The organism is Roseinatronobacter thiooxidans, from assembly GCF_001870675.1.
GTDB classification, from domain to species: domain Bacteria; phylum Pseudomonadota; class Alphaproteobacteria; order Rhodobacterales; family Rhodobacteraceae; genus Roseinatronobacter; species Roseinatronobacter thiooxidans.
Genome location: NZ_MEHT01000045.1, coordinates 1 through 55,973, shown reverse-complemented (window position 1 = coordinate 55,973; position 55,973 = coordinate 1). Strand labels below are relative to the sequence as shown.

Below are 55,973 nucleotides of genomic sequence, written 5' to 3'. Positions count from 1 at the left end.
AATGCGCTGGCAAGCCTGCGTGCACAATCCCAAGCGGGCAATGTGACTTGGGACTTGGTGGATATGCTGCCATCGGACGCGCAGCTTGCCTGTGATGAAGGCATCATCCTGCAAATCGACCATGATGCGATGCTGGCCGCTGCCCCCGATGGCACGCCGCCAACCGAAGACTTCCTACCCGGTTCGCTGGGCGAGTGCTTCATTCCGCAGATCGTGTATTCAACCGTGCTGACCTATCGCCCCGGCGCATTTGAAGGGGCCGAGCAGCCAAGCTCGATTGCCGACCTGTTCGATGTCGAGAATTTCCCCGGTCGTCGCGCGTTGCAGGACCGTCCGGGCACGAACCTTGAATGGGCGCTGTATGCGGATGGGGTAGACCCGGATGACATCTATGACGTTCTGGCAACTCCGGAAGGTGTGGACCGCGCCTTTGCCAAGCTCGACACGATCAAGGATCACATCATCTTCTGGACTGAAGGTGCACAGGCACCGCAGCTTCTGGCAGATGGCGAAGTTGCTTTCGCAACCGGCTATAATGGCCGGATGTTCGATGCGATCGAAGTTGAAGGCATGGATGCCGCGATCATCTGGGATGGTCAGGTTGTGGAATGGGACGGCTGGGTTGTGCCCGCAGATGGCCCGAATGAAGAAGTGGTGATGGAATATCTGTATTGGGCCACCGATACACAGCGTCTGGCCGATCAGGCGAAGTTCATCAGCTACGGTCCGGCGCGCGCATCTTCTGCGGAACTGGTGGGCCAGCATGCCGATCTTGGCATCGACATGGCACCGCATATGCCAACCAACCCCGACAACTACTTTGCGCCCATCGTGCTGGATAACGACTTCTGGGTCGATTACGGCGACGAGCTGCGCGAGCGGTTTGCAAACTGGATGCTTCAGTAATCTGAACCATTCTGTTCAGGGCGCGCAGTTGCGCGCCCTGAAAGCCCTGTATCGGGCAGTGAGCATATAAAAAGATACTTCTGCAAGGAGCGCGGGCATGGCGATTCAAAGCGCAACGTCTGAAGAAGGCGCTGTGGGCACAGCAACCGACAGTCGCGGCAGATTGGTGACATCAGACGGCACGCCCCTGCGCCGCGCGCTGGAACGCGCGAACAGACGCCGCAAGCTGACCGCACTTGCCCTTGTTGCGCCTTTGCTGGCTTTTATCCTGATTTTCTTCGCTTTCCCCATTGCCCAGATGATGTGGCGGTCAGTGGATAACCCGCAGATCGTCAATGCCTTGCCGCGCACATTGGTGGCGCTGGAAGACTGGAACGGGCAGGGTGTGCCGGATGAGCCGGTCTTTGCCGCACTCCATGCCGATATGATGGAAGACCTTGATCGCCCGCGCCGCGAACAGGCCATTGGCCCGCTGGGTATTCGCCTGAATTACGAACTGAGTGCGGCGCGAAGCGCAATTTCACGCACCGCCCGAAATGTGCCGGATTTCGACGCGCCCTACAGGGACGCATTCACCGATGCGCACCGGCTTTGGGGCCAGCCGGAACTGTGGCAGATTATCAAGCGCGAAGGCCGGCCGCTGACACTGTCCTACTATGTGGCCGCTCTTGACCGCGAATATGACGCAGAGGGAAATATCGTCAAACGGCCCGAGAACAGACAGATTTATGTCTCTCTCTTCGGGCGGACGCTGGCCCTGAGCCTTGCGATCACGGCGATGACCTTTCTCTTGGGCTTTCCGATTGCCTATTACCTGTCTACATTGCCGATGCGCTATGCAAACCTGCTGATGATTGCAGTGTTGCTGCCCTTCTGGACGTCGCTTCTGGTGCGCACCTCGGCTTGGATTGTGCTGTTGCAACAACAAGGTGTCATCAACAATGCGCTGGTGGGCATGGGGTTCATAAATGACGATGGGAGGTTCAGTCTGATTTACAATCAGACTGGGACAATCATTGCGATGACGCATATTTTGCTGCCCTTCATGGTCTTGCCGCTGTATTCGGTCATGCGGACTATCCCGCCAACCTACCTGCGCGCGGCCAAAAGCCTTGGGGCGACCCCATGGACCGCCTTCCGGCGCGTCTATTTCCCGCAGACGCTGCCGGGGATCGGGGCAGGGGGGGTGTTGGTTTTCATCATCTCGATTGGCTATTACATCACGCCTGCGCTGGTGAGCGGGCAGTCGGGGCGCATGATCTCGAACGAGATTGCGCGCCATATCCAGCAATCGCTGAACTGGGGTCTGGCAGCCGCGCTTGGCACCATGCTGCTTGTGGGCGTGCTGGTTCTGTATTGGCTGTATAACCGGCTTGTCGGTACTGACAGCCTGAAATTCGGGTAAGGGAGAACGCATATGTCCATGCCCGCCTATTACACCACGAAAGACAAGATCTGGCATTACACCTTTCGGGTGCTGTGCTATGCGATTTTCTTCTTTCTGCTGGCGCCGATCCTGATCATGATCCCGCTAAGCTTCAACGCGCAGCCTTTCTTTACCTTCACACGCGAAATGCTGACGCTGAACCCCGATGGCTATAGCCTGCGCTGGTATCGTGACTTTTTGGGGTCTGAAAGCTGGATGCGCTCGATCCGCAATTCTTTCGGGATCGGGATTGCGGCAACCATCGTCTCGACCACTTTGGGAACATTGGCCGCCCTTGGGCTGTCGCGCTCGGAAATGCCTGCCAAGGGGCTGATCATGGGTATTCTGATCTCTCCCATGATCGTGCCGCTGATCATCTCGGCAGCGGGGATGTTCTTTTTCTTCTCGTCGATCAATATCGCCCAGACCTATCTGGGCGTCGTGCTGGCCCATGCGGCCCTTGGCACACCCTTTGTGGTGATTACCGTGACAGCCACGCTTGTCGGGTTTGACCAATCGCTGATCCGCGCTGCCGCCAATCTGGGCGCGTCGCCCACGCGGACATTTTTCAAGATCACCATGCCGCTGATCTTGCCGGGGGTTGTGTCGGGGGCGCTGTTTGCCTTTATCACATCCTTTGACGAGATCGTGGTGGTGCTGTTTGTGGCCGGTGTGGAACAACGGACCATCCCGCGCGAGATGTGGTCGGGGATCCGCGAAGATATCAGCCCGACAATTCTGGCTGTGGCGACGATCCTTGTGATGATCTCGATCGCGCTGCTGACAGTGGTGGAACTGTTGCGCCGCCGCGGGGAAAGGTTGCGGGGGGTGACACCGCATTAAGCGCGCCACTGGGTCACCTTGCGTAGAAAAATGCCGGGCAATTGCCCGGCATTTTTATGTCTGGCCCGCAAGGCACGAGATGCCGGGTCAAGCCCGGCATTGCGTTACAGCAGGGATTTGACCTTTTCGGCAACAGCCTCGGCGGTGATGCCGAACTGCTTGTAAAGTTCCGGCGCAGGTGCAGAAGCGCCGAAACCATGCATCCCCACAAAGCCCGATTTCTCGCGCCGGCCACGTTCGCCGAACAACCAGCGATCCCAGCCGAAGCGGATGCCTGCCTCGATTGCCACACGCACGGGCCCTGCGGGCAGAACCTTGCGGCGATAGGCCTCTGGCTGCTCCTCGAAGAGTTCCCAACAGGGTAAAGAGACAACGCGCGTGCCGATCCCTTCGGCTTGCAACAACGCGCGCGCGTCCATCGCTATTTCGACTTCCGAGCCTGTGGCCATCAGCAGCGCCTGGCGTTTGCCCTCGGCCTCGGCCAGAACATAAGCGCCCTGCGCTGTCAGGTTCTTGACCTTGTGCTCTACCCGGTAGGTGGGCAGGTTCTGGCGTGTCAGTGCCAGCACAGAGGGTGTGCCGGGGCTGGTCAGGGCCAGTTCCCACGCTTCTGCCGTTTCGACTGTGTCGCAGGGGCGGAAGACATGGGTGTTGGGCGTGGCGCGCAGCATGGCCAGATGCTCGACCGGCTGGTGGGTCGGGCCGTCTTCGCCAAGGCCGATGGAATCATGCGTCATGACATAGGTGACAGGCACGCCCATCAGCGCTGACAGCCGCATGGACCCGCGCGCATAATCGGTGAAGCACAGGAAGGTGCCGCCATAGGGTTTGACCCCGCCATGCAGCGCCATGCCGTTCATTGCAGCCGCCATGCCATGTTCGCGGATGCCGTAATACACATAGCGCCCCGTGCGATCTTCGGGCGAGAAGACGCCCAGACCATTGGTTTTGGTGTTGTTCGACCCTGTCAGATCAGCCGAGCCGCCGATGGTTTCGGGCATCACTTCGTTGACGACCTCCAGCACCATTTCGGATGATTTGCGCGTGGCGACACAAGGCGCATTCTCGGAGATTTGCTTTTTCAGCGCGCGGATCGCGGCTTCCAGCTTTTTGGGGGGCTGGCCGGACATGCGGCGGGTGAACTCTGCCTGCTTCGTGCCAGAGAGTTTGCCGAAAGCCTGTTCCCACTCTGCCCGCGCGGTGGCACCACGTGCGCCAATGGCGCGCCATGCTTTCAGCACCTCATCGGGGATTTCAAACGGGCCATAGGGCCAGCCATAGATGTCCTTGGTGACCGCGATTTCCGCATCCCCCAAAGGCGAGCCATGCGCGCCCGATGTATCGGCCTTCTTCGGGCTGCCAAAGCCGATGATTGTCTTGCAATCAATCAGCACAGGCCGGTCAGAGCCTTTGGCCGCAGTAAGGGCGCGGTCGATATCTTCGGGGTTATGCCCGTCACAGGACAAAACCTTCCAGCCTGCCGCTGCGAAACGGGCGCGCTGGTCGGTGCTGTCAGACAGGCTGACGCGGCCATCAATGGTGATGTCGTTATTGTCCCAGAGCACAATCAGGCGGCCCAGTTTCTGGTGGCCCGCCAAGCCGATGGCTTCGTGGCTGATACCTTCCATCAGGCAGCCATCGCCCGCGATGACATAGGTGTAATGGTCCACCACTTTGGGGCCAAATTCGGCGCGCAATTTCTCCTCGGCCATGGCAAAGCCCACAGCGTTTGAAATGCCCTGACCCAGCGGGCCAGTGGTGGTTTCCACGCCTTTGACATGGCCATATTCGGGGTGCCCTGCCGTAATCGCGCCCCATTGGCGGAAATTCTTGATCTGCTCCAGCGTCATATCTTCATAGCCTGTCAGATACAGCAGCGCATAGATCAGCATGGACCCGTGACCGGCAGACAGGATGAAGCGGTCGCGGTCGGCCCAATCGGGGGCGGCGGCGTCAAATTTCAGATGACGCTCGAACAGCACTGTTGCCACATCGGCCATGCCCATGGGCATGCCGGGGTGGCCGGAATTTGCGGCTTGGACTGCATCCATCGCCAATGTGCGGATGGCGGTTGCCTTATTCCAGTGATCGGGGTGCGCGTCTCGCAGGGCAGCAATATCCACGTGGGGCGTTCCTTGTCTGGCCAATCTTTGCGGCGTCATACCAGCCCCAGCAGCAAGTTCAAGCAAAGCCATGCGCAACAGCGCCTCAATTCATGACAGCTTGTTGGAAACCGGCAGGTTTGAGGTTAGGCTGCAACAGCTTGCGTCTTGTTTGGCTTTCAAAGTGATTCGGGATTGCGGCTGGTCAAAAGAGCATTGAAGCAGGAAGCGACAAACGCATGAGCAATGTGTCAGACCTTGAGCGCCGTTTGGGTCGCGCGCTTGATCGGATCGCAAAAAGCGCCCAAAAGCTGGGCAGCGCCCCCGCGAAACCCGTTGATACCACCGAACTTGACGATCTGCGCCGCCAGCTGGAAGCAGAGCGCGGCAAGACTGCACAATTGTCAGAACGTGTGAATGCGGTGCGCAACCGGCAAGAGGGGTCTTTTGCCACGCTAGAGCGCCGACTTGCGCGGATGACAGAGCAGCTTGATCTGCAAAGTCTGGAAATGCTGCGCCTGAAAAAAGCCAATACCAAGCTGATCGAGGCAAACCGCCAGTTGCGCGAAGGGTCCGAGGCAAAGGTTATTGAACCCAGCACCATCAACCGGTCGCTTCTGGCAGAGCTTGAGGCGCTGCGCGCCGAACGCGCTGCCGAAATGGCGGAAATGGAAGATGTGCTGGGCGAATTGAAGCCGCTGATTTCGTCGGAGGACGCAAATGCCTGATCAAGTCATTACCATTGGCCACAAAGAATTTACCGTCGCCTGCCAGCCGGGCGAAGAGAAATACCTGATTTCAGCCGCCGAGATGCTGGATACAGAAGCGCGCACCTTGCTAAACCAGATTGGCCGCGTCCCTGCAGAGCGGATGTTGCTGATGGCAGGGCTGATGCTTGCTGACAAAACCGCCGAGTCCGATGACAAGCTGAAAGCGGCCATGGCAGAGATCGACTCGCTGCGCGAAGAAATTTCGCGCCTGCACACACGGCCAGAGCCGCAGCCAAGGCGGATAGAGGTGCCGGTGATCCCTGCCGATGTGACTGACGCGCTGACCGAACTTGCCGCCCGCGCCGAAGCGGTCGCGGAAGATCTGGAAGGGCGCGAAAACGCCTAACCGCCCAAGGCGGCCAGCGCATCGCGCATTGCAGGTGCGAAGTCCGGATGATTATATATGTCGTTATGCCCTGCCGGTATGCGGGTGATATGGGCAACAGGGCGGGTTGCAGTGCTCAACCCGTCTACAAGCGCTTCAGCGCGGGCAGGGGGAATAACCTCATCCTGCGTTGCAAGGACAAGCGCGATGGGCGCGTCTGAGGCATTCAGCGCAACCAGCGCGTTCATTTCATGGCGGAACAGAAAGCGCACAGGTGCCCAAGGCAAGGACTGCTGCGCGACGGCCAGAAGGCTATCAAAAGGGGTAACAAGAATTGCCCCCGCGATCGGCCGCTTTGCGCTGAGATGCGCGGCCAAGCCGCTGCCAATGCTGAAGCCCACAACAATCACCCCGTTTGGGCCCTGTGCAGCAACACGGTCGTGAATGGCCACGGCGTCATCTTTCAGCGCTTGCGCAGATGGGCGGCCCGTGCTGGGCGCGTAGCCGCGGAAATGAAAGGCGGCAATCGTGTGTTCCGGGGCAATACGGTGCAAAAACAGCGCGACTGCATCTGCATTCCACGCATTGCCGCCAAAGGCAAGGATCAGGGGCTTGCTTGGGTCTTGCCCTGCAATGACGCTGCCATGCAAAACGCTGCCATCGGGGCGCGTCAGGCTTATCCGGTCTGTGCCCTGTGGCAAAGCGGGTGCAGGCCCCACAAGGCTGCGCGGGAACAGCACCGCGCCCTGCATCAGCGCGAAAAGCGCAATCAGCGCGGCATAGAGGCCCAATAGGCCAAGGGTTAGTTTTATAAAGAACGCCAAGGTGTTACCCCTGTTTCCTCATTCCGGAACAAGATCGGCTTGCGGCTTGTGTGGCTTGATGTCGATCAGGGGCGTGCCGTTGATCGCGTCGATTGCATCTATGCGGATGCGCCCGTGTTCCATGTCAATGTCCAGCACCTTCACCACCCCCATGCCAATCGGATTGGGCCGCGCGGGAGAGCGCAGATTAAAGGTTCCCGTACCTTCGTTGCGGTGGCGCGGGGTCTGGCGGATCAGGTCGCGCGGGGCCTCGCTCATCCAGTATAGCAGGACAAGCGCATCTCCTGCGCCAATCCCTTCAAGCCCGCGCCGATAGGCGGGTTCGACCTGCACCACCGCGTTCCGGCCCGTCTCGCGCGCTTGGCGCAGGTTTTTGGGGCAATCCTCCAGCGACCAAGGGCTTTCGATATGGCCAATAAAGGTGACTTGCGCGTGGAATTCCGGCGCAACGTCCAGACGCACCTCACCCGCGCGTGCGTCAAAGCGGCCTGTCATTCAGCGTCACTTTCAGGGTGGCCCCGGAACCCTTGCGCCACAACATATTTCTCGGAACTGTCCGCGCGGCTGGCAGGGGGTTTGACATTGGCCACCTTGCGGAAATGCTGCTTTAGCAGGTGTTGCAAATCCCCCTCGGCCCCGCCTGCCAGAACCTTGGCCACGAATGTGCCACCTTCATCAAGCACGTCAAAGGCGAAATGCGCCGCCGCTTCGCACAGCGACATGATCCGCAAATGGTCGGTCTGTTTATGGCCAGAGGAGGCCGCCGCCATGTCGGACAACACCACATCTGCCTTGCCACCCAGCCACGCCTTGACCTGTTCTTCGGCCCCTTCGTCAAGAAAATCAAGCACATGCGCCTCTGCTCCGGGCAGGGGTTCCACCTCTTGCAGATCGACGCCCAGCACGGAACCAACACGTTTGCCCTGCTTCTCGCCCAAGGCATTCACCCGCGTGACCGCGACTTGCAGCCAGCCACCGGGCGCGCAGCCCAGATCAACCACCCGTGCGCCGGGCAGCAGAAAGCGGTATTTGTCATCCAGCTCGATCAGTTTATAGGCCGCGCGCCCGCGATAACCATCGCGCCGCGCCGCCAGCACATAAGGGTCATTCAACTGCCGTTCCAGCCAGCGGGTAGAGCTGAGTTTGCGCCCGCGCGCGGTCTTGACCTTGACCTTCAGCTCGCGCTGTCCACGCCCGGATGTATTCTTTATTTTCATGATCTTGCAGAGCTTCTTTTAAGGTTTGAGGTCAAGCGCGCCATCGCGGCTCATTTGCGCAAATAACAGGCCCTCGCGCAGGCCACGATCTGCGACAGACATTCTGTCGGTCGGCCAGACACGCATCAGCGCTGTCAGGATCGCCGCGCCGGACATGATCTGGGTATGGCGTTCGCGCCCGATGCGCGGGTCTTGACGCCGCCCGATGGGGCCAAGTGCCAGATATTCGCGGATCACGCTATCCACTTGGTCGGAATTCATGACCAGCCCATCGACCTTGTTGCGGTCATAGCGTTTCAGCCGCAGGTAAGAGGCCGCCACAGTCGTGATGGTGCCAGAGGTGCCGATCACCTGAAACGCGCGATGCGCCTTGGCGTCGCGGTAGGGGGTAAAGGCTTCGAGTTGTTCTTCAAAATACCAGCTCATCAGCGCGAAGCGGGCAGAATCGTCGTCCACTTCGCGGAAATAATCTTTCAGCGTGGCCACACCCAGCGGCACACTGATCCAGTCTACGACATGGGGCTTGTTATCTGCGGGCGCATTCACAAAGGCACCACGATGCATCGACATGATCGCATTGCGCCGTTTTTCGGGTTCCACGCGCGACAGGTCAATCCACACCAACTCGGTCGAGCCGCCGCCAATATCGATGACCAATAACTGCTCTGTATCCGATGCAACCAGCGAGGCGCAGGAAACAACAGCCAGCCGCGCTTCTTCCTCGGCGGTGATGATATCCAGCTTAAGGCCGGTTTCCTGATGCGCGCGGCGGATGAAATCGGGGCTGTTGCGCGCACGGCGGCAGGCTTCGGTGGCAACAAGGCGCATATTGCGCACATTATGCTGGTCCAGTTTGGACCGGCATATGCGCAGGGCCTGCAACGTGCGTTGCATCGGGCGATGCGACAACATCCCCGAGGTTTTCAACCCTGTTCCAAGCTCTACCGCCTTGGAAAAGCTGTCCACAACTTCGAAATGCCCGCCCACAGGACGCGCAATCAACATGCGACAACTATTTGTTCCCAGATCAAGCGCCGCATAGAGTGGCGCAGGAGATCCAGGTCGGCGCGCGGCCTTTACCGATTTCGGGGCGGCACCAACCTGATGCGCGCCAATATCATTCGGGGAAGCGGCCACGCCTGTGGGACGCTCGGGCGTCATAATCGCCCTCCAATTTCGAGTTACTGTGAACGTAATCAACACGGCTGCCATAAGCAAGCTTTGACATGCGCAAAATACCGTCACATCGGGTTCTGGTCATAATGAAGTTGAGAAAAATGACGCAGGCAGCCTCTCGTCTTGTGGGGGCGGTATGGGCTATCTGTCAGGTCGGGTTACAGGGGCATTGGGTCGGTTTCCGGACGGGCCTGTGTCTGGTCCCGGCCTAAATGGGTCTGTGACCGATAGCAAAGGATGGCAGATGGCGCAGTTGGTGATTGTATATTGGCGGGATATTCCGGCGCAGGTGATTGTTGGCAAGGGGCGGCGTGCGCATAAAATCCAGTTGACCGAGCGGTTCGAGCAGGCGATTGACCGCTGCGCCATGAAGATTGGCGCAAAAGACGCGGATGCCTATCTGGCGGAATGGCGCAAGGCCCCGCCGGTCGAGGTCGCTGGAAGTGATGAAGATGTCGCGAAAACCACCGCAGCCCAATTGGAAGCAGAGTATGACGCGGATAGGTTGAAAGCCTTGATCGCCAAGGATGGCTGGGCATGAGGGACTTTCACGTGTGACCCGACCCCGTCTGATGGAGCGTATCATGTCGCTATTGAACTTCCGCCGCACTTCCCCTGCAAGCGCGCCGCATAACGCCCAGCTTGTGGCCCTGATGCAGGGCCACTCGATCGAGGTAATGCCACGCACTGCCGAAAAGATCGCCGATTTCCGCACGGTTCTGCCTGCCGGAACGCGGGTTTATATCGCGCATATCGACGGCACGCCGATTGCCGATATGGTTGCCACCGCAGCACGCCTGCGCGCCCAAGGGATGGAGCCGATGCCCCATTTCCCCGCGCGCATCATTGCGAACCGCGCAGAACTGGCAGATTGGGTCGCGCGTTATCAGGGCGAGGCCGATATACGTGAGGCGCTGATGCTGGGTGGCGGTGTGACAACCCCCAAGGGCGCGTTCGACAATTCCATGCAATTGCTGGAAACAGGATTGTTCGACGGCTTCCGCCGCCTGCATGTCGCAGGCCACCCCGAAGGCAACCGCGACATTGCGCCGGATGGCGGCCATGACATCATCCTTAATGCCCTGAGATGGAAACAGGATTTCGCCCGCGCCAAGGGCATCGAGATGGCCATCGTCACCCAATTCGCGTTCGAGGCCGAACCGATTATCGACTGGGCGCAGGGCTTGCGCAGAAATGGCATCGATCTGCCTGTCCATCTGGGCGTCGCTGGGCCTGCGAAGCTGCAAACACTGATCAAATTCGCCATTGCCTGCGGGGTCGGCCCCTCGCTGAAAGTGCTGCAAAAGCGCGCGAAAGATGTCTCGAAACTGTTGCTGCCCTTCGAGCCGTCAGAACTGGTGACAGACCTTGCCGCGCATAAGGCCGCCAACCCCGATTTTGCTATAGAGCGCTTGCACTTCTTCCCGCTGGGCGGGATCAAGGCCGCGACAGACTGGACTATCGCCCATGGCGGCCCATCAAGCCAGCCTGCGGTGCAACCTTGAACGACTGGAGAGATTATGACCCGCACTGTCCTTGAATCTGCTACCAAGACTGTCATTATCGGCTTTGACGAGCCGTTTTGCGTGATCGGTGAACGCATCAACCCGACAGGCCGCAAGAAGCTGGCCGCCGAGTTGGAGATGGGGGATTTCTCGACAGTCGAGCGTGACGCGTTGGAGCAGGTCGCTTGCGGTGCGATGGTGCTGGATATCAATTCCGGTGCCGTCTTCTCGAACAAGATGGCCGAAGACCCGCGCTATGCCGATAACAACTTTGTCGAACCGCCCCTGATGCGCGCCTTGTGTGAAAGGGTGCAGGCATTGGTTGATGTGCCGCTTTGCATCGATTCCTCGGTGCCAGAGGCGCTGAAGGCGGGGCTGGAGGCATGCAACGGCCGCCCCTTGCTAAACTCTGTCACCGGCGAGGAAGAGCGGCTTGAAGCGATCCTGCCGCTGGTCAAGAAATACAATGTGCCTGTTGTCGCCATCTCCAATGATGACACGGGCATTTCCGAAGACCCGGAAGTGCGCTTTGCCGTCGCCAAGAAGATTGTCGAGCGCGCGGCAGATTTCGGCATTCCCGCGCATGACATAGTGGTGGACCCGCTCGTTATGCCGATTGGCGCAATGTCGAGTGCAGGGCAGCAGGTTTTCGCGCTTGTCCGCCGCCTGCGTGAAGAATTGGGGGTTAACACCACTTGCGGGGCGTCCAATATCAGCTTTGGCCTGCCCAACCGGCACGGCGTGAATGCGGCCTTTTTGCCCATGGCGATTGGCGCGGGCATGACCAGCGCAATCATGAACCCTGTGCGCTCGGTCGAGATGGAGGCCATTCGCGCGGCCAATATGTTGATGAACCACGACCCCAATGGCGGCGCTTGGATCGGCCTGGCAAAGGTGCTGGATGCGGTCAAGGACGGTGTCAGCTTCGCCGAAGCTTCGCGCGCGGCGATGGATGCAGGCGCGCGCACAGGCGGGCGGCGCGGTGGGCGGCGCTCTCGCGGGTAGGTATTTGACCGGCTTTGACCAGATAGGGCGGGGGCAACCCCGCCTTTTTCATTTTAGTGTGGGCGAAGTGCATGAAAAAAGGGGGCCTAGGCCCCCTTTCATATGCATCTTTTGGCCGCAGGTTTACCCCGCGCTGGCCGCAGTTTTCTTGGGGTCGGCATAGATGATAAGCGGTTTGGCTTCGGAATTCACCGCCTCTTCATTGACCACGACTTCGCTGACATTCTCCAGCCCCGGCAGATCAAACATGGTATCCAGCAAGATATCTTCCATGATTGAACGCAAGCCGCGCGCGCCTGTCTTGCGGGCAATCGCGCGCTTGGCAATCGCGCGCAGCGCTTCTTCGGTGAAGGTCAGATCAGCGCCTTCAATGTCAAACAGCTTCTGATACTGGCGCACCAGTGCGTTCTTGGGTTCGGTCAGGATGGTGACAAGGGCATCTTCATCCAGATCCATCAGCGTTGCCACAACCGGCAAACGGCCCACAAATTCGGGGATAAGACCGAATTTCAACAAATCCTCAGGCTCTAGCTGCTTGAGGGATTCGCCGATGGTTTTCTGGCTTTCATCCTTCACATCCGCGCCAAAGCCGATGGCCGAACCCTTGCCGCGCATATTGATAATCCGGTCCAGCCCTGCGAAAGCGCCCCCGCAGATGAACAGAATATTGGTTGTGTCCACTTGCAGGAATTCCTGCTGCGGATGCTTGCGCCCGCCTTGGGGGGGCACACTGGCAACAGTGCCTTCCATCAGCTTCAGCAATGCCTGCTGCACCCCTTCGCCCGAGACATCGCGGGTGATCGACGGGTTGTCGGATTTGCGGGTGATCTTGTCGACCTCGTCAATATAGACGATGCCGCGCTGCGCGCGTTCGACATTGTATTCCGAAGACTGCAACAGCTTCAGGATGATATTCTCGACATCTTCGCCGACATAGCCCGCTTCGGTCAGGGTGGTGGCGTCTGCCATGGTGAATGGCACATCAAGAATGCGCGCCAGGGTTTGCGCCAGCAATGTCTTGCCGCAGCCGGTGGGGCCGATCAGCAGGATATTCGATTTCGACAATTCCACTTCGCCGGATTTGCCGGAATGGTTCAGGCGTTTGTAATGGTTGTGTACAGCCACCGACAACACGCGTTTTGCCTGCACCTGTCCGATGACATAATCATCCAGCACATCGCAAATCTCGCGCGGGGTGGGCACCCCGTCGGTGGATTTCAGGCCGCCGGACTTGGTTTCCTCGCGGATGATGTCCATGCACAGCTCGACGCATTCATCGCAGATGAACACGGTTGGCCCCGCAATCAGCTTGCGAACCTCATGCTGGCTTTTGCCGCAGAAGGAGCAATACAGGGTATTCTTGCTGTCGGAATCGGATGTCGGCATTTCAAACCTCTGTGGTCTTTGACTTCGGCAAGCAAGGTCCAACTTGGGTACCGGCGGCCTTTATTTCCTCAAGGGTAGGTCAGACCGGAAGCAGGGACAATGCAAAACTGCATGATTCTTGACATTTCCCTGCGCGGTCTGCCCGTATGCCCTTAACTGGTGCCTGTTTCAGCGCGTGATGTCACAATATCGTCAATCAAGCCCCAATCCTTGGCCATTTCGGCGGTCATGAAATTGTCCCGCTCCAACGCGTCTTCGACCTTTTTCAGGGTCTGGCCGGTGTGTTTGACATAGATCTTGTTCAGCCGCTCTTTCAGTTCCAGAATTTCGCGCGCATGGATCGAGATGTCGGTCGCCTGACCCTGAAACCCGCCGGATGGCTGGTGCACCATGATCCGTGAATTTGGCAGCGAGAAGCGCATACCCTTTTCGCCAGCACAGAGCAGCAAAGACCCCATGGACGCCGCTTGGCCCACAACCAGCGTCGAGACCTTTGGCTTGATGTATTGCATTGTGTCATAGATCGACAGCCCGCTTGTCACCACGCCGCCGGGCGAATTGATATACATCGAAATCTCTTTCGACGGATTGTCGGCTTCAAGGTGCAGAAGCTGCGCCACGATCAGGCTGGCCATGCCGTCATGCACAGGGCCGGTCACGAAAATGATCCGCTCCTTCAGCAGGCGCGAGAAAATGTCATAGGCCCGTTCGCCGCGGCTGGTCTGCTCGACCACCATGGGGACAAGGTTCATATATGTGTCAATCGGGTCTTTCATGTGCCTGCCTTCGTTTTACTGACCTGTCTGGTCGGTTGATATCTCAAATCTGTTGATAGAATCTTAGTGCTACGCTTTGGGGGCCGCAAGGGGCGGGGGGGAATTAGTCTGGTCGTCATGTTCCAGCGCCTTGCCCAGTCGCGGCAGTTTCGCGCGTTTCAAAAGCGGGCGCAGGGGCTGTGCGCGGCCCGATGCGGCCTGGGTCGCGCGTTGGGCTTCGCGCACTGCCTCGGTCACGGTTTCGGGGGCGTGCAACCACAGTTCCATCAGGAAATCATCAGGGCTTTGTGCGCGCAAGCCTTCCGCGGAAACCGCCCGCGCGGGAAAGTCCTTCAGGTTCAGCGTGATAATCCTGTCGGCCTGCGCGCAAATGGCGGTGGCCAGCACATGCGCATCGGCAGGGTCGGGCAGCCACAGGCGGTGCTCTACCGCCAGATCGGCAGGGATTTCCGCCTCTGGCCATTGCGCGCGCAGGCGGGCAATCTCTCCGCTGGCGATCAGCGCGCCTGCATCGCCCAGCTTTTGGGCAGCGCGTTGCCATTCGGCCAATATCCGCGCCGACCATAGCGGCTGGAACCCGCCGCGTTCTGCCACGCCCATCACGATTTCGCGCAAGACGCTGGGGTACAGAACGCAGGCGTCCAGCACCACCTTCATGAATTCAAGCGGAAGAACACGGCCTTGAGATACCCGCTTTCAGCCAGTTGTGGCAGTTGCGGATGGTCCGGCCCTGCAAAACCGGTATGGATCATCTGGGCCTTGCGGCCCGCCCGCCCGATCCCGCGCGCCGAAGAGTTGCGAAACGAACTCAGATCGGCAGCATGCGAGCAGGAACACAGCCCCAGATACCCGCCCGGTGCCACCAGCGGCGCGGCCAGTTTTGCCACCCGCTCATAGGCGCGAAGGCCCGCATCAAGGGCCTGCTTGTTGGGCGCGAAGGCGGGCGGGTCACAGATGACAAGGTCGAATTGCGCATTCTCTGCCGCCAGCGCTTCCATCACGGCAAAGGCATCGCCCTGACGGGTTTCAAACTTCGCGCCCAGGTTCGAGGCCTGCGCCCCGCGGGCAGCCAGCTCCAACGCCGGGGCAGAGCTGTCGACCCCCAGCGCATGGGTTGCCCCCGCCGCGAGTGCGGCCAGCGAAAACCCGCCCACATGGCTGAACACATCCAGCACCCGTGCGCCCCTGGCCAGTGTTGCCGCAAAGGCATGGTTGGGGCGCTGGTCGAAAAACAGCCCTGTTTTCTGCCCGCCCAGAAGATCGGCCATATAGGTTGCGCCATTCATCGGCACTTGCACCGGCCCATCCAGCGTGCCGCGCAGAACTGCCGTGTCTTCGCTCAACCCTTCAAGGCTGCGCGAGCGGCCAGAGCCGTTCTTGACGATGCAGGTAACACCCGTCACCGCCTGCAACGCATCAGCCAGCGTTGTAATATGCGCCTCTGCCCATGCGGCATTGGGCTGGATCACAGCAGCCTGCCCGAAACGGTCAATGACAACACCGGGCAGGCCGTCTGCCTCGGCATGGATCAGGCGGTAATAGGGCGTGTCATGCAAGCGCGCGCGGTGGTCCAGCGCGATGCGCAGCTTGGCCGCGATCCAGTCGCCATCGATCACCGCTTCGGGGTTGCGGTCCATCATCCGGCCAATGATCTTGGAGTCGGGGTTGACGGTCACCAGCCCCATGGGGCGGCGTTCTGCATCTTCCAACACGGCAAAGCTGCCTGCACTCAATGTGCGGGTGCGCCGGTCGGTCACCACTTCATTTGCAAAAACCCAAGGGAAGCCGTGGCGGATCGCGCGGGCTTCGGCCTTGGGTTTGAGGCGAATCGTGGGGTAGTCGGGCATGTTGGCAATCCTTGACAGCGTTTCACTGTGCCATATGCCAGTCGCAGCGGTTTGGAAACCCTGCCCCTTGCCGCATCAGCTGCGGGCAGTGGCCCCGAAGGTGCTTGTCAGCAGACGAGCAATTTTTTGCCCAAAGGCAGACAGCCCCTGTGCGATGATTTCAGCGCGCATCCGACGCGCCTCGGCTTCGATTTGCAGGATGTCTACAACGACGGGTTCGGTTTTTGTCAGGTCAAACATTGGTTTATCTTTCATTTTCTTCCTGACATGCAGATAGGTGCTGCAATGCAGCATCGCCATGGCCAATTCCGAAGGTCCGTCATGCGGTTTTTGCATGGCTGGAGAGAGATTGTATTGTTAGCGCTAACTGCTTATATGCCCTTCAAGAGTAGTTTTCAGCCCCAGCGATGGAGGAGCCAGTCATGCCTTTGAACCCCAGAATTGAAGCTGTCACGCAGCGAATCCGTGCGCGTTCGGCAGCGCGCCGGGGCGCCTATCTTGACCGGATGCGCGCGGCCGCCGATGCAGGGCCTGCGCGCGCGCATCTTAGTTGTGGCAATCAGGCCCATGCCTATGCTGCGATGGCGGCGGACAAATCCGCACTGGCCGAAGGGCGCGCGCCCAATCTGGGCATTGTCACCGCCTATAATGACATGCTCTCTGCGCATCAGCCGTTTGAACACTACCCCGAGATTATCCGCCGTGCCGCGCGTGCCGCAGGTGGCACCGCCCAAGTTGCAGGCGGCGTGCCTGCGATGTGTGACGGGGTAACCCAAGGCCAGCCGGGGATGGAGCTGTCTTTATTCTCGCGCGATGTGATCGCCCTCTCGGCGGGCGTGGCAATGTCGCATAACTGTTTTGATGCGGCGGTCTGGCTGGGGGTCTGTGACAAGATCGTACCGGGGTTGATCATTGCTGCGGCCACTTTCGGGCATGTGCCTTCGGTCTTCATCCCCGCAGGCCCCATGACCAGCGGCCTGCCCAATGACGAGAAATCCAAAGTGCGCCAGCGTTTTGCCCAAGGCGAAATCGGCCGCGAGGAGTTGATGAAAGCCGAGATGGACAGCTATCACGGCCCCGGCACCTGCACGTTCTACGGCACCGCCAACACCAACCAGATGCTGATGGAATTCATGGGCCTGCATATGCCCGGCACCAGTTTCGTCAATCCCGGCACGCCCTTGCGCGAAGCGCTGACCGTGGCCGCGACCGAACGCGCGCTGGCGATCACGGCTTTGGGCAATGACTACCGGCCCGCAGGGCAGGTGCTGGATGAACGTGCCTTTGTGAATGGCATGGTCGGGCTTATGGCAACCGGCGGGTCCACCAATCTTGTGCTGCATCTGCCCGCGATGGCGCGCGCTGCCGGGATCGAACTGGCATTGGAGGATTTCGCCGAGATATCCGAGGCCGTGCCGCTGATGGCCAAGGTCTATCCCAATGGTCTGGCGGATGTGAACCATTTTCACGCCGCAGGCGGGCTTGGCTTCATGATCGGCGAATTGCTGGAGGCGGGTTTGTTGCATGACGATGTCAGCACCATCGCCGGTGACGGGCTGAAGCGCTATGCTCAAGAACCCAAGCTGCGCGATGGTGCGCTGGTCTGGGAAGACGGCGCGGGCGAAACCCTGAATGACCGCATCCTGCGCCCGATCACATCGGCGTTTCAACCCTCTGGCGGGTTAAAGCAGCTTTCGGGCAATCTGGGGCAAGGGGTGATCAAAGTATCCGCCGTGGACCCCGCCCGCCATGTGATCGAGGCGCGCGCGCGGATATTTCACGACCAGATTGCCGTCAAAACCGCGTTTCAGGCGGGTGAGTTCACGGAAGACACAATCGTTGTTGTGCGGTTTCAGGGGCCTGCGGCCAATGGCATGCCCGAATTGCATTCACTGACACCCATTCTGTCGGTCTTGCAGGATCGCGGGCTGAAAATGGCACTGGTGACGGATGGGCGCATGTCGGGGGCCAGTGGCAAAGTGCCCGCAGCCATCCATGTCGCGCCAGAGGCCGCCAAGGGCGGGCCATTGGCCCGTTTGCGCGATGGCGATCTGGTGCGGCTGGATGCGGTTTCAGGCCGTTTAGATGTGTTAGCCGCCGATTTTGACAGCCGCACACCCGTTATGGCCGATCTCAGTGCGAATGAATTTGGCATTGGGCGGGAATTATTCGCAGCCTTCCGCGCGCGTGTGGGCGATTCAACCGAAGGGGCAGGGGTTGTGGTGTGATCCGGGCACGACCGGAGGGCGCAAGTCCCGAAGCGGGCCGCAGCCCCCTCAATGGGGGCAAGGGCCGCGCCCCCTCGCCACCGGTCAGCTTTCGGGCGACAGCTTCCAGCGGATTTCATTCTCTTCGATCGCGCGAATACGCTCTTCCGATTTGGGGTGGCTCAGCAGCCATGCCGGCGCGCCGCCGCCCATGCCGACCAGCTTTTCCAGCTTGCGAAACAGGTTTTTCTGCGGCTCCAGCCCGATCCCCGCCTTGACCAGCAGCGCCGAAGCATAGGCATCTGCTTCATACTCGTCATCGCGGCTCAGCCGCGCCATCAGCAGGGTGGTGAGGAAATTGGCAATAATCACCCCAAGCCCCGGAATAAAGCGGTTGAACACTGTGGCCAGCGCCATGCGAATGGCGTTCGTGCCGGAAAAGTCGATCATCCGCTTGCGCGTGTGGCCCAAGGCGACATGGCCCAGCTCATGCGCAATCACGCTGGCCATTTCTTCGGCAGAAACTTCGCCCTGACGGTATTTGTTGTAAAACCCGCGCGTGATGAAAATGCGCCCGTCGGGGGCTGCCAGCCCATTCACCGGCTCGACCTCGTAGATATGCACAACGATTCGGTCCACCGCCAGCGCCTCTGCCATGCGGTCGGTCAGTTTCTTCAACCGCCCGTCGGCAAGGGGCGATGATTTCGCGTCCAGATCCTGCTTGGTGCGCCATGCAGAGAACCAGTACATGAACAGCCCATAGGCCAGCAGGATCAGAAAGGGGGTCAATTTCAACATGACCCAGATATGGGGCAGGATAGGGCGCAGGGCAATGACTGATCAGCCCAAAACCAGCGTCACAGCCATCATTGCGGTGAAAGCCAGCGTGACGATGACGCCAAGGTTGGAACTGTCGACCCCCTCGGTGGCTTCGGGCAGCAATTCAGAGAAGATCATCCACAACATCGCGCCCGCCGCCAGCCCCAGCCCCACAGGCAAGACCGGCGCGAAAGCCAGCACAAACAGAAATGCCGGAACCGCCAGCAAAGGCTGCGGCGCAGAAGACAGGATCGACCACCACGCGGCCTTGGCCACGCTTGCCCCGCGCGGCACCATGACCAGCGCAATCGCCAGGCCTTCGGGGACATTGTGCAGTGCAATCGCAATGGTGATGAAATCCCCCAATTCGCGCCCGCTGCCATAGGCAACCCCGACGCCCACGCCTTCGGCGGCGGAATGGACTGTCATAACCCCCATGATCAGCAGGATTTTCAGCGCATCCGCCCCGTTTGCATTGGCAATGCTGACGCCTTCTTTTCCGTCGAAATACAGCTTCGCCAGCCAGATCCCGCCAAGCCCCAGCAGCAACCCAAGGATGGTGCGCGGGCCTGAAAATGCGAACCCCTCGACCACCAGCGAGAAGGTCGCAGCCAGCATCAGCCCTGCGGCGACCGCATTGCCATAGGCCAGCGCGCGCGGCGTGACCGTGCGCAGCGCCAGAAGGGGCAGCGCCCCAAGGCCGGTTGCAATGGCCGTGATCGCGGCGGCGACAAGAACAAGAAGAACGGTTGGGTCTGACATGTCATACCTTTTTAGAATAATTCTAAGATACGGCGGGCAAGCTGCAAGTCAAGCCTTGTTTGGCGGCTTGCGCATGCAGGGTTTTGGGCTGGCCTGCAGCCTGCACAGGGGCAATCGGGCGACATGCCGCAGCGCGGCACCACCTCGACGGCAAAGGCGCGAAAAAATGCTGGCTTGGTGCGCCTGCGCGCTATGTTTCAGGCCAAGGTGCATAGTGTTTTGGCAACACGCAAAACGCGCACGCAGGAATACAGCAAGTGCACTGGCAAGATTTCGCCGGAACAGATATAGCTGGCCCTTCAACGCAAGGAACGAGGTTGCCTTGAGCACGCATGCCGACCCTGACATTTCCGCCCGCAGCGATCGGGTTGCCGCGCCGGTGCGGGTCACGCGCGATGGCGCGGGCTGGGCGATATCGGGGGCATTGCATATACGCAACCTGTCAGAGGCGGCCGCCGAACTGCGCCAGCTTGAAGGCGTCGGCGACACGCAGCTGGACATGGCGCAATTGGGCCACCTTGACACGGCAGGGGCCTATCTGTTGCACAAGCTGCGCGCGCGAATTGCGGCCAGCGGCGCACAGCTTGATTTTAGCAATCTGCAAGCAGACCATCAGGCCCTGATCGACCGTGTCGGTGCGGCAATGCCACAGCCGGACGCCGTGCAAGCACCGCGTGCCAGTGTCACGGATGTGCTGGAAGGGCTGGGCCGCAAGGTTGCGGGCGCGGGCATGTTCCTAGTGGAACTGGTGGCCATGCTGGGGCTGTTTCTGGCGCGGCTTGCCTATCTGCTGCGCCGCCCGTCCGAATTCCGGCTGACCGCGCTGGTGCATCATTGCGATCAGGTCGGGTGGAAAGCCGTGCCCATTGTGGCGCTGATGGGCTTTTTGATCGGGGTTGTGCTGGCCTTTCAAGGCTCGGTGCAGTTGCGCCAGTTCGGGGCCGAGATTTTTGTGGTCGATCTGATTGCCATCTCGATCCTGCGCGAGCTTGGTATTTTGCTGACCGCGATTATTGTGGCAGGGCGCACGGCCTCCAGCTTTACCGCTGCCATCGGTTCCATGAAGATGCGCGAAGAAATTGACGCGATGCGCACGCTGGCGATTGACCCTGCAACGGCCCTGTTTGTGCCGCGCATTCTGGCCTTGCTGATCACGCTGCCCATTCTGGGCGCAATTGCCAATGTCATGGGCCTGTTCGGCGGGGCCATGATGGCGTGGATCGAGTTGGGCATCTCTCCGGGCATGTTCATGACGCGCCTGCTGGAAGATACCAGCGTGGATCATGTTCTGGTGGGTTTTGTGAAAGCCCCTGTTTTTGCGATGATCATCGGCGTTATCGGCTGTCATGCGGGCATGCAGGTGGGGGGCAATGCCGAAAGCCTTGGGGCGCAAACCTCGGCGGCTGTGGTGCGCGCCATCTTTATGGTCATCGTGGCAGATGCGCTGTTTTCCGTCTTTTTTGCGATCATGGGGATCTGATGGCGCGCGATGTGGTCATAGCCTTGCGGGGGCTGCGCAACCAGTTTGGCGCGACGGTTGTGCATGACAATCTGGACCTTGATGTGTATCGCGGCGAGGTTGTGGGCGTGGTGGGCGGATCGGGCACCGGCAAATCCGTGCTGCTGCGCTGCATTGCGGGCCTGCGTCCGCCGCAGGGCGGGCGGATCGAGATTTTCGGGCAGGATGCGCTGAACTGCTCGGAAGCAGAGCGCCGCGCGATTGACCAGCGCATGGGGGTCATGTTTCAGGATGGCGCGCTGTTTTCCAGCCTGACTGTGCGCGAGAATGTCGAGGTGCCCATGCGCACCCTACAGGGCTTGGATGCCGGAATGCGGCGCGAATTGGCCGATCTGAAAATCTCCATGTCGGGCCTGCCCTATGCCGCGGGCGACAAATACCCGTCAGAGCTGTCGGGCGGCATGCGCAAGCGCGCGGGCCTTGCCCGCGCCTTGGCGCTGGACCCTGAAATCGTGTTTCTGGATGAACCGACAGCGGGGCTGGACCCGATTGGCGCATCGGCTTTTGATGAACTGATCCGCGCGCTATCGGAAACGCTGGGGCTGACTGTGTTTCTGGTCACGCATGATCTGGACACACTACACGCGACATGTGACCGCATTGCGGTTTTGGCGGAAAAACGGGTGCTGTATACTGGCACCATGGCTGATATGCTGACCATCGAACACCCTTGGGTGCATGAATATTTCCATGGCCCGCGTGCGCGCGCGGCTGTTGAAACACAGGAAAGGACAGGCTGAGGCATGGAGACTCGGGCCAATTATGTGCTGATCGGCGTCTTTGCCCTGCTGGGGTTTTTGGGTGTGCTGGGCTTTTTCCTTGCCTTTGGAAAATTCCAGCTTGACCGTCAGTTCGCCTATTACGAGGTGCGCTTTGACGCGGTGTCGGGGCTGTCGCGCGCGGCAGATGTGCGTTTTGCGGGCTTGCTGGTGGGGCAAGTGGTCGATGTGCGCCTGTCGCCCGATGGGGATGGCATGGTCGTTGTCCGGCTTGAAGTGGACCGCGACACCCCTGTTCGCGCCGATTCCGTGGCGACCGTTGACAGTTCTGGCATAACAGGTGTGTCTTTTGTCGCCATCTCGACCGGCACGCAGGCGGCCCCGCTGATAAATGACCGCACCGATGTGCCGGAACTGGAGGCGGGACGCTCTACCATCCAGTCCTTGACCGAAGGCGCGCCGCGCCTGCTGAATGAAACCTTGCAGGTGCTGGAGCAGGTGAACCGTTTGGTGGGCGAAGAAAACCAGCGCAAGGTCACCAGCATTCTGGACAATGTCGAAAGCTCGACCGGCGATTTGTCGCGCGCGCTGGACAATTTCTCTGGCTTCACCGACACGATTGCCGAGGCGACGGCCACATTCGCAGAATTCAGCGACAACCTGACCCCGATCCTGTTGCAGGCAGAGAAAACTGTTGAAAGCCTGCAATTCGCCATTGATGAATTTGCACTGCTGGCAACAGAATCGCGCATAACATTCGAGACGGGAACAACAACGCTTCTGTCTGTCGAAGCCTTTGTCGAAGATGATCTTGACGCGATGGTAACCGACCTGCGCCGCGCGGCCGATCTTGTCGGGCGCGAGATCGAGGCCTTCTCGCGCGAGGCGCAGACCATGTTCGGCGAAATCAGCCGCACAGGCATGGCCGCAACCCAGCGCATCGAAGCGCTTGACCCCGCCCTTGCACGGCTGGAGCCGCTTCTTGCCCGCGCCGATACCACCTTCGAAACGGTCGAGCGGATGGCCGCGAATGTCGATACGCTTGTCTCGGGCGATGGGGCTGCGCTTGTGGCCGAAGCGCGCGAGATGGTGCAGCTTGCCCGCGATGCCGCCGCTTCGGTGGCGACAGTGGCCGAAAATGACCTGCCTGTGATCATGGCCGATGTGCGCGCGGCAACGGGCGATATTCGGCAGGTGGTCAACACAGTTGGCGAAGATCTGGCGCAGGTGTCAGGCCGGATCGATGAGCTAAGCGCCGGTGGTTTGCGCACGCTCGATCAGGTGACCGAGACATTTGCCAATGCGAATGCCACGCTGGGGGCGATCAACCGCGCGCTGGCCACCAGTGAAGGGGCCATTCAGGCGGCAGAGCGCGCGTTTATTGGCGCGGATAGGGTGATCAATGAGGATATCAGCCTGATCACCGAAGATCTGCGCGATGTGCTGGGCCGGTTGGGGCGCGCGGTCGATGCTGTCTCGGATGATATTCCCGAAGTGACGGCCGATCTGCGCCGCACGGCTGAATCTGCGGCCCGCGCCTTTGACGATCTGGGGCGCATGGTGCGCGAAAGCTCTGGGCCTGTGCGCGACTTTACCACCTCTGGCCTGCCCAATATCACCCAGCTTGCCCGCGAGACGCGCGGGCTTATCACCAATCTTGACCGCTTGACCCGCCAGATCGAACGCGATCCTGCGCGGTTCTTGCTTAACCGCCAGACGCCGGAGTTCAGAAGATGACACTAACACGACGCAATTTCGTAACCGGGGCAGGGGCGCTTAGCCTGCTGTCAGGATGTGGCGCGCTATCGGCGCTGGGCGATGCGGCCACGCCGCTGGACGCCTATGAACTGCGCGCGCCCGTACTGCCGCAAGCGGGGCGCATGTTGTCGCGCGCGCTGAGTATCGAGGCGCCGACCGCTTCGGGGGCGCTGCAAACCGACCGCATTCTGATCAAACCCAATGCCGTGCAATCGTTGTATCTTCCGGGGGCGCGCTGGTCGGATGAAGCCCCGCTGATGTTCCAGACTGTCATGCTGCGCGCGTTTGAAGACACGGGCGCGCTGTCCTATGTCGGGCGCAGACCCTTGGGCGGGACAGGCGATTTTGCCCTGATTTCCGAGATCACGGATTTTCAGGCCGAATTATCTGCAGATGGCACCTCGGCCCTTGCGCGCATCCGGTTGACGGCGCGCATGGTGCGCGAAGCGGATGCAAGCGTCTTGGCGCGGCGCAGTTTTCAGGCGCTGGCCCCTGCCGCCTCGACCGAGACGCTGGATATTGTCCAGGGCTTCAATGCCGCGTCAGACGAGGTGTTGGGCGAGTTGGTCCGTTGGGGCCTAGAGGTGATCGGGGTGCGCCTGCCTGTGGCGTAACCCATCGGCAGTATTTGCGAAAAATATTTTTGATTTGGATTGGATGATCTGGCGTGTTGCGTTCCTTATATGACTGGACCCTGTCGCTTGCGCGCCACAAATACGCCCTCTGGGGCCTGGCGGTTGTGGCATTCATCGAAAGCTCTGTTTTTCCAATCCCCCCCGATGTGTTGATGATCGCCATGATCGTGGCGCGCCCGTCGCGTGCCTTTGTGATTGCGGGTGTGGCAACTGTGGCCTCGGTCGCAGGTGGGTTGGCCGGATACTGGATCGGCTATGGCGCGTTCGAGACATTGGGCCGCCCTGTGCTGGAATTCTACGGCAAGGACGCCTATTTTGCCGAATTTCAGGCCCGCTATAATGAATGGGGCGCATGGGCGGTGCTGATCGCGGGCGTAACCCCGTTTCCGTATAAGGTAATCACGATCTTGTCTGGCGCCACAGCGCTGTCGCTGCCGGTGTTCATGCTGGCCTCGATCGTGGCGCGGGGGCTGCGGTTTTTCATTGTTGCGGCCCTGTTGCGCCGCTTTGGCGCACCTATTCGTGATTTCATCGAGCGCCGTTTGGGGCTTGTGTTCAGCGTCTTCATGGCGTTGCTTCTGGGCGGGTTTGTCGTGGTGAGGTATTTGTGATGCGACAGCAGGCACAGGTTTTGGCGCTGCTCGGCTCTGCCGGGTTGCTGCTGGGGGCGCTGGCGTTTCAGTATATCGGGGGCATGGCCCCCTGCCCGCTATGCATGTGGCAGCGCTGGCCGCATGTCGTGGCCTTTGGGGGGGCGGTGGCGCTGGTCTTGCCGGGCGCAATCTGGCCCCTGATTGGCGCAGGCGGCGCTGCGGTTTCGGGTGGGATTGGCGTCTATCACACAGGGGTAGAGCGGGGCTGGTGGCCCGGCCCTGCGACTTGCAGCGCGGGGGGCGATCTGTCTGCGCTCAGCCCAGAGCAATTGCTGGCGCAGATCATGTCCGCGCCTGTCGTGCGCTGCGACGAGGTGCCTTGGGAAATGCTGGGCCTGTCCATGGCCAGCTGGAACGCGGTCGCCTCTTTCGGCATTGCCGCGCTATGGTTGCTCAGCCTGCGCCTGAAGGGGTAGTTTGGAAAATCTTGTCGCAGTCTGCGAGGCAATGTCCCGTCATTGGTGGCAGTGATGCGGCACACTTCAGCGGTTCGCGCGGAGTCAAGGCGCGTAGCGCCGCCGCGCATCGCCGGGCCGTCCCCCGGCACGGCGATTTGGCTTGGCTATGTGCAAAGCCTTGATCTTTTTCGGATTTTGTCAGCATAAAGTGCTGTAGCAGGGCGCGAGGATCGCCGCACCACGGCCCGACGCTGCGCGGGCTGATCCACTTCGCCACTGTCTGAAAAGCCCTCCAAGCGGCCATCTTGCATCTGGTGGCTGGCAGCGAACCCTAATGCAGCCGCATGCTGCGCTTGTCGAATTTGCCCACCTCAAACTCGCCCACAACATTGCGCCACTCGCCCGCAGCAAGCTGTTTGCGGTGGGTGAAGCGCACCGAATGCAACGGCCCTTCGATACTGTCATGCCAGAATTCGATGAATTCAAACAGGCGCGGATAGTCCGGCGCAAGGTCGTAATCCTGCCAGACAAATGTATTGAGAACATGAATATGGTCGGGCATGCGGTAGATCATTTCAGCGGTGGTCAGCCCATACCCTTTCAGCATCAATTCTACGGGATGTTTGTCCATATGGCACCTCTTGTTTCTGTCGATACGGAAATCATGCCAGAGAGAAGATAATTTTCAATTAAAACATGCTGTTGGCACCTGAGTGGGGTGGCTGCCAAATGATTGTTGGCACGGCCATTGCACCCGTTATCATGGTTCTGATAAAGTGCCCCCAACCATATCTAGAGTGGTGTGAAAAGACATGAGGTCCAGGTGAGCGACAGTCCGGAAACCCCTGAAAACATGGATGAAATTCCACCATCAAGCCCATCCGGGCCAACGATTTCGATTACACAGGAAATGCGCGCCTCCTATCTCGATTACGCGATGAGCGTGATCGTCAGCCGCGCGATCCCTGATTTGCGCGATGGATTAAAACCTGTGCACCGGCGTATTTTATACGCGATGTATGAGGCGGGAAACACCCACGACAAGCCCTACCGCAAATCCGCGCGCGCCGTGGGCGATGTCATGGGCAAATACCATCCCCATGGCGATAGCGCCATTTATGACGCGCTGGTGCGGATGGCCCAGCCGTTTTCCATGTCGCTCAAACTGCTGGACGGGCAGGGCAATTTCGGCTCGATGGATGGCGATAACGCCGCCGCGATGCGCTATACCGAAGTGCGTATGGATAAGGCCGCCGCCGCACTACTGGCCGATATCGACAAGGATACAGTCAATTTCCAGGACAATTACGATGGCCGCGACAAGGAACCCACCGTTCTGCCCGCGCGCTTTCCCAATATGCTGGTCAATGGGGCAGGCGGTATTGCGGTCGGCATGGCCACCAACATCCCGCCCCATAACCTTGGCGAAGTGGCCGATGCGACCCTTGCGCTGATCGAAAACCCCGATCTGACCTCGGAAGAGTTGATGGCCTATGTGCCTGCGCCCGATTTCCCCACTGGCGGGCTGATCCTTGGCCGCTCTGGCGCGCGCAAGGCTTATCTGGAAGGGCGCGGCTCTGTCATCATCCGCTCGAAAACCCATATCGAGGAAGTGCGCAAGGACCGCTTTGCCATTATCATCGATGAAATCCCCTATCAGGTGAACAAATCGACCATGGTCGAGAAAATCGCCGATGCCGTGCGCGAAAAACGCATTGAGGGGATTTCTTCGGTCGCCGACGAATCCGACCGCACAGGTGTGCGCGTCGTGGTCGAGTTGAAGCGCGACGCCACCCCTGATGTGGTGCTGAACCAGTTGTTCCGCTTCACGCCGATGCAAACCAGCTTCGGCTGCAACATGCTGGCGCTGAATGGGGGGCGGCCTGAACAACTGGCCCTGCGCGATTTCCTGACAGCCTTTGTCACCTTCCGCGAAGAGGTGGTCACCCGCCGCACCGCGTTTGAATTGAACAAGGCACGCGAGCGCAGCCATGTTCTGTGCGGGCTGGCTGTGGCCGTCTCGAATGTGGATGAAGTTGTCGCCACAATCCGCGCCTCCGCCGACCCGGCAGAGGCGCGCGAGAAACTGATGACACGGCGCTGGCCCGCGATGGATATCGCGCCCTATATCCGCCTGATCGACGACCCCAGCCACACAATGAACGATGACGGCACCTATAACCTGTCCGAAGTGCAGGCCCGCGCCATTCTGGAACTGCGCCTGCAACGCCTGACCGCCATGGGCGTCAAGGAAGTTACGGACGAGTTGGAAACGCTGGCCGCCAAGATCAAGGATTATCTGGATATCCTGCGCTCTCGGGTGCGGGTGATGGAGATCATCTCGAATGAATTGCGCGAGGTGCGCGACCAGTTCGCCGTGCCGCGCCGCACCGAGATCGTCGATTGGGCCGGCGATATGGACGATGAAGACCTGATCGAGCGGGAAGATATGGTCGTCACCATCACCTCGGGCGGGTATATCAAGCGCACGCCCTTGGCCGATTTCCGCGCGCAGCGCCGTGGCGGCAAGGGCCTGTCGGGCATGTCCACCAAAGATGATGATGTCGTCACCCAACTTTTCGTGGCCAATACCCATACGCAGCTGTTGTTCTTCACCACTGATGGCATGGTCTACAAGCTGAAAACTTGGCGCCTGCCACTGGCAGGGCGCAATGCGCGCGGCAAGGCGATGGTCAATATCCTGCCCATTGCCACTGGCGTCAGCATCGCGGCCATTATGCCGGTGGAACGCCCAGAGGAAGAATGGGAAAACCTGCAAATCGTCTTTGCCACCTCGGCGGGCGATGTGCGGCGCAATGCGCTGTCGGATTTCGTGAATGTCATGCGCAATGGCAAAATTGCGATGAAGCTGCCCGAAAATGTCAGCCTTGTGAATGCGCGCATCTGCGACGAAGACGATGATGTGATGCTGGTCACCGCCTCTGGCCGCGCGATCCGCTTCCGCACCACTGATGTGCGTGTCTTCAAGGGCCGCGATTCCACGGGTGTGCGCGGCGTGCGTCTGGGCGAGGGCGACAGTGTTGTGTCCATGGCCGTGATCCGCCATTTTGAGGCAACACCGGAAGAACGCGCCACCTATCTCAAGATGCGCCGCGCCATGGCCGGTGTGACCGAGGATGACGGCGAAGACGAAGAAGACGCAGCCGAAGGCGCGCTGTCACCCGAGCGCTATGCCGAAATGTCGGCATGCGAGGATCTGATCCTCACAATCACAGTGGCAGGCACAGGCAAATTGTCGTCCAGCCACAACTACCCTGTGCGCGGGCGCGGCGGCATGGGTGTGGCGGCGATGGACCGCGCGATGCGCGGCGGCGCGCTGGTTGCCTGCTTCCCTGTCGAGATGTCGGACCAGATCATGCTCGCCACGTCCAAGGGCCAGTCGATCCGCGTGCCGGTTGAAGGGATCTCTTTCCGCTCGCGCTCGGCAGGTGGGGTCAAGGTGTTCAACACCTCGAATGGCGAACAGGTCGTCTCGGTGGCCCGCATCGCCGAGACTGGCGATGAAGATACCGTCGAAACTGACAGCACGCCCGGCGCGGGCGAATGACACAAGACAAGGCGCGGCTGGTGGCCGCGCTGACAGACCTGGCACAGGCGCGCCAAACCATCACTTATGGTGCGCTTGCAGCCCTGATCGGGTTAGAAGGGGCAGGGCGCATCGCACGTCTGACATCCCTGCTGGAGTCGTTGATGGAAGAAGATGCCGCCCTTGGCCGCCCTTTGCGCGCAGCGCTGGTGGTGGGCAAGGCGGCAGGCGGGCTGCCCGCGCGCGGTTTCTATGACAAGGCGCATAGCTTGGGCCTGTGTCCCGCCAACCCGTCGCCAGAGCTTGCGCAATCCTTCCATCACGCGCAGCGCGACGCGGTCTTTGCCGCGCGCGTAAAGGAATAAGCAAGCTTTCTATGCCAGATTGCCCCATCACCATTCCGGGGGGGCTATATGACAAGCTATCACTGTATGATCGATCTCAAACCCAATGCCAATGCGCTGGCCTTCGCGCATGCCGTGCAGCATTGGTTCGGCGCGTTGAAAGATGCGGGCAAGATCGACAGCTGGCATTTGCAACGCCGCAAGCTGCATCTTGCAGGGCCGGGCTTCGGGGATTTCCTGCTGACAGTCGATATGCGCGATCTTGCACAGCTGGATCTGGCCTTTGCCCATCTTGGCGGGCAGGATGACGCGGCCGCACGTGCCTATGACCAGATGCATGGCATGATCGACCGGTTTGAAGTGGGCCTTTACCGCAGCTTTCCTGACCGTGTTCAGGCCGAACGTCTGGCCATAATCTGAACACGGGGGCAATAGCGTCAGCCGCTCTTTCGGCCCAGCGCGTCTTGCAGCACAAATACCCGGATTGCAGAGGCCAGCCCAATATCGCCGCGCGCTGCATCAATCTCAGCGGCAAGCTGGTTGAGCGGCTGGTCGCGCGCCTCTGCAATCTTGCGAAATTCGCGCCAGAACAGGTCCTCCAGCGAAACCGATGTCCGGTGCCCGCGCAATGTCAGCGAATGCTTGACAGGGCGCGCGCTCATGGCTCGCGCCTGTGATTGTCCAGATGGCTGCGCAATTTCTCGGCATCCTGCGCATCGCGCGCCCGCTCTGCCTTGTTGCGCCCGTGCAGCGCGGCCTGCGCCTGTGCCGCGCGGCGCTTATCCGCGCGCGCTTCCTGCTTTCTGACAATTCTCAGGTTGACGATCTTGCTCATGGATACACCCTAGCGCGCCACTCCCGCGCAGACAATCGCGCCAGATTGCGCCTCCCCCCAGCTTCTCATTTTCTTGCTAAAAATACTCAAAAACCACCGGCCACGCTTACACCCCTTGCTATGACGAGATGCGCGAACACCCAGCCCCGGGCCACGCTGCGCGTGGCCCAAATCTGCCCTGCGGGCGGGGTGGGCCTTGGCCCGCCCCGCCCGCAGGGCGCCCCCTTTTTCATTTCACAAATATCTCGCGCGGTGTGGTGCAGAGCGGCTCTGGTCCCTGTTCGGTGATCAGCACCGGCTCTGTAATCTCCAGCCCGCCATCTTCCAGCCAAAGCGCGGGCATGAAATGGATCACCATGCCCGGTTTCAACTCTGTCATGTCGCCGCGCCGCAGTGACAAGGTGCGCTCGCCCCAGTCGGGCGGATAGCTTAGCCCGATGGAATAGCCGCAGCGGTTGTCCTTCTCGAACCCGCGCTTGTTCAGGGTCGCATTGAAGCTGTTGGCCACATCTTCGGCCCGCGCGCCGGGGTAGCATTGCGCCAGCCCCGCTTCGGTCGCTTCCAACACGGCTTCTTCGGCATGGCGATACAGGTCTGGAACCGAGCCGAAAAACAATGTGCGCGATTGGGGGCAGTGATAGCGGCGATGTACGCCTGCAATCTCGAAAAATGTGGCCTCGCCCGCGCGCATGGGCCGGTCATCCCATGTCAGATGCGCAGCAGTTGCATCCAGACCAGAGGGCGCCATGGGCACAATTGCGGGGTAGTCGCCCCATTGCCCGTCGGCCCCCTCGATCCCGGCCTTGGCAATTTCGGCCACCAGCAGGTTCTTGGCCATGCCCGGTTCCGCCACTTCCAGAATGACGCGGTGCATCCGTTCCACGATCCGCGCGGCACGGCGCATATATAGCAGTTCGGATTCCGATTTGATCAGGCGTTGCCAGTTGACCATGCCTGTCGCATCCTCGAACCTTGCTTCGTGCAGATGGTTCACAAGGGTCTGGTGCGCGGCGGCAGAGTAATAGTAATTGTCCATCTCCACACCGATCCAGCCGGTGTTCCAGCCGCGGTCAATAATCAGCGCGGCCAGCGCTTCCATCGTGTGTTTCTGGGGGTTTTGAACATAGCTGTCATCATAGGGCACAATGCTCTCGGAACGGCGCATGAAGACAGTGCGCTTTGCGCCCGCCTCGTCAATGCCGCGCCCCCACCAGACCGGCTCGCCCTCCAAGGGCAGCAAGACAGCCTGATGCACATAGAAGGACCAGCCATCATAGCCAGAGATCCAGTTCATATTGGACGGGTCCGAGATGATCAGCAGGTCAATGCCGCGCTTTTCCATCTCGGCGCGGGTGCGCGTGATGCGCCCCTCATATTCTGCATCAGTGAAATTCGGGTTTGTGGTGGTCATGGCGCAATGTCCGGCAAAAGGGCGTCAGAAAAAAGGCCCCGCCAGTCTGGCGGGGCGGGGTGCATTACATCGCGCCGGTTACTGCGTCCAGTGCGTCGCGCGTGACGCTTACCACTGTATCGGCTTCTTGCGGTGTCAGGCACAAAGGCGGTGCAAAGCCGATGATCTCGCCTTGGGGCATGGCACGCGCGATCACACCACGCTTGGCCATTTCGCCCACCACTTGCGCTGTGACTTTCTCGGACGCGTCGAAATCTGCCCGCGCGCCGGGGTCGCGCTGCAATTCCACTGCCGCCAGCATCCCGTCGCCGCGCACATCGCCCACAAAGCGGTGGTCTTTCAGCGCCGCGGCCATGGCGTTGCGGAAATAAGCACCTGTCTCGCGTGCATTTTGCACAAGGCCCAGCTCATCGACCAGTTTCAGGTTCGCCACCCCTGCCGCCGCGCCAATGGGGTGGGCGGAATAGGTCCAGCCATGGCCGAAGGGGCCGAATTTGTCAGTGCCTTCCTCCAGCACCTTATACAGATCGTCACTGACGATAGAGCCGGACAGCGGCGCATAGGCCGAAGTCAGACCCTTGGCGATGGTGATGATATCGGGCGTGATCCCGTAATGGGTGGACCCCATCATCGTGCCCAAGCGCCCGAACCCTGTTACCACCTCATCCGTGATCAGCAAAATCTCGTGCTTTTTCAGGATTGGCTGGATCGCCTCCCAATAACCGGCAGGGGGCGGGACAATACCGCCGGTGCCCAGAAGCGGCTCTGCGATAAACGCGCCGATTGTGTCCGCGCCCTCGCGTTCGATCAGTTCTTCCAGTTTGGCGGCGCAATACGCGGAGAAGGCCTCTTGCGACATGTCGGGGTCGGGGCGGCGGAAGTAATAGGGCGCTTCGGTATGCACCACCTCGGACATGGGCAGGCCGAATTTATTGTGGAACGGCACCAGCCCTGTCATGGACCCTGTGATCAGGCCAGAGCCGTGATAGCCGCGCCAGCGCGAGATGATCTTGCGCTTCTCGGGTCGGCCCAGAACATTCTGGATATACCACACCAGTTTGACATTGGTTTCATTCGCATCCGACCCGCCCAGCCCGAAATACACCTTGTTCATATGCGCGGGCGCGCGTTCGGCCACCATATGGGCCAGTGTGATGGATGCTTCGGTGCCGTGGCCGACATAGGAATGGTAATAGGCCAGCTCATGCGCCTGTTTGGCAATGGCTTCGGCAATCTCTGTGCGGCCATAGCCCACATTCACGCAATAAAGGCCGGCAAAGGCATCCAGCAATCTGGTGCCATCGCGGTCTTCAATATAGCAACCCTTGGCTGTGGTCACGATGCGTGTGGCGCTTTCTCCGCGTCCGTGCTGGCCGAAATGCGTAGAGGGGTGCAGAAAATTCTCGCGGTCCCATTGGTTGAGCTGGTCATTGGTCAGCATGACACATCCTTTCTGGCCACCTTTTGCAGGTGCCTTATTCCTAAACTGTCGGGGGTGCGGGGCCACGATTCGTGCCCCCGTCTTCGCGCCACCCTGCCGGAGGGGCGGGGGCATTGTCAAACACAGCTTCCGCCGCAGGACAGCATTGTGAGATATGCGCTCAGCCGTGCCCAGATTTCGGGTTCAGCCGGTAGCTGCCTTCGGGCAAATCCAGCGCCGCCGCCAATTCGCGCAACTGCGACAAAGAGAAGGTGATCACCACGTCATCTTCGCGTCTGGGGTCGAATTGCCGCAATGTTACGCAATCTTCAAAGGCGGTGATGATGACATCATCGCGCAACGCCTCTGGGTGCGGCGCGCCTTCGTCCACAAGGGTGATAATGGTCGCGTCGAAATCATGCTCGATGGTAAACATGGGCCAAGTCTAGAACAGCATCCGCCGCAAGAAAAGAGAAATTCGGGGCAGAGCCGTTTGGCGGTGGGAAGATGGTAGAGGTCCCGGATCAAGTCCGGGACCGGCGTTGCGCAAGCTGCTTTAGCGCTGTCCTGAAAACTGCGCTTCCCATGCGGTGCGTTGATCGTCTGTGATTTTGGCAAACAACACCTCTGGCACCGTGAAAGCATGGCCCGCGGGCAGGGTGTTCAGGGCGGTTGCCACATCATCGGGCCATGACCAGTCGTCGCTCTGCATTGCGGCCATGGTTCGCGCGGCGGCATCGGGGATGAAGGGTTGCGAGATCACGGCATAGAAGCGGATCAGGTTCAGCGCGAGGCGGATTTGCGCAGCGGCTTGTTCTGGGTCGGTTTTGAAGGCCGACCAAGGGGCCGCTTCTTGCAGGTATTCATTGCCCAACACCCATAGCGCGCGCAATTCGCTGGCGGATTTGCGCACATCCATCGCTTCCATATGCTGCTCATAGGCGCGCAGGCGAGTGGTCAGATCGGCCAGCAGTTGGTCCTCGCGCGGGCCTAAAGTGCCGCCCTCGGGCACCAGCTCGCTGAATTTCGAGCGGCAGAATTTGGTCACGCGGCTGACAAGGTTGCCCAGCACATCGGCCAGATCCTTATTCACGGAGGCCTGAAAATTCTCCCATGTGAACTCGCTGTCGTTATTCTCGGGCGCGTGTGACAAAAGCCACCAGCGCCAGTAATCGGCAGGCAGAATGGACAGCGCCTGATCCATGAACACGCCGCGCCCAAGGCTGGTGGAAAACTGCCCCCCATCATAATTCAGGTAGTTGAAGGATTTGATGTAATCCACCAGCTTCCACGGCTCATCCGAGCCGATCAGCGTGGCGGGAAAGCTGAGCGTGTGGAAGGGCACGTTATCCTTGCCCATGAATTGCACATAACGCACATCTTCCGCGCCCATATCTTCGCGCCACCAGCGCTGCCACGCGCTGTCATCCAGCCCATGCGCATCGGCCCATTCGGCAGTGGCGGCAATATATTCGATGGGCGCATCGAACCAGACATAGAAGACCTTGCCATCCATGCCCTGCCATGGTGCGCCGTCATATTGCACAGGCACGCCCCAATCCAGATCGCGGGTGATGCCGCGGTCTTGCAGCCCGTCGCCGTCATGCAGCCATTTCTTGGCAATCGAGGTGGTCAGCACAGGCCAGCCGCGCTGGCTGTCGATCCATCTGTCCAGCGTATCGCGCAAGGTGGACTGGCGCAGGAACAGGTGTTTTGTCTCGCGCACTTCCAGATCGGTCGAGCCGGAAATGGCGGAACGCGGATTGATCAGGTCGGTCGGGTCAAGCTGCTTGGTGCATTCCTCGCACTGGTCGCCACGCGCGCGGTCATGGCCGCAATTGGGGCAGGTGCCTTCAATATAGCGGTCTGGCAGAAAGCGGCCATCTGCATGCGAGTAGACCTGCTTTTCGGCCACTTCCTCGATCAGTCCGGCAGCGGCCAGCCGCGCGGCGAAATGCTGGGTCAGCGCATGGTTGCGCCGGCTGGAGGAGCGGCCGAAATGATCAAACGACAACCCGAACCCGCGTGCCAGTTCTGCCTGAACCCCGTGCATTTCGGCGCAATATTCCGCAACCGGCTGGCCGGTCTTGGCGGCGGCCAGTTCCGCAGGCGTGCCATGTTCATCGGTCGCGCATATGAACATCACCTCATGCCCGCGCGCGCGGCAATATCGGGCATAGAGGTCTGCTGGCAACTGGCTGCCAACCAGATTGCCCAGATGCTTGATTCCATTGATATACGGCAGGGCAGAGGTGATCAGGATGCGCGCCATGGTGTTCCCCGGATTTTGCGGATTTGCCCCCGTTTAGTGTAATTTCCCGCCCATTGGAAACCCGTTTTCATGCACGCCGCGCGGCTTTGGGGGTTGGCGGTGGGGTTGCGGGCGGTTCCAGACATCTGGCCAGCCGCGCGAAAGACTGCTTTATACCGCCGGATGCCGCTTCGGCGATGAAGCCATCCAGCAGCGGCCAGACCTTTATCGCGCGGTCCACCAGCGGGTCGGTGCCTTTTTCATACAGGCCCGCCTGTATCATCATCTCGGCGCGGTCATAGGCGCCCAGCAGGCGGCGCGCCTCGCTTATGCGGGCATTCTCTTCGGGGCGCGCGCATTGGGGCAGCGACCGGCTGACCGAGCGCAGAACATCAATTGCCGGAAAGCGCCCGCGTTCGGCAATCACGCGGTCCATGACAACATGCCCGTCCAGCACCCCGCGCAAAATATCGGCGACAGGTTCTTCCATATCCGACCCTGCAACAAGAACCGTGAAAAGTGCCGTAATCGCACCCACCCCGTCGCGCCCCGGCCCTGCGCGTTCGGCCAGCGCGGTGATCTGATGGACAACCGAAGGCGGGTAGCCGCGCAGGCTTGCATCCTCGCCGCCCTCCAGCGCCACTTCGCGGTGCGCTTCGGCCATGCGGGTGATACTGTCGGTCAGCAGCAGCACATGCTTGCCCTGATCGCGGAAATGTTCGGCCACGCACATGGCGGCAGGCGCGCAGCGCCGCCGTGTGAGTGGCGGCTGGTCTGAGGTGGCGGTGATTACAACCGCACGTTTGCGCCCCTCTTCGCCCAGCACATCTTCCAGAAATTCGCGCAATTCGCGCCCGCGTTCCCCCACCAGCGCGATGACCACGACATCGGCCTGCATCTGGCGGGCGAAATTGCCCAAAAGCATGGTCTTGCCCACGCCAGAGCCTGCAAACAACCCAAGGCGCTGCCCCTCGACAACGGGCAGGATAGTGTCGAAAACGCACATCCCCGTGTCCAGCCGCGCCCCCAGCCTGCCACGCTGCGCGGGGTCTGGCGCGGGGGCGTGCAGCGCGCGCTGTATGGGGCCGCAGAGCAAGGCGCGCCCGTCCAGCGGCTGGCCAAAAGGGTCGATCACCCGCCCGATCCAGCTGTCATCGGGCGCAATGCCGCGCGCTGTCCGGTGTTCGGCCCTGTCGCCAATTGCCAGACCGTCGCGCGGGCCATTGGGCAGGGCCAGCGCCTCGGTCGGTGTCAGGCGCAGGATTTCGGCGCCAATCCGCGCCCCGCTGCGGGTTTCAACTGCCAGCCAGTCCCCGATGCGCGCGCTTGCATTCAACCCGCGCACCGCCAGCAGTTGCCCGTCAATGGCGCTGATCTGCCCGAACACGCGAACCGGCCGCAATTCGGTGATCTGTGCGCGCATATCGTCAAAAATACTCATCTCTCTCACTCCGGTCAGGCACACAATTGCAGTGTGGTTACCGATCCTTAAGCGAATCACCCTTAAAGACTGGTGTATAGCTTGACGGGAGAAGCCCTGATGTTCGACATTCCAGATGTAATGCGCATGGCGCAGGGCATGGCGCGCCATGCCGCAGCCAGACAAGTGGTGATTGCCGAGAATATCGCGCATGCCGATACGCCGGGCTACCGCGCGCGCGATTTGCCTGATTTCGGCAAAACCTATGCGCAGGCGCGTGCCATGGCCGCCACCAGACCCGGCCATTTGGGGGTAGCGTTTCCTAATCAGCCCATCAGTTCTGTGACTGACCGCGATGCACCCGCCCGCGCGCCCAATGGCAACACTGTGTCTTTGGAACGCGAGATGATGCGCACGGCCCAGAACCGCCAAAGCCATGACATGGCGCTGGCTGTCTATTCTTCGGCGCGTGGCATTTTGCGCGCAGCCCTTGGCAGTTGAGGGGGTGCGCGCGCATGTCTGATCTGTTCAGCAGCTTTTCAATCGCCGCCTCGGGGATGGAGGCACAGGCCCGCCGCCTGCGCCATGTCTCGGAGAATATCTCGAATGCCGATACACCCGGCTACCGGCGCAAAACCATCGATTTCCGCGCCGAGATCGACCGCGCCAGCGGTGCATCGCGGGTGGGGGTGGGGCCTGTGCAGCTCGACCGGCGCGAGCTGCCGCGCATCTATGACCCGGGCCACGCGCTGGCAGACGAGAGCGGGTTTTACCACGGATCGACAGTTGATCTGATGATCGAGGTTGCCGACGCACGAGAAGCCGCGCGCAGCTATGAGGCCAATTTGCGTGTTTTCGACCAGACCCGACAGATGGCGCAGGGCCTGCTGGACCTGCTGCGCCGCTGACTGACAACAAAGGAACACCACCATGACAATAAACCCCGCCCTTGCAGTACAAACCTATGACAAGGCACGCATGGCCGCCGCGCCCGCGCCCGCAGACGCCCCCGCGCGCAGCGAAGCGGCCTTTGGTGCCGCGATTGGCAGCTTCGCCGCTGGCCTGCATCAGGCCGAGGTTGCCGCGACCCGCTCTATGGTGACAGGCGCTGACCCGCATGCGCTGGTCGAAGCACTTGCCGCCACCGAACTGGCTGTGGAGACGGCGGTATCGGTGCGCAACAAGGTGGTCGAGGCGTATCTCGAAATTCTGCGCATGCCGGTCTAAGCCATGGATGAAACGCTTTTCTTTGACTCCCTGCGCCAAGGGCTTTGGGTCGCAACACTGATCTCGATGCCAGTTCTGACAGCGGCGCTGATCGCAGGCGTCATTGTGGGGCTGTTTCAGGCGCTGACCTCGATACAGGAAATGACCCTGACATTTGTGCCCAAACTGGCCGCCATCGTCGTGGTCTATTGGGTGTCGATGAGTTTCATGACCGCCACATTGGTCGATTTCTTTCAGGCCGAAATTGTGCCGCTGATAGCAGGAACCTGAAGATGGACAATGCCGCCTATATCGCCCTGACACGCATGTCCGGCCTGCGCCGAGAGATGCAGGTCGTGGCCAATAACATCGCCAATGCCACGACAGCGGGCTTCCGGCGCGAGGGGATGATCTTCTCGGAATTTGTCATCGCGGCACAGGGGCAAGAGCCCTCTCTCTCGATGGGGCTGGGCAATACGCGGCAGACTTTCCAGATGCAGGGCGCGTTATCCCAGACCAATGGCACCTTCGACATGGCGATCGAGGGGGAGGGGTTTTTTCAACTGGACACCGCACAGGGTGTGCGGCTGACGCGGGCAGGGGCCTTTACCCCCAACGCGGCGGGCGAGCTGGTCAATATGGATGGCCACCGCCTGCTGGATGCAGGGGGGGCGGCAATTTTTATACCGCCAGACGCGCGCGGCATCGAAATGGCGCGCGATGGCACCTTATCGGCTGACGGGCAGCCTTTTGCGCAGGTGGGGCTTGTCCGGCCTGTCGATCCGGTGACGATGCACCGCGCAGCAGGCACGCTGTTCACTGTCGATGGCCCGCTGGAACCCGTTGAAGCCCCGACCCTTTTGCAAGGCTTTGTCGAGGACTCGAATGTCGATCCGATCCTAGAATTGACCCGCATGATCGAGGTGCAGCGCGCCTATGAGCGCGGCCAAAGCCTGCTCGACCGCGAGGATGAGCGCATCAAATCCGTCATCCAGACCCTTGGCCGCTAGAATTACAGGAGAGACAGAGATGAAATCACTTCAGATCGCCGCGACAGGCATGAGCGCCCAGCAAATGCGGGTCGATACCATTGCCAACAACCTCGCCAATATGAGCACCACGGGCTATAATGCCCGCCGCGCCGATTTTGCCGATCTGCATTATCAGCAATTCGCGCGCGCGGGTTCCATCGCGGCCTCGGATGGCACAGTGTTGCCGACAGGGGTGCAGGTGGGGCTTGGGGTGCGCCCGTCTTCGGTCAGTATGCAAATCCAGCAGGGCGCGTCCAGTTTCACAGGGGGTGATCTGGATATCGCGATCGAGGGGAAGGGCTATCTGGAAGTCACCTTGCCAGACGGGCAGGCCGGATATACGCGCGACGGCGGGCTGAAACGCACGGGCGAGGGGCTGATCGTCACCTCTGACGGGTTTGAGGTGGTGCCCGGTATCGTCATCCCCGACGATGCGCGCGCCATCTCGATCAATGCGCAGGGCGAGGTTTTTGCCTATTTCGCCGGACAGGTGCAGCCGCAGGTGCTGGGCCAGCTGACGCTGGCCAGTTTCGCAAATGAAAAGGGGCTGGAGGCGATTGGCTCTAACCTGTTTCTGGAAACCGCAGCCTCGGGCGCGGCGGTGGTGGGTGCGCCGGGGGCAGATGGTCTGGGCACAGTCCGGCAAGGCTATCTTGAGGAAAGCTCGGTCGATCCGGTGCGCGAGATGACCGAATTGATCAAGGCGCAGCGCGGGTATGAGTTGAATTCCAAAGTCATCTCGGCCGCAGACCAGATGATGGCCGCAACCACGCAGGTGCGCTGATGAAATGGCTTTTGCTGCTCATTCTGTGGCCCCCGATGGCGCAAGCCGAAAGCCTTGTCGCCACCCGCCTGATCCGCGCGACAGATGTGATCGGCGCGGGCGATGTGGTGGCGCATGGGGCACCTGCACAGGGTGCCGCCATCCGGCCAGAGCAGGTGATCGGGCTGGAGGCGCGCGTTGCCATCTATCCGGGCCGTCCGGTGCGCCTGTCAGATCTGGGACCAGCCGCAGTGATAGAACGCAACGAGATCGTGCGCATGGTCTACAGGCAAGGCCCGCTGGTGATCTTGTCCGAGGGGCGCGCCTTGGGGCGCGGCAGCCTTGGAGAGCAGCTAACCGTCATGAATCTCGCCTCGCGCCAATCTGTGCAGGCTGTCGTCAGTTCTGGCGGATTGGTCGAGGTGATCGGCTCGTCAGGTGCCATATGGGGAGGCAATTAGGTTTCGCATGAACACAACCCTTTCAACCAACCCCCTTGCCCTATGGCGGCATCTCTCGCGCGCCTGCCGGTCTGTCGCCGCCCGTGCGGTCCGACATCTGCTTTTGCCATGCGCCACCCTGTGTCTGGCGGCCTGCCAACCATTGGGCGAAGTCGGGCGCGCGCCCGCTTTCAGCCCGCAAGAGGCGACGGTCGAGCATGCCGCCCTCTACCGCATGCCCTTGCCCGAACGGACCGAAGTCTTGCGCAGCACGGACCATGCATCGCTGTGGTCGGCGGGGCAACGCTCGCTTCTGGGCGACCGGCGCGCCAGCCGTCAGGGCGATATTCTGACAGTGGTGATCGAGATTAACGACAGCGCCGAAATATCGAACAGCACAGCAAACGGGCGAAGCGGCACCAACAGCATGGGCGTCCCCCAGTTTTTCGGGATACCGCAAATCCTTGACCGCAACCTGCCCGGCGGGCTTGCCATAGGTGCAGGGATCGAGACGAACAGCGCCAGCAGTTTCTCTGGCTCCGGCTCTGTGCGCCGCAACGAGAAACTGACGCTGCGGGTCGCATCCACTGTGGTCGAGCGTTTGCCAAATGGTGTGATGCGGATCGAGGGGCAGCAGGAAGTGCGCGTCAACCATGAATTGCGCGAATTGCTGGTGTCCGGCTTTGTGCGCGCCGAAGATATCTCGCGCCAGAATGAAATCACCTATGACAAGATCGCGGGCGCGCGCATCTCTTATGGGGGGCGCGGGGTCGTCTCGAATGTGCAGCAGCCCAGATATGGCGCGCAGATTGCCGATATCATCGCGCCGTTTTGACATGTCACACAAGCAAACCGCCCATGGAAGGCACAGCGCATGCGCAAGCTTATACCCGTTATACTAATCCTGTTGGGAATTGGCGGCGGTCTTGGGGCGGGGCTTGTCCTGCGCCCTGTGCCAGAGGCCGAAGAGGTGACAGGGCTTGCCGCACACACCCCCGCCTTGCCCGCCAATATGGACATTGGCGTCTTTGAAATCCCCAATCAATTCATGGTGCCCCTGATTGTCGAGGACCGGATTGCCAGCGTGCTGATCCTGACGCTTGCGCTGGAAATAGATGAGGCGCAGCGCGCCACAGTGTCCACAGATTTGCCGCGTTTGCGCGATGCCATGCTTCAGGTCATGTTCGATCATGCAAATTCGGGCGGATTTTCCGGCGCGTTCACAGCCAATACAACGCTTGCTGCCTTGCGCAGGGCCTTGCTGGAAGCGGGGCAGAAAATCAGCGGGCAGGATGTGATTGTGAAAGTGCTGATCACCGATATCCTGCGCAGCGGTGCCTAGGCGCGTGGCCAAAGGGCTTGACCTTGGGGCGGTGCTGGACCAGCTTATAGGCAAAACCCAGCAGGACCACAGCACCATGCCACAAGACACCTCGATACTGCAAACCGGCAGCACTGCCAGCGCGCCCCTTGATCAAAGCTTGTTGGACGGGCTGGCGGAACTGGCGGTCAGGGTGGGGGTGAACCTGCAACCCCAGCAGGATCTTGTTCTGAGCGCCCCTGTCTCGGCGCTGCCGCTGGCGCGCGCCATTGCGCGGGCGGCATATCGTGCGGGGGGCGGGCTGGTCACACCCCTTGTCACGGACAAAGAGATGACCTTGGCGCGGTTTGAACACGGGGCCGATGCGGGGTTTGATCGCGCAGCGGGCTGGCTGTATGAAGGCATGGCCAAGGCATTCGAGGGGGGGGCCGCGCGACTTGCGCTGGTGGGCGAAGACCCGATGTTGCTCAGCGCGCAAGACCCTGCCAATGTGGGCCGTGCAAACCGTGCCAATGCGCGCGCCTATAGCCCCGCTTTGGCCGCCATCGCAGGGTTTCACATAAACTGGTCAATCATTTCCTGCCCCACCGAAGACTGGGCGCAGCGCATGTTTCCCGATTTGCCCGCGCGCGATGCTGTGGCGCGACTGGCCCAAGCGATCCGGCTGACCGCGCGGCTGGACCAGCCAGACCCCGTTGCCGCATGGGCCACGCATAACGCCGAACTTGCGCGGCGGTGCAAAATGCTGAACGAGGCCCGCTTTGATGCGCTGCATTTTCACGCGCCGGGAACCGACCTGACAGTTGGTCTGGCCGATGGCCACGCCTGGCTTGGTGGCGCGACCGAGGCGCGCAACGGGGTGCGCTGCAACCCCAATATCCCCACAGAGGAAGTTTTCACCACCCCCCATGCCGCCCGCACCGAAGGCTATGTCCGTGCGACCAAGCCGCTGTCGCATCAAGGCACCCTTCTGGAAGAGATTGAGATGCGCTTTGAAGGGGGGCGGGCCGTGTCGGCCCGCGCGGCACGCGGACAGGACGTGCTGCGCGAGATGCTGGCCACAGATGAAGGGGCGGCACGTTTGGGCGAAGTGGCGCTTGTGCCGCATTCCTCGCCCGTGTCGCAAACCGGAGTGTTGTATTTCAACACGCTGTTTGACGAAAACGCGGCGTCGCATATCGCAATGGGGCAATGCTATGCGTCCTGCTTCGAGAATGGCGCGGGTTTAAGCAAAGCAGAGATTGCAGCGCGCGGGGGCAATGAAAGCCTGATCCATGTCGATTGGATGATCGGCTCTGATATGATGGATGTGGATGGGATTCATACAGGGGCCGAGCCTGTGGCCCTGATGCGCAAGGGCGAATGGGTGCGCGGCTAGGGTTCTGCCGCTGACACAAGATGCCGCCATGCGCGACAAAGGTCCGTTTTGCGGGACTTTTCTTCCGTTCGCGCCATCCACCCATGACCCTTCGCTATTGCAGCAAGACCGACGCAGAGGGCGGAAAGCCGATTGACTGCAGCGCAGCATCGCAAACGCAGCAAATGGTGAAAGCGGTCAGTCGTCGTGCCGCACTCGACCGATTGTGACGCGTAGGACAAAAGCTTTGCAGAGTAACCCGCCGCGGGCATGAGCTTTCGTCATCACAGACCCATAACTGCCTAAGTAGGCGATTTTGGCGATTACAATCTGCGCGACAAATAGCATTCGTTCATTTCCTTGATCTGCCTCATGGCGCACGAAATGGACCAGAGCGTATTCTTTGCGACGCCAAGGCTGTCTCCGCTCCGAGGGCACACCATCGGTCGGTCTCCACTTTGCCGTTTGGGGGGACGGAGCAGCCCGAATCTGGCTTTCCATTACGATAATCAGGAATTTCCGCATGAGAGACACAGCTTTTGAACCACCGGTCCATTCGGTTTACGTGTTCTTTTTCCTGACCTTTGCCATCGCCTGGGGCGGGATGGGGCTGGTGTTTGTCTTTCAGGATGCGGTCGAGGCAGTTCTTGGCCCGATGGGGGCGACACATCCTCTGTTTATCCTCGCGGTCTGGTCGCCTGCCATCTCGGGCATTTTGCTTATCCTGTGGTATGGCAGGTTGGCTGGCTTGCGCCGTTACCTGTCACGCCTGCTGCTGTGGCGGGCACCGGTTGGCTGGTATCTTCTGCTGCTGATAGGCCTGCCCGCGATCTTCTACCTTGGGGCTGCACTTGGTGGCATGTCGATGCGCGAGGCGCTGGCGCAGCCCCCATTGCGAGAACTGCTACCGCTTATCGCATTCATGCTGATCCTCGGGCCTGTGGAAGAACTGGGCTGGCGAGGCTATGCGACACCGCTGCTGCAGCGCCGGATGGCACCGTTCTGGGCCGGGCTTGTGGTGGGTGTGTTCTGGGCGCTGTGGCATGTGCCGGCCTTCTTCCTTGACGGTACACCGCAAAGCGGATGGGATGTGATGCCCTTTGTCATCGGGGCCATCGGCGTCAGCATTATCCTGACGGCATTCTTCAACGCCGCCCGTGGCAGTATCCTTGTCGCGATCCTGTTTCACTGGCAGCTTAACATGCCGATGTGGCCCGACGCGCAGCCCTGGGACATGTATCTGTTCATCGTGCTGGCCGTGATTGTTGTCTGGGTCAAACGCTCAGATATGTTCAGCCGTATGGGCGCTGTCACCGAGGTCATGCCAGCCTCGACCGGGAGCCCATCATGAAATCTTTGATCGCCTTCATGATTGGCCTCTTTCTGGCAGGTCCGACCGTCGCCGGGGACCGTTTGCAGGACATTCTTGATGCCCTGCGCGCTGAGCATGCCTTTCCGGGGGCTTCGGTTGCATGGACAGGCCCGGATGGTGCGGTGCAGGCGCGGACGACCGGCTTTGCCGACCCCGACGTCGGGCTTCCGATGACGCCTGAAAGCCGGATGCTGGCCGCCAGCATCGGCAAGAGTTTTGTCGCCGCTGCCGCGCTGGCGCTGCAGGCCGAGGGGCGGCTTGATCTGGACGCCCGCGTTTCGGACTGGCTGGGCGCGCGGGGGTGGTTTGAGCGTCTGCCCAATCATCACAGCCTGACGCTGCGCCATCTTCTGACCCATTCGGGCGGCCTGCCGGATCATGTCGAACTGCCCGCCTTTCAGCAGCTGTTCCTGTCGCTGGGCCCCGACGACCCGGCACCCGAGCCAGCGGACCTGATTGCGCTGATCCTTGACGCCGCGCCACTTTTTCCGGCCGGACAGGGCTGGTCCTATTCGGACACCGGATATCTGCTCGCGGGCCTCGTCATCGATGCAGCGGCTGGTAGACCCTGGACCGAGGTCGTGCGCGACCGCTTCATTCTGCCGCTGGAACTGGCGGATACCGAACCCTCGGATCGCCGGGATCTGGACCGGCTGGCCGTGGGTTTCACCGGCATGGCTGGCCCAGTGATGCGCACGCTCGACCGCGAGGGGCGGATGGTCTTTCATCCCGGGATTGAAGGTGCTGGCGGCGGCTTCGTCAGCACCACAGCCGATCTGGCCCGATGGGGCTGGCTTCTCTGGTCGGGGCGCGCGATGGAGCTGCCCTATCTGGATGAAATGCTGCAAGGTATCGAGACCGGGACACCCGGCCGCAGCTATGGGCTGGCCGTCGGGATAGACCTCACCGGCTCTGACGAGATACGGGGACACGGCGGCTGGATTCCGGGATATGTCGGATCGCTGCGCTATCACCCGGCGCAGGACACGGCCATCGCAATCCAGATCAACACCGATATCGGCATGCTGGGGGCAGAAGGCGCCTTTGATGCAATCGAGCTCGCCATCCATGACGTGATCTTGGAGTTCACGAAATGACCCCGGCTCGCGGCCTATGCAATCCGGCTGCATCGCTGGTCGCCCGCCTGATTGCACGTTGTGAGCAGCCCGAAAACTGCAAAATATCGAGGTTTTAGCGCCATGCTGTTACGAAAATTAACCCGGATTGCCCTGTGGACGTTGGCCGCTTTGGCCATTGTGTTGACCGCCGCTTTCCTGTGGCTGCGTCAAAGCCCCTACTGGGCAGGGATCACGCTGTTTTCCGAAAGCCACCGGGTCGAGAATTTTCGCGACATGGGGCGTGTCTTTCCGTTCCGCGAGGTGCCGCGCGGCGAGAGCATCTGGGCCTTCGAGCAAGCGCCGCATCCATTGCCTGAAACCTACGCCTTCGACGGGCAAAGCCGCGACCTGACCGCGTTTCTGGCCCGGACCCAGACAACAGGCCTTCTGGTCGTACATCGGGGTGCGATCACGCATGAGGAATACCGGCTGGGTGCTGATGAAACCTCGCCCTTCACGTCGTGGTCGGCCGCGAAATCGGTGCTTTCGGCCTTGATCGGAATCGCTGTCGAGGAAGGCCATATCGCCAGCATCCGCGACCCGATCGGACAGTATGTGCCAAGCCTGGCCGGGTCAGGCTATGCTGATGTGCCGATCGAGGATGCCTTGACCATGTCCTCGGGCGTTGATTTCGACGAGGATTACGACAACCCGAGATCCGACATCAACATGTTGTTCTTCCGCTCCATGGCGATGAGCACCCCCATCGAAGAAAGTATCGCAGAATTGCACAGCATCCGCGCGCCGGGACAGTTCAACGAATATATCAGTACCGACACCATGGCGCTGGGGCTGGTGCTGGAGGCCGCGACAGGGATGCCCGTGGCCGAGTATCTGTCCAGCCGCCTTTGGGGGCCGATGGGGGCAGAGGCGGATGCGACTTGGAGCACCGACCGCACAGGGCGCGAGATTGTGCTGTGTTGCCTGAACGCGACCTTGCGCGATTTTGCCCGTTTCGGGCGGCTTTATCTGGAAGCGGGGGCGCGGGACGCACTCCAGATCGTGCCTGCAGGTTGGGTTCGTGCCTCGGTCAACCCCACCGCCCCGCATCTGCAACCGGGTGACAATCCGCTGAGCGACTGGACCTTCGGCTATGGGTATAAATGGTGGATTCCCGAAGACCCGCAGGGCGATTTTGTCGCGATCGGCATCTGGGGGCAGTACATTTATGTCGATCCATCCCGCGAGGTGGTCATTGTAAAAACCAGCGCCGACCCGGATTTCGACGACAATGACCACGAAAGCATCGCCGCCTTTCGCGCCATCGCGCGTGCGGTTGCGGGGGAATGACATGCAACCAATGCCACGTCCGTCCGAAGGCAAGATCATGCGTCGAGTCCTCGTCCTGATCACACTGGTCCTCGTTGTCTTTGTCGGCGCGGTCTGGCTGGTGTTTCGGCAAGACATGCAGGACCGCATGTCATCCTTATCCAGTGTCGCCGATACGCGCTTCGCCCCGGTAGCCTTCGCCTCTGGCGGTGCGGGCGTCCCGGTGCTGACGATTCACGGTGCGGGGGGCGGGCATGATCAGGGACGTCTTCTGGCGGAGGCCTTCCTGCCCGCAGGCTATCGCTGGATCGCGCCCTCGCGCTTTGGCTACCCCGGCTCGGCGCTGCCCGCCAACCCCTCAACTGCCGCACAGGCCGATGCCTTTGCCGCGATGCTGGACCGCCTTGGCATCCGGCGGGTGACGCTGCTGGCAATGTCCGGCGGTGTGCCGCCTGCACTGCAATTCGCCCTGCGCCATCCGGACCGCACGCAAGCACTGATCCTGCTCTCGCTCGCCCCCTTTGCCCCCCTGACCGCCGAGGAGCAGGAGCTTCCGGTACCGCTTTGGCTGTACGACGCGCTGTTTGCCACGGATTTCCCGCTTTGGGCATTGTTGCGCGTTTCGCCCCGCGCACTGGCCCCGATGTTCGACGCCCGGCCAGAACTGGTCGCGCAGATGACCGCGGCTGAGGCCGGTTTCCTTGACGCGATGATCGCGGCTTTTCTGCCCGTGACCCTGCGCCGCGCGGGGCTGGCAAATGAAGCCGCGGCCATCGACCCCGCCGCCGCGATCAACCCGTCAGCGATCCGCGTGCCGGTCTTGCTCGTCCACGCGCGCGATGACCGGCTCACGCCGTTCTCGACGGCCCGTTTCACCGCAGAGCGGATCGCCGGTGCCGAGACGCTTTTCCTCGACAGTGGCGGCCACCTGCTGCTGGGCCATCAAGACGCGGTCCGGCAACGGATAGCCGAATTTCTCACCATCAATGCTCCGTCCGTTGCGGAGTAGTGGCCCCACACAGTTTTCGGATTTTGCCTGATGACCATCTTCAAGATCATCCTCGTTGTCCTTGCGGCCCTGCTGGTGGCCGCCGTCGTCCTCGGCCTTTGGGTCCATTCCCGCGATCAGGCGAAATCCGCGCAGGTCTGGGCCGCACTGGAGGCCGTGCGCGAGACTGACCCAGCACCCTACGACCCCGCCATGGTCGCGGATTTGCCTGAGGTGGCGCAGCGCTACTTTGCCCGTGCCATTGCCCCCGGCACACCCCTGCACCGGGTGGTGCGGCTGGAAATGGCCGGCAGCTTCATCATGAACGGCAATGAGATGGCCATGACCGCGCGCCAGATCCTCGCGCCGCCCGCGCAAGGTTTCGTCTGGCAAGCCGAGGTGGGGCAGGGGCTGATGCGCTTCGCCGGGTCAGACGGTTACCACGCGCCCACGGGCGGTTCCGTGGACAGCTGGACCAAGTTCTGGCTGCGCGGCCTGATCCCGCTGGCGCGGATAGGTGGCACTGCTGACCATGAAAGCGCCGCCGCAACGCGGGTGATGCTCGAGTCCATCTGGGCTCCGGCAAGCCTGTTGCCGCAGTACGGGGCGGAATGGGTGCAGACTGGCCCCGACAGTGCCGTGGTTCGTTTTGCGGGTGTGCAAGGGATCGAACCCATGCAGATCACGCTGGATGCCGCAGGCAACCCGCTTGATGTCTGGGCGCTGCGCTGGACCGATGCCAACGCGAAGCGCGTGCATCGCCTTCAACCCTTCGGCGGGCGGATGCTGGAGATGACCCGCTATCAGGGCTTTCTGATCCCCTCGCGGGTGGAGTTGGGCAACATGTGGGGTATGCATGACTATGCCCCCTTCTTCCTTGCTCATATCACCAAAGCGGAGTTCTGAGATGATTGTCCCCGTGAGTGCTCCGACCCTCTTGCGCCTCTCCGATGCCGTCGCCACGGCGACACTGGCCGCCGTCGCCGCGGCCCTGATCCTGCCCGACCCCTATGCCGCCGTCCCCGACCACCTGCGCCCCGGCGCCTGGAGCCAAGAAACCGTCTCCGCCCACGCAGCGCTGGCGCTGCTTGTGGTCAATGCGCGGCTGCGGCGGTGCTGTGGCAAGGGCTGGCTGATCTGTGCAGGGCTGGTAGGTTAACTGCTCTATGCCTATGCGCTCTACAGCTTCGACCGGGTGATGAACCCGGCGTGGCCGCTGTATCTGGCAATCATGTCACTGTCGGTCATGTGTAATTGCCGTCCAGACAGAAAAGGCGGAAATCCTAGAGGTGACGGTACGCGCGACATCGCTGCCATTCGCTATCTTCAAGCGCCTCGGCTGTGAGCGTGATCGCGTCCCTATCCCAAACACCAGTAAATCGACGCGAAAGGTCTGTCTGGTGGTTTGAAAAAAGTTCCGGAAGGCGTCGGGTGATACCCGACGGAACACTGGAAGCACATCCGGACGTCCAACCCGAGCGAAAGCACCTTTGCCACCGTGCGCCACCGAACCAAACGCATCAAGGGATGCCTCAGTGGCAAGGCCTGCATGGCCATTGCCTTCAAACTGATGATGTCAGTGCACAAGAAGTGGCGCAAACTCGACGGTCAAAACCGCCGACGCGCGCCCGGGTCCTGTCTGTATCGGAACGTTCCGCCCCAGAGATCAATGGAATTTAATAAGAGAATCCAATTCTTATTTGGAAAGAGTAAAGTGTCCTAAGAGAGCCATAATTATCAAAGTATAATTTGCGCCTATAGGTGAACCTTGAATAGAACTGCTCCCAGTTAGTCTTGGTTGCAAGCACACGTCGCCGATTAGCCCTCCCCTCCGCGCTGGCTTCCACGCTCGCTGCTGAAAGCGGGAGGGGCGTGTGAATTACCACGCGCGGTATACAGGATTTATGTCCAAAGCCCGCCGCGTGTCACGGAACGGAGCTGTCACATTTTGGGCAGTTTCCAGGAGGCAGATAAGCGCGTGTCCGCATTGGACGACCTTCAATACAACAGGAGATAAATCCATGACGATTAGACAGGCGCGCAGAACGGGCCAAATTGCCCGACTGCTTGGCGGGGCGAGCGTCGCCGTGCTTGCGTCCTACACCCCCGCATTGGCGCAGGCGGTTAACATCACGATCGACAGCGCGCAGGTCGCGCCAGCGAGTGCCTTTACATCTGCCAATGTGACGGGGTTCGAAACGGTTGCAAACAACACGCAGGACTCTCGCGCGGCAGTAAGCGCGTCCATCGCAGGCGGCGCGCTGAATTCCAGCATTGCGGGCTCCGGCTCAAGTGCTGTCGGCATCGAAGATAACGCCCTGACCGCGACGGCAACGGGCAACTTGTTCAACCTTGTTGCCAATCAACTCGGGTCGAGCGGTGATGGTTCTGCCGGTACTTTGGCGACACTCAGTGGCCAGTTTGCAAATGGTACTGTTTCCACAGCGATCACAGGCTCCAGTCTGGCGATCACTGGTGTCGGCGATGCGACATCGACCTCCCTTGCGGCCAGCGATAACACGCTTTCTGCAATCACGACTGTGAACAACGCGACATCCGTGTTTTCCGACGATATCTCTGCTGAACTTGCTGGCGATCTCGCTCAAGCTCAAGCTGTGTTCATTACATCCCCGATCACGTTGAACAGTGGCGATCTGACAAGTCAGCAATTGCTGTCCGTCGCAGGTGGCGGCAGCGTTGTTGCCAGCACGCAAGCCGTTGAAGGCGCTGGTCTGGTATCGACTGCCACGATCACGGGGTCTGGCATCTCGGTCTCTCTTGGGGATCTCGACGCGACCGGTTCTGCGCTGTCTGTCGATGGCAACGATATCCGCGCGTCCCTGACCGGCAACCGCGCCAGCACCGGCACCGATGTGACTGTGGATACCACTTTCGACAACAGTGCTGCCGTACTGACACAGCAGCAATTGGGCGATGGGACAAATAATGTTGGTCTGGTTTCGACAGCAGATACCTCGACATTGTCTGTGGCGTTGGACAATGCCACCGGTTCCAGCCTGACCGTGTCGTCGAACACTATCGGGGCACAGGCCAATGGGAACGTCGCAACACTCAGCGGAGCGGGAGCAGGCGCGTCTGTTGCCGATGGTACCTTCCTGCGCGTCGACGCCAACACAATTTCGTCGAACACTGCTGGAGGAAGGGTGTTTAATTCTAATACTGCGAGCCCCTCTGTCCAGTTTGTTAACGATGCTGCTATGGGAGTACCGGGTTTCGGCTTTGTTGCTGGCTCCCAGCAGGCAATTGAAAGCACGGGCGCAAATCAAGGTACGATCGAAGCTTCGAGCGATGGCAACAGCCTGTCTGTCACGGCTGATTCAGCAGCCCTCGGGGGTGCATTGTCTGGGTCGACCATCTCGGTCACGGACAACACCGCCTTTGCATTGGCATCCGCCAACACCGGTGGCACTGCGATTGACCTGAGCGCAACCAGCATCACGGCGACCGCCGGTCTGGCGAGCGATCAAAGGCTCGGTGGCACGGGTGTAAACGCGCTTTTGGGAGACACAGGCGCATTCGCGCTATCTGTGACGGCCGCAGGGGATGTGACAGCATCGTCGATCCTGGTCGATGGCAACCTTTCTGTGGCAGAGGCCAGCGGCAACACTGGCCAGACGCTTTTGCGCGCAGATGCCGACACCGCTCTGCTGTCCAACAACACGCGGGATCGCGGCGAGGGTAGGGTTAATTCCTCCACCTCTTCATTTGTCACTGCAGATTTCGGCGTGTCCGCCAATCAGCGCATCACCGGTTCTGACATTACATCAACGGCCGTCTCAACCCTTGGTGTCACAATCGGTGAAACGGCGATCGCTGCGAACGACGCGGGCGCCATCAATGCCAGCACGATTTCCTTGTCCAGCAACGTCCAGCAGGCCACCACCAGCGGCAACACGTCAACCAACAGGATTGATCTGGACGCCAACGTAATCGGAGCAACTGCGCCAGCATTCGCTGACAACACATCGGCTGTTTCGTCCCTCGTGTCGTTGCAGAGCATCGATTCGGCAACATCCGCCGCCTCGACCACGACCCTGTCGCTGACACAGGCTGATTTTGCTGGCACCACATCGATCGATGCGTCTTCGCTGGCAATCAATGCGAACCAGAACCGCTCAACCACCACGGCCAACCGCGTCACCAACGCGCTCGACGTGACCGCGGATACGGCGATCATCGGGGCTGACAGCTTGCGCGGTGTTGCACGCGTAGATTCCACAGCAGGCACTGACACCCTAACAGCCGCAACAAGCGGGCTGGCGAGTGTCCAGCGGAACTCCGGAACAACCGTAGACGCAACGACAATCTCGAACGCAAGCATCTCGGCGGGTGGACCCAGCGCAACCGTTGCCAGCCTGGCAGACTCGTCCGCGTCAATCTCGGACAACATAACAACCGCATCCGGCGCCTCCAACATAGGTGCGTCGTCCATCACGCTGAATGCCGGAACCGAAACCACCTCGAATGCAGCGCTGACGAGCGAACAGGACAGCAGTGCAGCTGTGACGGCGGCCTCGACCTTCAACGCTGGCACAACAGGGATCACTCTGAGAGCCGCAGTCTCTGACTCGACCGTTGGCGTGGACAACAACGTGACCGTTACCTCTGCTATGGGCAACCAGAACGCAAATACTGTGTCGGTCACGGCCACCACCATTGATCGTGCAGATTCTACAGAGACAGGCAGAAACAATCTGTTCTTTACAGAAGCAAACATAGCGCGCGTGATTGCTGACTTTGCCGCTCTGAATGTGCAGGCTCAAACTGGCGATATTTCTTCTACCGGTGTGTTGGCTGGTGCGATTGCCATTAACGCCACAGGTGCAGCTAATGCCGATCTGATCAACAGCAGTGCATCGCTTGACGGCAACGCTTTGCAGTCGGATGCGATGTCGAACCTTGCAACCAACCGCGTCGCTTTGACAGGCAGCGCGGGGATCACCGAAACGACCACTGGTCTTGCATCGGTCCAGACCTCGGGTACAGGGCCTGTGGGCATGACGCCCGCCATACCTATCGCCATTGGCTCGTCGTCAACCGCGACGTTCAACTTCGGGCAGACAAACGGCCTAGGCAATGTGACCAACTCGACGGTCTCTATCGATGGCAACCAGTCGTTTGACACGGCCACATCCAACCGGGCAACCAACACAGTCTCGCTTTCGGGCAACGCGATCTCGGGTGAGGCGGCGACTTTGGCCGCAGTCGGTGTGACGCTCCAACCTCAGGTTGGCGCTCGCCTGGACGCGGACAACTCGCTGTCCAGCGTTCAGACAAGTGTCGCCGCTGTGACCAGCGAATCGCAAATACGCGGAACCGCCAATACCGGTGGGCTGTTAACCACGGACAGCAGTCTGAGCATCAGTGACAACTTTGCCCGCTCCTTTGGCATGGGCAACGATGCCACCAACGCGCTGCGCCTTCTGGCCGATACAAGTGCGGCGGGTGCTTCTGCACTTTCCGGCACGCAGGTTCAGATCGGGAACGTCTCCGCAACTGCGGGTGTTACGGCAACGCTTGATATGGATAATGGTCCTTTCGGTTCCGCCGTTGACAGCTCTCTGGCGACGGATGGCAATATCGGCTTTGCACGGGCCGTGGGCAACATTCAGACCAATATTCTGAGCATCGCTGCAACCGAAATCGATGGCGTCAGCATCGCTGGCGAAAATGCATCCTTCGCAGCGCTCGGTGATGTGGTTGGGACCAACCGTGTTCTTAGAGGTGACAACATCCTCACGGCCTTCCAGGGCCTTGTCGGCGATGTCGCAGGCGTGGCGACCGTGACCACTGACATCGATACTGCAACAACGATTAATGGCAGCAGTGTCTCTGCAAGCCAGAACATCGCACAATCGAATGTCTCGGGGAATGTGGGTAACAACCTGCTGTCTCTCGCGGCGGATACGGATGTCACGGGTCTGTCGGTTCTGACCTCGGAGCAAAGCGGTGGTGCAATATCTGATGTGACCTCCTCTGCGCGCTTGGACTTTACACTCGACCTAGAGTCTCGGGGCGGCTTGAATGATGTGGTTAACAGCGCGTTGAACGTTGATGGCAACCTCGGCTTCTCGACCGCATTTGGCAACGATGTGACCAACAGTTTGACGGCAAGTGGCACAACGGTCACCGGACAGGACAATACGGCTCTGTCAAGCGTCAGCATTGCCGGTAACGATGGTACAGGAACTGTTGCAACCGGAACCGTGAGCGGCACGTCTGACAACCTGCTGGGGAACTTCCAGACGCGGACAGGTGGTCAGCTCGTCACGTCAGCGGCCACTCTGCAAGTTGGTTTGCTGGTGAGTACCAACTCACCCTTCAACTCGGATTCCATAACTGGCAGCAGCGCAACGTTGAACGGCAATACGCTGGACTCGACGGCGACATCCAACCGCGCCAGCAATACGCTCGCGTTGAATGCCGCGACAGTGCTGACGGCTGGCGGGGCGATTGCCAACCAGCAGAACTCCGACAGTGCCGTGACCAGTGACGTTTCACTGCAGGGGCGCTTCGGTTCTTTTTCCTTCGAGAATGCGACCGGTTCTTCGATCTCGATACTTGACAATACCGGAGTTGCCCGGGCTGCAGGCAACGACGCCACGAACGTGCTGAATGCCAGCGCGGGAACGGCGATCAATGCACTGTTCGCAGGGCCGGGTGGCGCAACAGTCGGGACCGGGACTCCGGGTGCCTTGAACGCAACCGGGACCTTTGCCGCGGCATCAAACCAGGTGAATTCCGGTGCGGTGACGGCACGGGCGAGCTTTGGCGGCGGTACCCCATCCAACCCCGTCAGTTTGCTTAATGTTCGAACAGCGGCCCTCAACAGCTCGTCGGTTGATCTGTCTGGCAACCGTCTGGTCGCGGATGCTGTGTCGAACCGGGTCTCCAACACCATCTCGGTCTCGGGTCGCTCTCCTTCGACTGAGGTGAGCACGGCACTGACATCTCGTCAGGTTGCGTCCGGCGCGGTTACTGCGAGTGTGGTTGGCTTTAACGTCGCCAGCAGAAACGGTGCTCTAACGTCCAGCACGGTTGGTCTGTCCGGCAATACGCTGAGTGCCTCTGCTGGCGGCAACGTCGCTACCAGTCGTCTGCTGCGCGACTGATGCTGCGAGGAAGGGGCGACCTGCAGGTCGCCCCTTCCGCCTCAGCTGGCGGATGGTGCACCAGGTCGAAAACGCCAAGAAACCACACGCGTCCTTCTTAAGACTATCCAAAGTGCGCCGGAGCGCATCAGTAAGACGCCTATCGGGCACAATTGGGCACTCCGGACGACACCCTCTGCGCCGAAATCCGCGTCGCCGCCGATCTGCATACCGACAGGCTCGCGCGTGCGGCGTGGCCGCAGGCTGACATCGTGACAGTGCGAGTATCGCGCGTGCTGCTGGATGTGGAGCGCGCTGCCGATGACGCGCAGGAAGATATGTCGCGAGTCAGGCGCGGTGTGTTCTATACGCATGATCGTTTCGGGCGCATCTTGCAAAGAACCCTGTTGCCCCAAGACCGCGCACAGCTGCTGGTCCGCTTCTACCACCCGCATTTGCAGCGCCTGCGGAAGGCCGCGGCGGGCGCAATGCTGATCGATCTGCACACCTATCCAACGCCCCCCTGTTGGATCGAGCCACAGGTCTTCGCCGCGCGCCCCGAGATCGACCTTCGCACCAGCCCCGGCCTGACTCCGCTGGACTGGACCGACGCCCTGCGCGGTCATGTTCAACGGCAGGGCTTCACCGTGGCCGAGAATGCCCCCTATGCCGGTGTCATCGACGCCGGGGCTCGCGCGGCGATCATGATCGAAATCAGCCTAGACATGCTCGGCACAGGGCTGAAGAGCGCCGAGTGGCAGCGCATCCTCACCGCCTTGCGGGAGATGCCGCATCCATCTTGCGCTCGCGGTACATTATAATGCGACGATTAGGCCCCCTCAGTGGTCAGGCGCAGAGCCTGCGCGCCGCCCGGTCGCAGGTGGAAATGACCGTGGTCCGCTACAACGGTGAACCCGGCCGCCCCGTCGGCCAGTGCTGCACCCAACTGGGCCAGCAACGCGAACTGCTCGGCCGCAGTCAGATCAGCCCAAGCCGCCACATGCCGCAGCGCAGCCAGCGGGCCGGGAAAGCAACAGATCGGGCAGTCCGGGTGCGGGTCGGACAAGGGGCCTCCGGGAAACTCCGGCTAGGTTAATACTACAGTTGCGGATAATGTCGAATTTTCCGATGTGCGATGGCGGCATTGAGCTGATGCTGGCGTCGCCATCTTGACCAGTCCCAGATGACAT

General features: G+C 60.6%; 57 protein-coding genes and 1 pseudogene (1 of these 58 running past the window's edge). 37 read left to right on the top strand and 21 right to left on the bottom strand.

Annotation, left to right across the window (positions count from 1 at the left end; genetic code table 11):
- From BG455_RS14220 to BG455_RS14210, 3 genes are all read left to right on the top strand, one after another.
- Positions 1 to 906 carry the 3' portion of an ABC transporter substrate-binding protein gene (locus tag BG455_RS14220; RefSeq protein ID WP_071470676.1) on the top strand. Its footprint begins 198 nt before the window's first position, so the window shows 906 of its 1,104 coding nt (coding positions 199-1,104); its start codon lies off the left edge, out of view; the stop codon is at positions 904 to 906.
- A 97-nt stretch (positions 907 to 1,003) separates the two neighbouring features.
- Complete coding sequence (locus BG455_RS14215; RefSeq protein WP_084386453.1) at positions 1,004 to 2,311, top strand: ABC transporter permease; 1,308 nt, start codon at positions 1,004 to 1,006, stop codon at positions 2,309 to 2,311.
- 12 nt (positions 2,312 to 2,323) lie between these two features.
- Positions 2,324 to 3,175 carry an ABC transporter permease gene (locus BG455_RS14210; RefSeq protein WP_071470675.1) on the top strand — a complete coding sequence of 284 codons (852 nt, stop codon included), beginning with the start codon at positions 2,324 to 2,326 and terminating at the stop codon, positions 3,173 to 3,175.
- A gap of 104 nt (positions 3,176 to 3,279) precedes the next feature.
- On the opposite strand, the gene tkt is transcribed toward BG455_RS14210, so the two are convergent.
- The gene (gene tkt / locus BG455_RS14205) at positions 3,280 to 5,298 is read right to left on the bottom strand and encodes a transketolase (protein WP_071470674.1); all 2,019 of its coding nucleotides are present in this window, start codon (positions 5,296 to 5,298) and stop codon (positions 3,280 to 3,282) included.
- Positions 5,299 to 5,516: 218 nt separating this feature from the next.
- Between tkt and BG455_RS14200 the strand changes: the two genes are divergently transcribed.
- Both BG455_RS14200 and BG455_RS14195 read left to right on the top strand, forming a co-directional pair.
- Positions 5,517 to 6,005, top strand: a complete 489-nt coding sequence (locus BG455_RS14200; RefSeq protein WP_071470673.1) for a hypothetical protein — start codon at positions 5,517 to 5,519, stop codon at positions 6,003 to 6,005.
- A complete protein-coding gene (locus tag BG455_RS14195) occupies positions 5,998 to 6,393 on the top strand; it encodes a cell division protein ZapA (protein ID WP_071470672.1) in 396 nt (131 codons plus the stop codon). The genes BG455_RS14200 and BG455_RS14195 overlap by 8 nt, the downstream gene beginning before the upstream one ends.
- On the opposite strand, the gene BG455_RS14190 is transcribed toward BG455_RS14195, so the two are convergent.
- From BG455_RS14190 to BG455_RS14175, 4 genes are read right to left on the bottom strand one after another with little or no spacing between them, the layout of a single operon-like run.
- A complete protein-coding gene (locus tag BG455_RS14190) occupies positions 6,390 to 7,196 on the bottom strand; it encodes an alpha/beta hydrolase (protein WP_071470671.1) in 807 nt (268 codons plus the stop codon). The genes BG455_RS14195 and BG455_RS14190 overlap by 4 nt on opposite strands.
- A gap of 18 nt (positions 7,197 to 7,214) precedes the next feature.
- Positions 7,215 to 7,691, bottom strand: coding sequence for a tRNA (N6-threonylcarbamoyladenosine(37)-N6)-methyltransferase TrmO (tsaA, locus tag BG455_RS14185; protein WP_071470670.1), 477 nt, complete (start codon positions 7,689 to 7,691; stop codon positions 7,215 to 7,217).
- Positions 7,688 to 8,413: an RlmE family RNA methyltransferase gene (locus tag BG455_RS14180; RefSeq protein WP_071470669.1), complete on the bottom strand. Its 726-nt coding sequence runs from the start codon at positions 8,411 to 8,413 to the stop codon at positions 7,688 to 7,690. The genes tsaA and BG455_RS14180 overlap by 4 nt, the downstream gene beginning before the upstream one ends.
- 18 nt (positions 8,414 to 8,431) lie before the next feature.
- Positions 8,432 to 9,574, bottom strand: coding sequence for a Ppx/GppA phosphatase family protein (locus BG455_RS14175; protein WP_071470668.1), 1,143 nt, complete (start codon positions 9,572 to 9,574; stop codon positions 8,432 to 8,434).
- 259 nt (positions 9,575 to 9,833) lie between these two features.
- On the opposite strand from BG455_RS14175, the gene BG455_RS14170 reads away from it, so the two are divergent.
- The 3 genes from BG455_RS14170 to BG455_RS14160 are packed head-to-tail and all read left to right on the top strand — an operon-like array spanning position 9,834 to position 12,099.
- Entirely contained in the window at positions 9,834 to 10,130 is a 297-nt protein-coding gene (locus tag BG455_RS14170) for a virulence factor (protein WP_071470667.1), read from the top strand.
- Between the two features lie 43 nt (positions 10,131 to 10,173).
- Positions 10,174 to 11,094 carry a methylenetetrahydrofolate reductase gene (locus tag BG455_RS14165; protein ID WP_071470921.1) on the top strand — a complete coding sequence of 307 codons (921 nt, stop codon included), beginning with the start codon at positions 10,174 to 10,176 and terminating at the stop codon, positions 11,092 to 11,094.
- 15 nt (positions 11,095 to 11,109) lie between these two features.
- Positions 11,110 to 12,099: a methyltetrahydrofolate cobalamin methyltransferase gene (locus tag BG455_RS14160; protein ID WP_071470666.1), complete on the top strand. Its 990-nt coding sequence runs from the start codon at positions 11,110 to 11,112 to the stop codon at positions 12,097 to 12,099.
- 123 nt (positions 12,100 to 12,222) lie between these two features.
- On the opposite strand, the gene clpX is transcribed toward BG455_RS14160, so the two are convergent.
- The 5 genes from clpX to BG455_RS14135 all read right to left on the bottom strand — a co-directional run bounded on the left by clpX (position 12,223) and on the right by BG455_RS14135 (position 16,408).
- Positions 12,223 to 13,485 (bottom strand): ATP-dependent Clp protease ATP-binding subunit ClpX, encoded by a 1,263-nt coding sequence (gene clpX / locus BG455_RS14155; RefSeq protein ID WP_071470665.1) that lies wholly within the window; start codon positions 13,483 to 13,485, stop codon positions 12,223 to 12,225.
- 152 nt (positions 13,486 to 13,637) lie between these two features.
- Positions 13,638 to 14,261 carry an ATP-dependent Clp protease proteolytic subunit gene (locus tag BG455_RS14150; RefSeq protein ID WP_071470664.1) on the bottom strand — a complete coding sequence of 208 codons (624 nt, stop codon included), beginning with the start codon at positions 14,259 to 14,261 and terminating at the stop codon, positions 13,638 to 13,640.
- 69 nt (positions 14,262 to 14,330) lie between these two features.
- Complete coding sequence (locus tag BG455_RS14145; protein WP_071470663.1) at positions 14,331 to 14,918, bottom strand: RSP_2648 family PIN domain-containing protein; 588 nt, start codon at positions 14,916 to 14,918, stop codon at positions 14,331 to 14,333.
- Positions 14,915 to 16,108 carry an RSP_2647 family RNA methyltransferase gene (locus BG455_RS14140; RefSeq protein WP_071470662.1) on the bottom strand — a complete coding sequence of 398 codons (1,194 nt, stop codon included), beginning with the start codon at positions 16,106 to 16,108 and terminating at the stop codon, positions 14,915 to 14,917. The genes BG455_RS14145 and BG455_RS14140 overlap by 4 nt, the downstream gene beginning before the upstream one ends.
- 75 nt (positions 16,109 to 16,183) lie before the next feature.
- Entirely contained in the window at positions 16,184 to 16,408 is a 225-nt protein-coding gene (locus BG455_RS14135) for an RSP_7527 family protein (RefSeq protein ID WP_071470661.1), read from the bottom strand.
- Between the two features lie 122 nt (positions 16,409 to 16,530).
- Here BG455_RS14135 and edd point away from each other — a divergent pair, with 122 nt between their 5' ends.
- Positions 16,531 to 18,336 carry a phosphogluconate dehydratase gene (edd, locus tag BG455_RS14130; RefSeq protein ID WP_071470920.1) on the top strand — a complete coding sequence of 602 codons (1,806 nt, stop codon included), beginning with the start codon at positions 16,531 to 16,533 and terminating at the stop codon, positions 18,334 to 18,336.
- Positions 18,337 to 18,420: 84 nt separating this feature from the next.
- On the opposite strand, the gene BG455_RS14125 is transcribed toward edd, so the two are convergent.
- Positions 18,421 to 19,113, bottom strand: coding sequence for a M48 family metallopeptidase (locus BG455_RS14125; protein ID WP_071470660.1), 693 nt, complete (start codon positions 19,111 to 19,113; stop codon positions 18,421 to 18,423).
- Between the two features lie 42 nt (positions 19,114 to 19,155).
- Positions 19,156 to 19,896 carry a ZIP family metal transporter gene (locus tag BG455_RS14120; RefSeq protein ID WP_071470659.1) on the bottom strand — a complete coding sequence of 247 codons (741 nt, stop codon included), beginning with the start codon at positions 19,894 to 19,896 and terminating at the stop codon, positions 19,156 to 19,158.
- A gap of 322 nt (positions 19,897 to 20,218) precedes the next feature.
- On the opposite strand from BG455_RS14120, the gene BG455_RS14115 reads away from it, so the two are divergent.
- From BG455_RS14115 to BG455_RS14090, 6 genes are read left to right on the top strand one after another with little or no spacing between them, the layout of a single operon-like run.
- Positions 20,219 to 21,376, top strand: a complete 1,158-nt coding sequence (locus tag BG455_RS14115) for an ABC transporter permease (RefSeq protein ID WP_281243923.1) — start codon at positions 20,219 to 20,221, stop codon at positions 21,374 to 21,376.
- Positions 21,376 to 22,155, top strand: coding sequence for an ABC transporter ATP-binding protein (locus BG455_RS14110; protein WP_071470658.1), 780 nt, complete (start codon positions 21,376 to 21,378; stop codon positions 22,153 to 22,155). The genes BG455_RS14115 and BG455_RS14110 overlap by 1 nt, the downstream gene beginning before the upstream one ends.
- A 3-nt stretch (positions 22,156 to 22,158) precedes the next feature.
- Complete coding sequence (locus BG455_RS14105; protein ID WP_071470657.1) at positions 22,159 to 23,871, top strand: MlaD family protein; 1,713 nt, start codon at positions 22,159 to 22,161, stop codon at positions 23,869 to 23,871.
- Positions 23,868 to 24,506, top strand: a complete 639-nt coding sequence (locus BG455_RS14100; RefSeq protein ID WP_071470656.1) for an ABC-type transport auxiliary lipoprotein family protein — start codon at positions 23,868 to 23,870, stop codon at positions 24,504 to 24,506. The genes BG455_RS14105 and BG455_RS14100 overlap by 4 nt, the downstream gene beginning before the upstream one ends.
- Positions 24,507 to 24,559: 53 nt before the next feature.
- Entirely contained in the window at positions 24,560 to 25,138 is a 579-nt protein-coding gene (locus tag BG455_RS14095) for a YqaA family protein (protein ID WP_071470655.1), read from the top strand.
- Entirely contained in the window at positions 25,138 to 25,596 is a 459-nt protein-coding gene (locus tag BG455_RS14090) for a disulfide bond formation protein B (protein ID WP_071470654.1), read from the top strand. The genes BG455_RS14095 and BG455_RS14090 overlap by 1 nt, the downstream gene beginning before the upstream one ends.
- Positions 25,597 to 25,909: 313 nt before the next feature.
- On the opposite strand, the gene BG455_RS14085 is transcribed toward BG455_RS14090, so the two are convergent.
- Positions 25,910 to 26,209: an usg protein gene (locus tag BG455_RS14085; protein WP_071470653.1), complete on the bottom strand. Its 300-nt coding sequence runs from the start codon at positions 26,207 to 26,209 to the stop codon at positions 25,910 to 25,912.
- A 192-nt stretch (positions 26,210 to 26,401) separates the two neighbouring features.
- Between BG455_RS14085 and gyrA the strand changes: the two genes are divergently transcribed.
- Genes gyrA through BG455_RS14070 form a run of 3 tightly spaced genes read left to right on the top strand, consistent with a single transcriptional unit; the run spans position 26,402 to position 29,889 of the window.
- Complete coding sequence (gyrA, locus tag BG455_RS14080; protein ID WP_177190890.1) at positions 26,402 to 29,146, top strand: DNA gyrase subunit A; 2,745 nt, start codon at positions 26,402 to 26,404, stop codon at positions 29,144 to 29,146.
- A complete protein-coding gene (locus tag BG455_RS14075) occupies positions 29,143 to 29,490 on the top strand; it encodes a hypothetical protein (RefSeq protein WP_071470651.1) in 348 nt (115 codons plus the stop codon). The genes gyrA and BG455_RS14075 overlap by 4 nt, the downstream gene beginning before the upstream one ends.
- Positions 29,491 to 29,538: 48 nt before the next feature.
- A complete protein-coding gene (locus tag BG455_RS14070) occupies positions 29,539 to 29,889 on the top strand; it encodes a DUF6614 family protein (protein WP_071470650.1) in 351 nt (116 codons plus the stop codon).
- 17 nt (positions 29,890 to 29,906) lie between these two features.
- Here the strand turns inward: BG455_RS14070 and BG455_RS14065 are convergent, their stop codons facing one another.
- The 7 genes from BG455_RS14065 to BG455_RS14040 form a co-directional block, all read right to left on the bottom strand.
- On the bottom strand, positions 29,907 to 30,131 hold the full coding sequence (locus BG455_RS14065; protein WP_071470649.1) for a ribbon-helix-helix domain-containing protein: 225 nt from the start codon (positions 30,129 to 30,131) through the stop codon (positions 29,907 to 29,909).
- Positions 30,128 to 30,304, bottom strand: a complete 177-nt coding sequence (locus BG455_RS16980) for a DUF4169 family protein (RefSeq protein ID WP_084386449.1) — start codon at positions 30,302 to 30,304, stop codon at positions 30,128 to 30,130. The genes BG455_RS14065 and BG455_RS16980 overlap by 4 nt, the downstream gene beginning before the upstream one ends.
- A gap of 229 nt (positions 30,305 to 30,533) precedes the next feature.
- Entirely contained in the window at positions 30,534 to 31,715 is a 1,182-nt protein-coding gene (locus BG455_RS14060; protein ID WP_071470648.1) for a M24 family metallopeptidase, read from the bottom strand.
- A 64-nt stretch (positions 31,716 to 31,779) separates the two neighbouring features.
- The gene (locus BG455_RS14055; protein ID WP_071470647.1) at positions 31,780 to 33,156 is read right to left on the bottom strand and encodes an aminotransferase class III-fold pyridoxal phosphate-dependent enzyme; all 1,377 of its coding nucleotides are present in this window, start codon (positions 33,154 to 33,156) and stop codon (positions 31,780 to 31,782) included.
- A 160-nt stretch (positions 33,157 to 33,316) separates the two neighbouring features.
- Positions 33,317 to 33,571: a hypothetical protein gene (locus BG455_RS14050; protein WP_071470646.1), complete on the bottom strand. Its 255-nt coding sequence runs from the start codon at positions 33,569 to 33,571 to the stop codon at positions 33,317 to 33,319.
- A gap of 120 nt (positions 33,572 to 33,691) precedes the next feature.
- A complete protein-coding gene (gene metG / locus BG455_RS14045) occupies positions 33,692 to 35,407 on the bottom strand; it encodes a methionine--tRNA ligase (RefSeq protein WP_071470645.1) in 1,716 nt (571 codons plus the stop codon).
- Positions 35,408 to 35,474: 67 nt separating this feature from the next.
- Complete coding sequence (locus tag BG455_RS14040) at positions 35,475 to 36,827, bottom strand: FliI/YscN family ATPase (protein WP_071470644.1); 1,353 nt, start codon at positions 36,825 to 36,827, stop codon at positions 35,475 to 35,477.
- A 99-nt stretch (positions 36,828 to 36,926) separates the two neighbouring features.
- On the opposite strand from BG455_RS14040, the gene BG455_RS14035 reads away from it, so the two are divergent.
- The 19 genes and pseudogenes from BG455_RS14035 to BG455_RS13945 all read left to right on the top strand — a co-directional run bounded on the left by BG455_RS14035 (position 36,927) and on the right by BG455_RS13945 (position 55,604).
- Positions 36,927 to 37,307 (top strand): FlgB family protein, encoded by a 381-nt coding sequence (locus BG455_RS14035; RefSeq protein ID WP_071470643.1) that lies wholly within the window; start codon positions 36,927 to 36,929, stop codon positions 37,305 to 37,307.
- A 14-nt stretch (positions 37,308 to 37,321) separates the two neighbouring features.
- Positions 37,322 to 37,714, top strand: coding sequence for a flagellar basal body rod protein FlgC (gene flgC / locus BG455_RS14030; protein ID WP_071470642.1), 393 nt, complete (start codon positions 37,322 to 37,324; stop codon positions 37,712 to 37,714).
- A gap of 22 nt (positions 37,715 to 37,736) precedes the next feature.
- Complete coding sequence (fliE, locus tag BG455_RS14025) at positions 37,737 to 38,033, top strand: flagellar hook-basal body complex protein FliE (protein WP_071470641.1); 297 nt, start codon at positions 37,737 to 37,739, stop codon at positions 38,031 to 38,033.
- A 3-nt stretch (positions 38,034 to 38,036) separates the two neighbouring features.
- Positions 38,037 to 38,303: a flagellar biosynthetic protein FliQ gene (locus BG455_RS14020; RefSeq protein WP_071470640.1), complete on the top strand. Its 267-nt coding sequence runs from the start codon at positions 38,037 to 38,039 to the stop codon at positions 38,301 to 38,303.
- Between the two features lie 2 nt (positions 38,304 to 38,305).
- Positions 38,306 to 39,022: a flagellar hook-basal body complex protein gene (locus BG455_RS14015; protein ID WP_071470639.1), complete on the top strand. Its 717-nt coding sequence runs from the start codon at positions 38,306 to 38,308 to the stop codon at positions 39,020 to 39,022.
- 19 nt (positions 39,023 to 39,041) lie between these two features.
- Positions 39,042 to 39,827 carry a flagellar basal-body rod protein FlgG gene (gene flgG / locus BG455_RS14010; RefSeq protein WP_071470638.1) on the top strand — a complete coding sequence of 262 codons (786 nt, stop codon included), beginning with the start codon at positions 39,042 to 39,044 and terminating at the stop codon, positions 39,825 to 39,827.
- Positions 39,827 to 40,267: a flagellar basal body P-ring formation chaperone FlgA gene (gene flgA / locus BG455_RS14005; protein WP_071470637.1), complete on the top strand. Its 441-nt coding sequence runs from the start codon at positions 39,827 to 39,829 to the stop codon at positions 40,265 to 40,267. The genes flgG and flgA overlap by 1 nt, the downstream gene beginning before the upstream one ends.
- Positions 40,268 to 40,274: 7 nt before the next feature.
- Positions 40,275 to 41,081, top strand: coding sequence for a flagellar basal body L-ring protein FlgH (gene flgH, locus BG455_RS14000; protein WP_084386444.1), 807 nt, complete (start codon positions 40,275 to 40,277; stop codon positions 41,079 to 41,081).
- 39 nt (positions 41,082 to 41,120) lie between these two features.
- Positions 41,121 to 41,588, top strand: a complete 468-nt coding sequence (locus tag BG455_RS13995) for a flagellar basal body-associated FliL family protein (RefSeq protein WP_071470636.1) — start codon at positions 41,121 to 41,123, stop codon at positions 41,586 to 41,588.
- Between the two features lie 76 nt (positions 41,589 to 41,664).
- The gene (locus BG455_RS13990) at positions 41,665 to 42,945 is read left to right on the top strand and encodes an aminopeptidase (RefSeq protein ID WP_071470917.1); all 1,281 of its coding nucleotides are present in this window, start codon (positions 41,665 to 41,667) and stop codon (positions 42,943 to 42,945) included.
- A 502-nt stretch (positions 42,946 to 43,447) separates the two neighbouring features.
- Positions 43,448 to 44,275, top strand: a complete 828-nt coding sequence (locus BG455_RS13980) for a type II CAAX endopeptidase family protein (RefSeq protein WP_071470634.1) — start codon at positions 43,448 to 43,450, stop codon at positions 44,273 to 44,275.
- Positions 44,272 to 45,393 (top strand): serine hydrolase domain-containing protein, encoded by a 1,122-nt coding sequence (locus BG455_RS13975; protein ID WP_084386442.1) that lies wholly within the window; start codon positions 44,272 to 44,274, stop codon positions 45,391 to 45,393. The genes BG455_RS13980 and BG455_RS13975 overlap by 4 nt, the downstream gene beginning before the upstream one ends.
- A gap of 102 nt (positions 45,394 to 45,495) precedes the next feature.
- Entirely contained in the window at positions 45,496 to 46,704 is a 1,209-nt protein-coding gene (locus tag BG455_RS13970) for a serine hydrolase domain-containing protein (protein WP_071470633.1), read from the top strand.
- A gap of 37 nt (positions 46,705 to 46,741) precedes the next feature.
- Positions 46,742 to 47,692, top strand: a complete 951-nt coding sequence (locus BG455_RS13965; protein WP_071470632.1) for an alpha/beta fold hydrolase — start codon at positions 46,742 to 46,744, stop codon at positions 47,690 to 47,692.
- Positions 47,693 to 47,722: 30 nt separating this feature from the next.
- Entirely contained in the window at positions 47,723 to 48,577 is an 855-nt protein-coding gene (locus tag BG455_RS13960; protein ID WP_071470631.1) for a DUF6544 family protein, read from the top strand.
- 31 nt (positions 48,578 to 48,608) lie between these two features.
- Positions 48,609 to 48,830 (top strand): hypothetical protein, encoded by a 222-nt coding sequence (locus BG455_RS13955; protein WP_177190889.1) that lies wholly within the window; start codon positions 48,609 to 48,611, stop codon positions 48,828 to 48,830.
- 276 nt (positions 48,831 to 49,106) lie between these two features.
- Positions 49,107 to 49,289, top strand: a pseudogene (locus BG455_RS17615) (IS256 family transposase); the annotation flags it as partial.
- Between the two features lie 403 nt (positions 49,290 to 49,692).
- A complete protein-coding gene (locus BG455_RS13950; RefSeq protein ID WP_071470629.1) occupies positions 49,693 to 54,804 on the top strand; it encodes a beta strand repeat-containing protein in 5,112 nt (1,703 codons plus the stop codon).
- 152 nt (positions 54,805 to 54,956) lie between these two features.
- A complete protein-coding gene (locus BG455_RS13945) occupies positions 54,957 to 55,604 on the top strand; it encodes an N-formylglutamate amidohydrolase (protein ID WP_071470628.1) in 648 nt (215 codons plus the stop codon).
- An 8-nt stretch (positions 55,605 to 55,612) separates the two neighbouring features.
- Here the strand turns inward: BG455_RS13945 and BG455_RS13940 are convergent, their stop codons facing one another.
- Entirely contained in the window at positions 55,613 to 55,849 is a 237-nt protein-coding gene (locus BG455_RS13940; RefSeq protein ID WP_071470627.1) for a hypothetical protein, read from the bottom strand.
- Positions 55,850 to 55,973 lie beyond the last annotated feature (124 nt).

Excerpts from the sequence above, each read along its gene's own strand:
- BG455_RS14215 (WP_084386453.1), top strand. The coding sequence starts at position 1,004 with ATGGCGATTCAAAGCGCAACGTCTGAAGAAGGCGCTGTGGGCACAGCA.
- BG455_RS14210 (WP_071470675.1), top strand. The coding sequence starts at position 2,324 with ATGTCCATGCCCGCCTATTACACCACGAAAGACAAGATCTGGCATTAC.
- BG455_RS14200 (WP_071470673.1), top strand. The coding sequence starts at position 5,517 with ATGAGCAATGTGTCAGACCTTGAGCGCCGTTTGGGTCGCGCGCTTGAT.
- BG455_RS14195 (WP_071470672.1), top strand. The coding sequence starts at position 5,998 with ATGCCTGATCAAGTCATTACCATTGGCCACAAAGAATTTACCGTCGCC.
- tsaA (WP_071470670.1), bottom strand. The coding sequence starts at position 7,691 with ATGACAGGCCGCTTTGACGCACGCGCGGGTGAGGTGCGTCTGGACGTT.
- BG455_RS14180 (WP_071470669.1), bottom strand. The coding sequence starts at position 8,413 with ATGAAAATAAAGAATACATCCGGGCGTGGACAGCGCGAGCTGAAGGTC.
- BG455_RS14175 (WP_071470668.1), bottom strand. The coding sequence starts at position 9,574 with ATGACGCCCGAGCGTCCCACAGGCGTGGCCGCTTCCCCGAATGATATT.
- BG455_RS14170 (WP_071470667.1), top strand. The coding sequence starts at position 9,834 with ATGGCGCAGTTGGTGATTGTATATTGGCGGGATATTCCGGCGCAGGTG.
- BG455_RS14165 (WP_071470921.1), top strand. The coding sequence starts at position 10,174 with ATGTCGCTATTGAACTTCCGCCGCACTTCCCCTGCAAGCGCGCCGCAT.
- BG455_RS14160 (WP_071470666.1), top strand. The coding sequence starts at position 11,110 with ATGACCCGCACTGTCCTTGAATCTGCTACCAAGACTGTCATTATCGGC.
- clpX (WP_071470665.1), bottom strand. The coding sequence starts at position 13,485 with ATGCCGACATCCGATTCCGACAGCAAGAATACCCTGTATTGCTCCTTC.
- BG455_RS14150 (WP_071470664.1), bottom strand. The coding sequence starts at position 14,261 with ATGAAAGACCCGATTGACACATATATGAACCTTGTCCCCATGGTGGTC.
- BG455_RS14145 (WP_071470663.1), bottom strand. The coding sequence starts at position 14,918 with ATGAAGGTGGTGCTGGACGCCTGCGTTCTGTACCCCAGCGTCTTGCGC.
- BG455_RS14140 (WP_071470662.1), bottom strand. The coding sequence starts at position 16,108 with ATGCCCGACTACCCCACGATTCGCCTCAAACCCAAGGCCGAAGCCCGC.
- BG455_RS14135 (WP_071470661.1), bottom strand. The coding sequence starts at position 16,408 with ATGGCGATGCTGCATTGCAGCACCTATCTGCATGTCAGGAAGAAAATG.
- edd (WP_071470920.1), top strand. The coding sequence starts at position 16,531 with ATGCCTTTGAACCCCAGAATTGAAGCTGTCACGCAGCGAATCCGTGCG.
- BG455_RS14125 (WP_071470660.1), bottom strand. The coding sequence starts at position 19,113 with ATGTTGAAATTGACCCCCTTTCTGATCCTGCTGGCCTATGGGCTGTTC.
- BG455_RS14120 (WP_071470659.1), bottom strand. The coding sequence starts at position 19,896 with ATGTCAGACCCAACCGTTCTTCTTGTTCTTGTCGCCGCCGCGATCACG.
- BG455_RS14110 (WP_071470658.1), top strand. The coding sequence starts at position 21,376 with ATGGCGCGCGATGTGGTCATAGCCTTGCGGGGGCTGCGCAACCAGTTT.
- BG455_RS14105 (WP_071470657.1), top strand. The coding sequence starts at position 22,159 with ATGGAGACTCGGGCCAATTATGTGCTGATCGGCGTCTTTGCCCTGCTG.
- BG455_RS14100 (WP_071470656.1), top strand. The coding sequence starts at position 23,868 with ATGACACTAACACGACGCAATTTCGTAACCGGGGCAGGGGCGCTTAGC.
- BG455_RS14090 (WP_071470654.1), top strand. The coding sequence starts at position 25,138 with ATGCGACAGCAGGCACAGGTTTTGGCGCTGCTCGGCTCTGCCGGGTTG.
- BG455_RS14085 (WP_071470653.1), bottom strand. The coding sequence starts at position 26,209 with ATGGACAAACATCCCGTAGAATTGATGCTGAAAGGGTATGGGCTGACC.
- BG455_RS14075 (WP_071470651.1), top strand. The coding sequence starts at position 29,143 with ATGACACAAGACAAGGCGCGGCTGGTGGCCGCGCTGACAGACCTGGCA.
- BG455_RS14070 (WP_071470650.1), top strand. The coding sequence starts at position 29,539 with ATGACAAGCTATCACTGTATGATCGATCTCAAACCCAATGCCAATGCG.
- BG455_RS14065 (WP_071470649.1), bottom strand. The coding sequence starts at position 30,131 with ATGAGCGCGCGCCCTGTCAAGCATTCGCTGACATTGCGCGGGCACCGG.
- BG455_RS16980 (WP_084386449.1), bottom strand. The coding sequence starts at position 30,304 with ATGAGCAAGATCGTCAACCTGAGAATTGTCAGAAAGCAGGAAGCGCGC.
- BG455_RS14060 (WP_071470648.1), bottom strand. The coding sequence starts at position 31,715 with ATGACCACCACAAACCCGAATTTCACTGATGCAGAATATGAGGGGCGC.
- BG455_RS14055 (WP_071470647.1), bottom strand. The coding sequence starts at position 33,156 with ATGCTGACCAATGACCAGCTCAACCAATGGGACCGCGAGAATTTTCTG.
- BG455_RS14050 (WP_071470646.1), bottom strand. The coding sequence starts at position 33,571 with ATGTTTACCATCGAGCATGATTTCGACGCGACCATTATCACCCTTGTG.
- metG (WP_071470645.1), bottom strand. The coding sequence starts at position 35,407 with ATGGCGCGCATCCTGATCACCTCTGCCCTGCCGTATATCAATGGAATC.
- BG455_RS14040 (WP_071470644.1), bottom strand. The coding sequence starts at position 36,827 with ATGAGTATTTTTGACGATATGCGCGCACAGATCACCGAATTGCGGCCG.
- BG455_RS14035 (WP_071470643.1), top strand. The coding sequence starts at position 36,927 with ATGTTCGACATTCCAGATGTAATGCGCATGGCGCAGGGCATGGCGCGC.
- flgC (WP_071470642.1), top strand. The coding sequence starts at position 37,322 with ATGTCTGATCTGTTCAGCAGCTTTTCAATCGCCGCCTCGGGGATGGAG.
- fliE (WP_071470641.1), top strand. The coding sequence starts at position 37,737 with ATGACAATAAACCCCGCCCTTGCAGTACAAACCTATGACAAGGCACGC.
- BG455_RS14020 (WP_071470640.1), top strand. The coding sequence starts at position 38,037 with ATGGATGAAACGCTTTTCTTTGACTCCCTGCGCCAAGGGCTTTGGGTC.
- BG455_RS14015 (WP_071470639.1), top strand. The coding sequence starts at position 38,306 with ATGGACAATGCCGCCTATATCGCCCTGACACGCATGTCCGGCCTGCGC.
- flgG (WP_071470638.1), top strand. The coding sequence starts at position 39,042 with ATGAAATCACTTCAGATCGCCGCGACAGGCATGAGCGCCCAGCAAATG.
- flgA (WP_071470637.1), top strand. The coding sequence starts at position 39,827 with ATGAAATGGCTTTTGCTGCTCATTCTGTGGCCCCCGATGGCGCAAGCC.
- flgH (WP_084386444.1), top strand. The coding sequence starts at position 40,275 with ATGAACACAACCCTTTCAACCAACCCCCTTGCCCTATGGCGGCATCTC.
- BG455_RS13995 (WP_071470636.1), top strand. The coding sequence starts at position 41,121 with ATGCGCAAGCTTATACCCGTTATACTAATCCTGTTGGGAATTGGCGGC.
- BG455_RS13990 (WP_071470917.1), top strand. The coding sequence starts at position 41,665 with ATGCCACAAGACACCTCGATACTGCAAACCGGCAGCACTGCCAGCGCG.
- BG455_RS13980 (WP_071470634.1), top strand. The coding sequence starts at position 43,448 with ATGAGAGACACAGCTTTTGAACCACCGGTCCATTCGGTTTACGTGTTC.
- BG455_RS13975 (WP_084386442.1), top strand. The coding sequence starts at position 44,272 with ATGAAATCTTTGATCGCCTTCATGATTGGCCTCTTTCTGGCAGGTCCG.
- BG455_RS13970 (WP_071470633.1), top strand. The coding sequence starts at position 45,496 with ATGCTGTTACGAAAATTAACCCGGATTGCCCTGTGGACGTTGGCCGCT.
- BG455_RS13965 (WP_071470632.1), top strand. The coding sequence starts at position 46,742 with ATGCGTCGAGTCCTCGTCCTGATCACACTGGTCCTCGTTGTCTTTGTC.
- BG455_RS13960 (WP_071470631.1), top strand. The coding sequence starts at position 47,723 with ATGACCATCTTCAAGATCATCCTCGTTGTCCTTGCGGCCCTGCTGGTG.
- BG455_RS13950 (WP_071470629.1), top strand. The coding sequence starts at position 49,693 with ATGACGATTAGACAGGCGCGCAGAACGGGCCAAATTGCCCGACTGCTT.